Below are 47,514 nucleotides of genomic sequence, written 5' to 3'. Positions count from 1 at the left end.
CCTCCCCCCCGCCGATGGCGGCCGGCTTCACCGGCTCGATGCTCGGCGGCCGCCTCGCCGCGCGCGCCGGGGTGCGGCCCACGCTGCTCGGCAGCTTCGTCGTCGGTTCCCTGGCGGCGGCTGCGCTCGGGCTCGGGATGTCCGCCGAGGCGAGCTACGTCTCGCTGCTGCCCGCGCTGCTCGTGCTCAACGTCTGCCAGGGCATCGTCTTCACCACGATGTTCGGCGCCGCTTCGACCGGCGTACCGGGCCAGGACCAGGGGATCGCCTCGGGCATCGTCTCGACGGGCCAGCAGATCGGCAGCGCCGTCGGCCTCGCGGTCCTCGTCGGCCTGGCCAACTCGGCGACCGACGGGTCATCGGCCGAGGCCGTCAGCGACGGGCTGCGGACCGCCGTCTTCGCGACCGCGGGCGGCATCGCCCTGCTCATCCTGCTCGCCTGCAACTTCAAGAAGCCGCCGGAGCAGCCCACTTCGGACGCGGCCGCGGCCGAAGAGGCGCCAGGCGAGGACGCGGACCGCCAGCGCGTCGGCCCGGCCGACTGAGCCCCCGCGCACCACCACCGCGCCGCAACAGCCACCACGAAGAGAGCGAGGAACCATGCCTTACTGCAATGCCGCCAACACCCGCGTCCACTACCGGGTGGCAGGCGAGGGCGCGCCCGTCGCCCTCGTCCACGGCGTCGTCTTCGACGCCGAGGGCACCTGGGGCGGGCTCGTCGACAGCTTCACCGACAAGCACACGGTGATCCTCCCCGACTACGCCGGCACCGCCAAGGCCGAGGACGACGGCGGGGAACTCACCGTCGAGGCGCTCACGGAGCAGGTCGTCGCCGCGATCGAGGCGGCCGGGCAGGGCCCCGTCGACCTCGTCGGTTTCTCCCTCGGCGCCGTCGTCTCGGCCTCCGTCGCGGCCACCCGGCCCGACCTGGTGCGCCGCCTCGTCCTCGCCGCGGGGTGGGCCAGGCCCGACGACGAGTACCTCCGCAACCTGATGACGCTCTGGGCAGGTCTTGAGGACGACGCCTCCTTCGGCCGCCTCGGCACGCTCACCGCGTTCAGCCGCGGGTTCCTCAACACCGTGGGGCGCGAGCAGGTGGAGGCGATCATCGCGGGCGGCGAGCGCACCGAGGGAGGCGCACGCCAGGTGGACCTCGCGCGCCGCGCCGACATCCGCGAACTGCTGCCGCGGGTGGAGGCCGAGACGCTCGTCATCGGGTGTGCCCAGGACGCCACCATCCCCGTCGAGCTGACCCGCGAGCTGCACACCGCGATCGAAGGCAGCACCTACCAGGAACTCGACTGCGGCCACGTCGCCGTCATCGAGAAGGGTCCCGAGTTCGTCAAGCTCGTCCGGGAGTTCATCGAGCGCTCCTGACTTCGCCGTAGAGCCGCGCCCACCACTCGTCTTCGCGAGTGGTGGGCGCCGGCCACCGCACTCGCGGTCGCTCGCGTCGCTGATCGCCCTGTCGGCGCTGCCCGACTGCGGCGGTTCGCGGCGGTACTCCGCATCTCACCCGAGCCACTCCTTTCGATGTCTGCACCCGCCGGGGCTGGGCTCGCTACGGTGGCCGCAGCCGAGGGAGCGGAGGACGCGGTGCGGCGACGGCAGATGTTGACCGGCGCGGTGGGAGTCGGTGTGACGGCGGCGCTTGGTGCGCCGACCGCGAACGCCTCGCCGTCATCCGGCACTTCGGCACTTGAGGGCGTCCTGTACCAACCCCCCTCCGCGGCGCCGGTTTCCCTTCCGCGGCTGGTGCAGGAGGCGGCGCGCGCCCGGGCAGCGTGGCGTGCTGCCGAGTACGAGACGCTCGGCCGGGCACTGCCGGGACTCGTCGCCGCGGCGACGGCGACGCGGGACGCCGCGGCCGGCCGGGAGCGGGACCGTGCGCACGTCGCGCTCGCCCGGTCCTACGTACTCACGGCCGAACTGGCGCTGAAGCAGCACAGCGACGCGGCGTGGGCGGCGTCGGTTCGGGCGCTCACGGCCGCTCGCGCGTCCGGGCATCCGGTGCCGGTGGGTGAGGCAACGCGCGTGCTTGCCATCACCATGCGACGGTCCGGGGGCAGTCTCGGCGCGGTGCGGCTTCTGCGCCGGGAGGCGGCCGACCTCGATGCCGAGCAGGCGCAGACGGCGTCGGTGCGTACCACGCTGGCGCTGACGGCCGCCCACACGGCGGCCGTTGGCGGCGACCGGTCGGCGGCGTTCGACCTGCTCGGCGAGGCGGAGGACGAGACTGCGCGGTGTGCGGCGGCGGACGGCCTGTTCACCGTGGACGCGACGCAGCCACAGGTGGACGTGTACCGCATCGGCGTGTGCAACGCCCTGCACGTACCCGACGAGGGGGTAGAGGTGGTGCGGCGACTCGACATCAGTGCCATGCCGACTCGGGAGCGTCGGGCACGCGCGTGGACGGACATCGGCCGGATGTGGCATCAGCTCGGGGACGATCCGCGAACTCTGGCGGCGCTGCGACGAGTCGAGCAGGAAGCGCCGCAGGAAGTCCGGCGCCCGGCGCTCAGGTCTCTCGTCTCCGAGCTGCTGTACACGCCTGCCCGCGTGCCCGGGATCAGGGAGTTCGCTGCGCGGACAGGTGCGGCAGCCTGATCTCGCCGCGAATCATGGGCAGTTCGTGCGTCCGGCCATAGGTGCTGCTACTCGTTATTCGTTCGGCCGTCGCAGATGGCCACATGACCATGCCCCCGCCGCGGCGCGATGCCGGGGCGGGGGCGTTCTCTCGCTCAGTCGAATTCTCCGGCCCTTACGCCAGCGACGAATGCCGTCCATTCGCTTTGCGTGTAGAACTGGGTTCCGTCACCGCGGTTCTTGCTGTCTCGGATCGCTCGGCCGCCATCAGCAGTCATGGCCACCTCGACACATTCCTGTTGCGCCCCCTGCGAAAAGCTGGACTTCCGAAACTCGGTGACGATCTCCTGATTTTTCATGCTGACACTTACTCACTTTCCGGTATCACGTCGAGTTGTTCCCTCAGGAAGGACAGCGTTTGCGTAGGCGTCAACGCCGACGAACGCAGAGCCTCGAAAATCTTGGCGTGAAGCGCCATATCGTCGAGGTCTTCTATGATGACGGTACTCGTCGTGCCGTCAAAAGCGACAGCTTCGGGCGAAGGTTCAGGCCCGAAGCTGTACATGACGAAATGAGAGGTCATGTGCGCCGCCTGCCACTCCGAGGCAGGAAGCACCTGGATACTCACGTTCTGCCGCTGCGCAACCCGGAAGATGTGTCGCAGTTGCCCCTGGTGCGCCTCGCTGGACGGCATCGGAGCGGTGAGTGCTGGCTCCCAAATGACGGCGGCGAAACGGGCTCCATCTTCTTCAATGGCCTTCCTTCTCGCCTGTCGAATGGCCACCACCTCGTCGACAGCTTCGTCCGTATACACTGTCAGACTCGATTCGAGCAATGCCCGTACGTAGTCGTCCGTCTGGAGCAACCCAGGAAGAAAGAGCGGCTGCCAAGTACGGATGTACGTCGCGTCGGACTCCAGCGTGAGAACGTCGGCGTACTCCGGTTTTGATGCCCACTCGTAGTCGAGCCACCAACCGCGCTTGTTGGAATCCCGCGCGAGTTGTTCGAGCTGCTGATGGATCACTTGATCCTTCACGCCGTAAAGCTCAAGGAGCAGCCGGACGTCGCCCGGGCGAGCGCTGCTCTGCCCGGCCTCGATCCGGCTGATCTTCGCCTTCGAACCCACGATGTGATCGGCAGCGTGCTGCTGATCGAGCTTGGCAGCCTCGCGGTACCGCCGCAGCGCTTCGCCCAAGCGTCGGCTCCGCACGGTAGGTCTCCCACCTGCGGGCATGTCCCCTCCTCCTGACGGCGGGCATCAAGTCTGCACGCACCCACGGATCGCATGCTAGTCGGTCCGAGCGACCAGCAAGTTGCAAATTTCCATCACGATGGTGTTGCAAACAAGGCGAGTTCCGTCTTAGCGTTCTTGCAACGCCACACGGTGTCGCTTGTCGGCTACGTGTAGTGATCTTCGTGCTTGCCTGCCGACCTGCGGACCTGTGCCTGTGTGTCTGAACAGTGCCTCGTCGGCAGCTCGTCCCCTCAGCGCCAAGGGTGATTTGCATGCCCAAGTCCCTTTACCGACACCGAGCGTTCGCCATCGTCCGCGACGAGGAGCCCGACGCCGAACCGCACTCGTACGCGATGCAGTGCGCCGTCTGCTCCGAGGCCGGCCCACCGGGCCCGGACGCCGCCGTGGCGCACGACTGGGTCCCCGCCCATCTCCGCGCGCACCCCGAGCACTTGACGTACCGCGAACACATCACACGCGCCTACCGCGCGATCCCCGGTGACTGGCTGTGAGCCGGGCCGCGCGCGCCGCGCGCCGCCGCATCGGAGCCTGGTCAGGCCCCCTCTTCGTCTTCGCCAACGCCAGCAGCATCGCCTTCGTGCTGTATGCCGCCTGGCTCACCCGTCCGGGAGCCTGACGTGCCCAAAACCCCCAAGCCGCCGCCGGAGCCCAAGATCCCGCCGTGCCGGCACAACGGCACGCTCACTCCCGACGGCAAGCGCTGCGCACAGTGCGGCCGCCGGCTCTACCTCTAGGAACCCACCATGATCCGCACCGGCTGGTACGAACTCCCCGACGGCCTCGGCCCGTTCGACCTCAAACGCTGCGACCGCGTCCTGCACGGCGGACGCTGGGCCACCATCGTCGACCTCTACTCCCCCGGCAGCTCAGGCCGCGGCCGCGTCCTCCACCTCGACGACGGCCGCTACTACCTCCTCCGTCCCGGCGAGCGGCTGCCCTGCGGCCGCCGAGCCGGCCACGGCTGAAGGCTCCGCTCGGGCCCGGTGACCACCCCCACCCGGGCCCGAGCGGGCACCACACCCGTCCCGCCGCACCGTCAGGACAGCACCGCGGCGGGGCGGGCCGCGTGACCGCCGCACAGACCATGGACCCCACGTCCCCAGCGGGCGCCCCGCCCTCGGTCGTCGCGGCGCCGGGGCAGTCCCGACTCCCCTGCCCCGTACGGCTGTTATGCGTCGACTTGATGGAGTAGGGACCACCTGACGAAGTAGGACAGAGCAGTTGAGGCCCGGCATGCGCCGGCCCGAGGATCGGAAACGCTCCGGACGACCGCCCGTCGCCGCGGAGCACGGCCGGCCCGGCGCAGGCAGCCGGCGCTGCCGTGCGCAGCCGCTGCCCGCGGCGCTGCTGCCGCCGCTGTCGCCGCCGCCGAGTCGGCTGGCCGGTCGCTGAATCCGCCCATTCGTCGAGGGAGTACTCCGGCATGACCCGTGTCGCCGTCGTCCACTACTCGTCCACAGGCAACACCCACCGGCTCGCCGCCGCCGCGGCCGCGGCAGCGGAGAAGGAGGGCGCCGAGGTCCGGCTGCGCCGCATCGCGGACCCGTACCCGGACACGGTGGTGCCCGGCACCGAGGCGGCCGTCGGCGAGCACGCCGCGGCGTCGCGGGACATCCCGGAGGCCGCCCTCGACGACCTGGAGTGGGCCGAGGGCATCATCGTCGGCACGCCCGTGCGGTTCGGGCTGCCCGCCTCCGCGGTGCTGCGCTTCGTCGACGCCACGGCGCCGCTCTCGGTGCCGGGGAAGCTCCAGAACAAGGCGGTCACCGCGTTCACTTCGGGCTCGGCGCCGCACGGCGGCGCGGAGACCGCGATCCTCTCGCTCCACAACGCGTTCGCGCACTGGGGCGCGCTCATCGTGCCCAACGGTTCGACCGAGCCGATCCTCTTCCAGCCGGAGAACGGCAACCCGTACGGCACCGCCTCCGTCAGCCGCAACCGCCCCGGCAACGTCCACGAGGACAACCTGCGCTCCGTCGAGTTCCAGGCCCGCCGGCTGACGACGATCGCCGCCGCACTCACCCGGGGCCTCGCCGAGGCGTGAGCCGCACCGGGCCCCAACCCGCCCGGCCCCCAGGCGTTTCGGGGAAGCACGAGCCGCACCGCCGCGGGGAGGACGCGCCGCGGCACGGCACCTCACGCCCCGCACACCCGTCTTGGAGACACCGTGGACCAGGTCCTGCGCGCGTTACGCACGCGCCCCGCACCGCAGCAGCCCGAGTGGCCCGACCCCCTCGCGCTGAGGGAGGTGAAGAACGCGCTCGGGGAGCGCCCCGCGCTCGTCCGGGCCGCCGACGTACGGCAGTTGCGGCTCGCGCTGGCCCTCGTCGCCGCAGGCCGGGCCCAGGTCGTGCAGGCGGGCGACTGCGCCGAGGACCCGGCCGAGTCGACCCGTGAGGACGTGGCACGCAAGGCCGGGCTCCTCGACGTCCTCGCGGGCGCGCTCCAGATGGTCACCCGGAAGCCCGTCGTCCGCGCGGGGCGGATCGCCGGGCAGTACGCGAAGCCGCGCTCCCAGCCGACCGAGCAGGTCGGCGGCGTGACGCTCCCCGCCTACCGCGGCCACCTCGTCAACGGTCCCGAACCGGACCCGGAGTTGCGGCGCCCCGACCCGCAGCGCCTGCTCACCGGGTACGACGCGGCCGGCCGCGTCCTCGGACACCTCGGCTGGCGCGGCGGCAGGCCCGAGAGCTCCGCGCCGGTCTGGAGCAGCCACGAGGCGCTCGTCCTCGACTACGAACTCCCCCTCGTACGCACCGACGAGACGGGGCATCTGCTGCTCTCCTCCACCCACTGGCCGTGGATCGGCGAACGCACGCGCCAGTTGGAGGGCCCGCACCTGGCGCTGCTCGCCACCGTGTGCAACCCGGTGGCGTGCAAGGTCGGCCCGGCGATGGAGCCGGAGGAGCTCACCGCGCTCTGCGCGCGGCTCGACCCCCGGCGGACGCCGGGACGCCTCACGCTGATCGCCAGGATGGGCGCCGACGCCGTCGCCGACCGGCTGCCGCCGCTCGTGGCCGCCGTACGCGCGTCGGGGCACCCGGCGATCTGGCTCAGCGACCCGCTGCACGGCAACACCCTCTCGGCGCCCGGCGGTTGGAAGACCCGCCTGCTGCCGACCGTCGTCAGCGAGGTGCGCCGCTTCCAGACGGCCGTCGCAGCGGGCGGCGGCACGGCGGGCGGCCTGCACCTGGAGACGACGCCCGACCAGGTGACCGAGTGCGCAGACGACTCGGCGGCGCTCGCGTCGACAGGCGACAAGTACACCAGCTTCTGCGACCCGCGGCTCAACCCCGCGCAGGCCCTCGCCGTGGTGCACGGCTGGCAGGAGTGACCCCGAAGAGCACACGCGGCGCCGGCCGGCGCCGCGACCGGCGAGCTGTGGAGGTGGCACGGAATGCAGAACAACGTGGCCGTGGTGACGGGAGCGGCCGGCGGCATCGGCGCGGCGATCGTACGGGCGCTCGGCGGGCGGGGCGCCGTCGTCGCCGCCGTCGACCGCGAGGGGGAGCGGCTGGAGCCGCTCACCGAGAAGGCGGCGGCCGAGGGGATGCAGGTGCGCGCGTACCCGGCGGACGTCACCTCGGGGCGCGAGGTGGAGCGCCTCTTCGACCGCGTGGAGGGGGAGTTGGGCGAGGTGGAGTACCTCGTCAACGCCGCCGGGGTGCTCCGCCTCGGCGAGGTGCGCGACTTCTCGGAGAACGACTGGACGGACACCCTGGAGACCAACGCGGGCGGCGTCTTCCGCCTCTCCCGCGCCGCCGTCGCCCGGATGATCCCCCGCCGCCGCGGCGCGATCGTCACCGTCGCCTCCAACGCGGCGGCCACCCCGCGCGCCGGCATGGCCGCCTACGCGGCCTCGAAGGCGGCGGCGACGCTCTTCACCAAGAGCCTCGGCCTGGAGGTGGCCCCGTACGGCATCCGCTGCAACACCGTCGCGCCCGGCTCCACCGACACCCCGATGCTCAGCTCCATGTGGCACGACGAGACCGGTCCCGCCGCGACCCTCAACGGCAGCGCGGAGAACTTCCGGATCGGCATCCCCCTCGGGAAGCTCGCCCACCCCGACGACATCGCGGACGCCGTCGTCTTCCTCCTCTCCGAGCAGGCACGCCACATCACGCTGCACGACCTCACCGTCGACGGCGGCGCCGGCCTCGGCGCCTGAAACGGCACCAGAACCAGGAGACCTCCATGCCCGGCATACCCGCCCTCCTGCCCTACCAGCCGCCCACGGCAGGCGAGTTACCGCGCAACACCGCCGAGTGGACCCCGGACCCGGCCCGCGCCGTCCTCCTCGTCCACGACATGCAGCGGTACTTCCTCGGCGCCTTCGGGGGAAGAGAGCCGCACGACGCGCTCGTCGAGAACGCCGCGGCGCTGCGCGACGGTTACCGCGCCCGCGGCGCCCGGATCGCCTACACGGTGCAGCCGGGCGACATGTCCGACGAGGACCGCGGACTGCTCCGGGACTTCTGGGGCCCCGGCATGCGCAGCACACCCGAGGACCGGCAGGTCGTCGACGCGCTCGCGCCCGAGCCCGGAGACTGGGTGCTCACCAAGTGGCGCTACAGCGCCTTCTTCCGCTCCGACCTGCTCCACCGGATGCGCGCGGCCGGACGCGACCAGCTCGTCCTGTGCGGCGTCTACACGCACGTCGGCGTGGTCGCCTCGGCCGTCGAGGCGTTCACCCACGACATCCGCACCTTCGTCGCCGCCGACGCCACGGCCGACTTCAGCCGGGAGCACCACATGTCGGCGCTCCGGTACGTCGCGGAGCGCTGCGGCATGGTGCTCACCACCAAGGAACTCCTCCGATGAGCCCGGCGGCCGAGCGCTCGGGGAGCGAGCTGCTGGAGCAGGTACTCGCCACGCCCCAGGGCCCGTTCGCGCTCCTGCACCGGCCGGACAGCGCGGACCCGGACTCCGTCGACGTCCTCCTCGGCACCCTCTCGATGCCCGGGTCGCTGGCGGAGCTGCCGCTCCCGGCGGCCGCCCCCGCACCGCAGGGGCCGCGGCAGGACGTGCTCGCCGTCGTGCCGTACCGGCAGATCGCGGAGCGCGGCTTCGCATGCGTCGACGACGGCGCGCCGCTGCTCGCGCTGAGCATCACCGAGCAGGGCAGCGTGGGGCTCGCGGAGTTGGCGGCGCGGGTGCCGCGCCGCACCAGCGGGTTCACCGCCGGCCGGTTCCGCCCTTCCGACGAGGCGTACGCGCGCCTGGTGCGCCGCGTCGTCGACGAGGAGATCGGCAGCGGCGAGGGCGCCAACTTCGTGCTGAAGCGCTCCTTCACGGCCCAACTCGCCGACTACGGCCCGCACACCGCGCTCCTCCTCTTCCAGCACCTGCTGGAGCGCGAGTCCGGCGCCTACTGGACGTTCCTCGTCCACACCGGCGACCGCACCTTCGTCGGCGCGTCCCCCGAGCGGCACGTGAGCCTCCGCGACGGCCGCGCCGTCATGAACCCCATCTCCGGCACCTACCGGTACCCGGGCTCGGGCCCCGACCTGCCCGGGATCATGGAGTTCCTCGGCGACCGCAAGGAGACGGACGAGCTCTTCATGGTGCTCGACGAGGAGCTCAAGATGATGGCCCGCATCTGCGAGTCGGGCGGGCGGGTCACGGGGCCCCGGCTGAAGGAGATGGCCCGGCTCGCGCACACCGAGTACCTCATCGAGGGCGAGAGCCGCCAGGACCCGCGCACCGTGCTGCGCGAAACGCTCCTCGCGCCGACCGTCACCGGCAGCCCGCTGGAGAGCGCCTGCCGCGTCATCGCGCGGCGGGAGCCGGCCGGGCGCGGCTACTACAGCGGCGTCGCGGCGCTCGTCGGCCGCGACGAGCAGGGCGACCGCACCCTGGACTCGACGATCCTGATCCGCACCGCCGACATCGACGCACGCGGCCGTGTGGAGATCGGCGTCGGCGCCACCCTCGTCCGCCACTCCGACCCGCGCTCCGAGGTCGCGGAGACGGCGGCGAAGGCGGCCGGGCTGCTCTCCGCGCTCGGCGGCGAGCGGCCGCAGCGCTTCGGGACGCACCCCGCGGTCCGCGAGGCGCTGCGCCGGCGGAACGCGGCGATCTCCGGGTTCTGGCAGAGCGGCCACGCCCGACGCCGCGCCGCCGCACCGCTGTTGGACGGCCGCAAGGCACTCGTCGTGGACGCGGAGGACACGTTCACCGCGATGCTCGACCACCAGCTCTCCTCGCTCGGCCTCGACGTGACCGTCCGCAGGTACGACGAGCCGTACGCGCTCGACGGCGGGTGGGACCTCGTGGTGATGGGTCCCGGACCCGGTGATCCGCGGCAGCTCGCCGAGCCGAAGATCCGGCACCTCGAAGCGGACCTGCGCCGACTCCTCGCCGAGGAGCGCCCGTTCCTCGCCGTCTGCCTCAGCCACCAGGTGCTCGCCGGGCTGCTCGGGCTGCCGCTGCACCGGCGCGAGACGCCCAACCAGGGCCTGCGGCAGGAGATCGACCTCTTCGGCACCCGCGAAGAGGTCGGCTTCTACAACGCGTTCAGCGCGCTCAGCACCCAGGACAAGATCGAGAGCGAGGCCGCGGGGCTCGTCGAGGTGAGCCGCGAGGCCGGGACGGGCGAGGTGCGCGCGCTGCGCGCGCGCCGGTTCGCCTCGCTCCAGTTCCACCCGGAGTCGGTACTCACGCACGAGGGTCCCCGCATCCTCGCCGGCCTCCTGACGGAGGTGCTGGCCCCGTGAGTCAACCGCCCGGCACGGCAGGCGCGTCGGCCGCGTACGTCCTCGGCACGGGCGGCCACGTGCCCGCGCGGACCGTGAGCAACGCGGAGGCCGGAGCGGCGGCCGGCGTCACGGACGAGTGGATCGCGCGGAAGACGGGCGTGCGTACCAGGCACCGCGCCGACGCCGGCGAGGCCACCTCCGACCTCGCCGTGCACGCCGGGAGGGCGGCGCTGCGGAGCGCGGGGCTCAGCGCCGCCGACCTCTCCTACGTCGTCGTCGCCACCTCGACCCCCGACTCCCCGCAACCGCCGACGGCAAGCGCCACGGCGGCCGGACTCGGCGCGCCCGCCGGCACGGCCGCCTTCGACGTCAACGCCGTATGCAGCGGCTTCGTCTTCGCGCTCACGCTCGCCTCGGGGCTGCCGGGATACGGGCTCGTCGTCGGCGCCGACGTCTACTCGCGCATCCTCGACCCGGGCGACCGGCGGACCGCCGTGCTCTTCGGCGACGGTGCGGGCGCCGTCGCCCTCGGCCCGCACGCCGCGGGGCTCGGCGCACGCGTCCTCGCGACGCGGCTCGCCGGCTACGCGGAGGCGCGCGGCCTCATCGGCGTACCCGCGGGCGGCAGCCGGATGCCGGCCACGGCCGAGACCGTCGCCGCCGGGCTCCACCACTTCACGATGGACGGACGCGGCGTCCGCGAGTTCGTCCGGGAGCAACTCCCGCCCGCCGTGCACGACTTCCTCCGCTCGGCGGGCCACAAGCCCGAGGAGGTCGACCACTTCGTACCGCACCAGCCCAACCTCCGGATGCTGGAGGCCCTTTCGGACCCGCTGCGCATACCGCACGAGCGCACCTGGTCGACGACGGAGGAGTACGCCAACACCGGTGCCGCCGCGGTGCCGTTGACGCTCGACCGCGCCGCGCGGTCCGGGCGCGTGCGGCCGGGCGACCTCGTCCTGCTCGCCGGCTTCGGCGGCGGCATGGCGCTCGGCCTCGCCCTGCTCCGCTGGTGAACGCCCCACCCGACCGACGACCCGAAGAGGAGAAGCCATGCTCGAAGAATCGCAGGTCGAGGCGTACTTGAAGCGCATCGGCGCGACCGCGCCCGCCCGCCCGGGACTGGAGGGGCTGCGCCACCTCCAGGAGCGGCACGTGCTCTCGGTGCCCTTCGAGAACCTCGACTACCACCTCGACCGTGCCATCCGCATGGACGAGGAGGTCCTCACCAAGGTCGTCGACGAGCACCGCGGCGGCGGCTGCTACGAACTCAACCCGGCGCTGTACTTCCTGCTCACGTCGCTCGGCTACCGGGTGAGCATCCTGCCGGGCCGGGTGCACAGGCCCGACGGCATCGGCCCCGCGATGTGCCACCTCGCGCTGCGGGTGGAGCTGGAGGAGGCCTGGCTCGTCGACGTCGGCTTCGGACGCAACAGCAGGCGCCCGCTGCGCCTCGCCGACCGCGCGGACCAGAGCGATCCGCACGGCACCTACCGGCTCACCGAAGCCCCCGAGGGCGGCATCGACGTCCTGCTCAACGGCCGCCCGCTCTACCGCGTCGACGACCGCCCCTGCACCCTCGACGACTTCCGCCCCACGCTCTGGTGGTACCGCACCTGCCCCGATTCCCCGTTCCTCCAGGACGCGTTCTGCGCGCTCCGCACCGAGGACGGCCGCGTCACCCTCCGCGGCACCACCCTGACCACCATCGACTCGCAGGGCCGCACCGAGGAGGAACTCCCCGACGAGGGCGCCGTGTTGAGCGCGTACAAGGAGCACTTCGGGTTCGAGCTGGACCGCCTGCCCGACGACCCGGCGGTCGCGGGGCGTACCGCGGGGGTGCAGATCGGATGAGCACCGGCAGCCCGGCACGCGCCGGGATCGATGCGCCGACCGCGCCCGAGGAGCTCCCCGCCGCCTTCGCCGAGGCGTTCAACAGCGGCGAACCGGCGGTCGTGGAGCGGCTCTTCGAGCCGGACGCCGTCTTCGTCACCGAGCCGGGGAACGCCGTCTCCGGCGAGGCGAGGCGCGCGGCCGTCGCCGACTTCCTGGCCCTCGGCGTCCCGATCGCGCTCACCCCGCGGCACGTCTACACCGCGGGCGACCTCGCGCTGATCGTCGGCGAGTACCTCATCGAGGGGACGGCGGCCGACGGTTCGGCCGTGCACTCGGCCGGCGTCGCCACCGACGTCGCCCGCCGGGGCGCGGACGGCAGGTGGCGCTACGTCATCGACAGCCCGCCCGGCATCACGCCGTGAACCGCGGGTCCGACCACCCAACGGAGGGAAGAACCATGGCATTTGCCGACCCCGTACTCGACTCGCCCAAGGAGGCGGCCGCCGACCCGGACGCCTTCGTCCGCGCCGCGATGCACTGGCACTTCTCCCCCGGTACCGGCTCGCCCTTCTGGCTGGCGCGCAGGGCCGAGCTCGGCTTCGACCCGCTCACCGACATCCGCGGGCACGCGGACCTCGCGAGGTTCCCCAACCTCGCGAGCGAGCTGCGCGAGGCGCCTGTCGGCGAGCTGATCCCGCGCGGCTACGGCGAGCGGCCCGACGTCGTCGGCGTCTACGAGAGCGGCGGCACCACGGGCGCGCCCAAGCGGATCGCCCTGCTCCAGGACTGGCTCGACCGGCTCCTCGCCTGGTCGAGCGGGCAACTCGACGCGCACGGCGTGCCGCAGGACGTCAACTGGCTCGTGGTGGCGCCCTCGGGGCCGCACATGGTGGGCGACGTCATCAAACGCCAGACGGCGTACCGCGGCGGCCTCGCCTTCACCGTCGACCTCGACCCGCGCTGGGTGAAGCAGCTCATCTCCGGGGGGCGCGCGGCCGAGGCCGACGCGTACGCCGAGCACATCGTGGACCAGGCGGCGTACGCGCTGCGCTCCCAGGAGATCGGCGTCCTGATGTGCACGCCGCCGGTGCTGGAGCGGATCTCCCGCCGGGACGAGCTCGCCGCGCTCGTCAACCGCAAGGTACGCGCGATCAATTGGGTCGGCACCCAGATGGACGCGGACACCCGGCACCTGTACCGCACCGAGGTCTTCCCCGACGCCGTCCTCTACAGCGGGTACGGAAGCACCCTCATCCTCGGCAACGCCAGCGAGCGGCCCGGGCTCACCGACGACGAACCGTGCGTCTACGACCCGTTCTCGCCGTACATGTCCTTCGGCGTCGTCGATCCGGAGAGCGGCGAGCCGGTGGCGTACGGGGAGCGCGGGCAGGTCGTCATGCACCACGTGAGCCGGAGCCTGCTGCTGCCGGCGAACCTGGAGCGGGACACGGGGCTGCGCGTCGAGCCGCTCCCCGGCCAGGTCGGCGACTCGGTGGCCGACATCGCGCCGGTCGCGACCTTCGAGGACCAGAACGTGATCGAGGGGGTGTACTGATGGCCGAGGAGCTGATCCAGCTCGACGCGCTCGGCGCGAGCGGCGCCTACCGGTCGCGCCGGCGGCAGACGGTGGAGGACGTCGCCGGGCACCCCGTCGCCGAACTCACCCTCGTACCGGGGCTCTTCGTGGGCCGCACGATGAAGGCGCTGCACCGGGCGCGCACCCTCCCGGCGCCCGAGCGGATCGCCGCGCTCGCGCGCGCCGGGTCGCTCTTCGCCGAGGGCGTCTTCGACGGCCTCGGCCCCGCCGAGTACCGCAGGACGGTGAGCCGCGTCTCCGGCGTGCCCGTCTCCGTGGTCGCCGAGGCGGCGGCGGCGATCTCCGAGGCGGCAGGGACCGCGGGCGAGACCGCGTACGCGGCGAAGCCCGCGGCCGCGGTGAGCGACTGGCGGTCCCCCGAGACGACGGAGGGCAGCGCCGTGTGGACCCGGCGCGGCGACGTCTTCGCCGTCCACGCGGCGGGCAACCACCCGGGGCCGCACTCGCTGTGGCTGGAGGCGCTCGCGCTCGGCTACCGCGTCGCCGTACGCCCGTCGCGCCGCGAGCCGTTCACCCCGCACCGCCTCGTACTCGCCCTGCGCGAGGCGGGGTTCGGGCCCGACCACGTCGCGCTGCTGCCGACGGACCACGGCACCGCGGACGCGATCCTGCGCGACGCGGACCTGGGTCTCGCCTACGGCGGGGACGACGTGGTCGCCAAGTACGCGGGCAGCGGGGTGCTTCCGCAGGGCCCGGGGCGCTCGAAGATCCTCGTCACCGCGGACACCGACTGGCGCGCGCACCTCGACACGATCGTCGCCTCCGTCGCCCACCAGGGCGGCGTCGCCTGCATCAACGCCACGTCCGTACTGGTCGAGGGCGACCCGGCGCCGCTCGCCGAGGCGCTCGCGGAGCGCCTCGCGACGCTGCCCACACTGCCGCCCGAGGACGAGCGGGCCGTGCTCTCGGCCCAACCCGCCGACGCGGCGCGGGCGTTGGAGAAACACCTGCTGAGCAGGGCGGCGGGGACCACCGCGTGGCTGGGCGGGAACGGCGTGGTCGACGAACTCCCGGGCGGCGGCGCCGTGTTGCGCCCCGCCGTCCACCAGGTCGCGACGGCCGGCGCCGAGCAGCACCGCGTCGAACTCCCCTTCCCCTGCGTGTGGGTGGGCCCCTGGAGCCCGTCCGACGGAGCAGGCCCGCTGCGGGACAGCCTCGTCCTCACGGTCATGACCGAACAGGACGCGCTGGTGGACGAGTTGGTGGCCGAGCCGTCGATCAGCAACGTCTACCGCGGCGACCACCCGACGTACTGGATCAGACCCGGCGTTCCGCACGACGGGTACCTGGGCGAGTTCCTGATGCGGACGAAGACGGTGATCCGGGACTGAACCCGACCGGCCGGAGCCCCCGCACGAGGGCTCCGGCCGAGGCGCCTTCGGTGACTGGTTCGACAGGGCGTGCCGGCACGGGAGTCGGAGCACGAGCCGTCACTCAGCAACGCCTGGGCGACCGCCCGAACGCTCACCCGCACGGTGACCCGCGGCTGAGCCCCGACCGGCCGGAACCCCACGGGGCTCCGGCCGAGGCGTCTTCAGCGCCCGGGGCCGCACCCCAGCTCCCGATCGACGAGTGCGCCCGCCGCGCCCGCGTACCCGAGCGGGTCGGTCAGCTCGGCGAGCTTCTGCGGACCCAACTCCGCCTCGATCGCGGGGCGTTCGGCGAGCACCTCGGCGAGGGGCCGTCCGGTGGCTTCGGCGTCGGCCGACGCCTCCGCCAGTGCGCGCCGCGCCTCCTGCTTCCCCAGGTGCGGCGCGAGCGCCGCCGCGACCCGTTCGGAGACGATCCGGCTTCCGGTGAGGGCGAGGTTCTCGCGCATCCGGGACTCGTGGACGCGGAGCCCCTCGGCGAGCTCCACGGCGGTCTCGGCGGCCCCGCCCGTCAACCGCAGGGATTCGCGGAGGAGTTGCCACTCGGCGTGCCAGCCGCCGCCGGAGCGCTCGTCCTCGGAGAGGAGGCTCTGCGTCAACCCGGTGGCGAGCACGGGAACTTGGAGCGCGGCGCTGCGCACCAGGGCGGCGAGCACCGGGTTGCGCTTGTGCGGCATCGCCGAGGACGAGCCGCGCCCCGCCACGGCGGGCTCGCTCACCTCGCCCACCTCGGTGCGCGCGAGCAGCTGCACGTCCACGGCGAACTTGCCGAGCGCGCCCGCGGTGAGCGCCAGCACCGAGCCGAGGTCGGCGAGCGGGGTACGCCGCGCGTGCCAGGGCAGCGGCGGGACGGCGAGCCCCGTCTCCGCGGCGAACGCCTCGGTGAGCCGCGCCGCGTAGCCGCCCGACGCGTCCTCCGCGCCGTCCCCGGCCGCGAACTCCACGTAGCCGGCGAGGGTTCCGGCGGCGCCGCCGAGGGAGACGGGCAGTCCGTCGAGGACGCGGCCGAGCCGCTCGTCGGCCTCCAGGAGCGCCCGCCGCCATCCGGCCGCCTTGAGGCCGAAGGTGACGGGGACCGCGTGGAGCGCCAGCGTCCGCCCCGGCATCGGGGTGTCCCGGTACCGTCGCGCGAGACTGGCGAGGGCCTCGGCGCAGCGGTGCAGGTCCTCCCTGAGCAGCCGCAGCACCTGCGCCGAGACGAGCATGGCACCGGTGTCGAGGACGTCCTGGCTCGTGGAGCCGCGGTGCACGTACTCGGCGGCGCCCGGCTCCAGCCGCCCGACGCGCCGGGTGAGCGCCGCCACGAGCGGCACCACGGGGTTCGCCGACTCCCTCGCGGCGAGGGCGAGTTCGCGCACGTCGAAGGCGTCGGCGTCGGCGGCCTCCGTGATGGTGCGGGCCGCGCTGGCGGGCAGCGCGCCGAGCCTCGCCTGGGCACGCGAGAGGGCGGCCTCCGCCGTCAACATCCCCTGGAGCCAGGCCCGGTCGTCCACCGCCGCCTCGGCGCGCGTCCCCGCGCGCACGGGTGAGAGGAGACCCGCGTCCAGGGCCGTCATACGAGCACCCCCGTGCGTTCCGCCGCCGTGTCCGACGACCGCTCGCCGGGCGCGGAGGCCGGCGGCAGGGAGAGCACCTCGCGCGCGAGGGCGTCCGAGTCGCCGAGCGTCACCGAGTCCACGCCGGGGCGCGTGCCTGCCGCGGTGACCCAGTGCACGCCTTCCGTCGGGACGCCGAAGGCGAACCTGCGCGGGTGCGCACGTCCCCCGCCGTCGACGACGCGGTACGGGCGGCGGGTGACGGCGAGCCCGCCCGTGTCGTGGCCGCAGCCTCCCCGTGCCGGGATGCGGTACGTGGTGCACTGCGCCGTCTCCATGAGGTGCCGCAGCAGCGGTTCCGCGGTGCGGCGCAGGTCGGTCTCGGGAAGCCGCGCCTCGATGAGCACCCGGGCGCGGACCGGCGGCCCCGGCACCGTCCGCGAGGCGCAGACGAAGGCGGGGTTCCCGGGGTCGATGCGGATCTCCGTGCCGGGGCCCGTGAGCTCCACGAGGCCCGCGTCGACGAGCGCGAGGAGCTGCTCGATCCGCTCGGCGGGCGGGCCGATCGAGAGGAAGGCGTTGAACGGCGTGTACCAGCCGGAGAGTTCGTCGCGGTAGGAGCGCCCGTCGAGGCCGCCGTGGTCGACGACGAGGCGGACCTCGTTGCGGATGTCGCGCAGCACGTCGAGCGCGGCCTTGAGCGGACCCGTGACGTTGCCGGAGCGGGCGGCGCGCACGTCCTCGGCGAGGTGGCCGCGGAGCCAGTCGCGGAACTCGGCGCGGTCCCTGAAGCGGCGCCCGCCGTACGGACGCGCGAGGCGCTCCCAGTCCCACCTGTCCTCCTCGCCGATCCCGTACGCGGCGAGGAGTGCCGGCCGCTCGTCCTCCGCGTCCGGCGGCAGCGCGAGGTACCGCGCGACGAGGTGCTCGCGCTCGGCGGCGCGGCCGCGCGCCGCGAGCAGCGCACCGTAGTAGACGCTCTCGACCTCGCGCGCCACGAGCGGCCACACGTCCGCCCCGAACTCGACCCGGCCGCCGCGCGCCCGGAGCTCCTCCACGGTCCGCGCGTCGAGCAGGCGGGGCAGGTGGCGGCCCGAGGCGCCCTTCTCGTTCTCGCCGCGGGCGTGGTAAGGAACGCCCCTGCGGGAGCTGGCGAAGAGCTTCGGCTCCCTCCCCGACGGGCGGTAGACGAGCCCGTGTCCGCCGCGCTCGAAGACGCCGCCGCGTGCCGTGGTGAAGAGCGCGAGGTAGTCGAAGAAGCACAGCCCGAGGCCGCGCAGGAGCACGTGCTCCCCGGGCGCGATGTCGTCGAGCACGGCGTCCGCCGGGTTGCCGGAGGCGACGTACCGCAGGCCGTGCACGCGCGCGAGGCTCGCGGTCTGTGCCTCGCGCGGCGAAGGGCGCACGGGCCCGTGGCCGAGCGCGAGGACGACCGCGTCGAGCTGGTGGAGGCGGGTGCCGTCGGCGAGGCGTACGCCCTGCGGCCCGCCGGCCACCCCGTGGGTGTCGGCGGCGGCGACGGCGGCGGACCCGTGCACCCGTACGGTGACGCCCTCGGGCGCCGACACCGCGATCCGTCGGAACGCGTCCCGCAGGTAGCTCCCGTAGAACGCCCTGCTGGGGTAGGTGTCGGGGCCCAACTCGGCTGCCTCGGCGACGGTTTCCGCTCCGTGCTCCTCGGCTGCTCCGGGCTCGTGCGCGAGGCCGCGTGCCCACTCGTGGAGGGTGGGGCCCGGCTCGATCGGTCCGTCGATCCGCGTCGACGCGTCGGTGTAGACGGTGATCTGCGAGGCCACCGTGTTCATCAGCAGGTGCCGGTGCTGGTCTGTGCGCCAGACGGCGCCCGCGCCCGGCGGCGAAGGGTCCACCATGTGCACGAGCAGCGGCGGACTCGGGGGCTGCGCACGGGCGTTGGCGCAGAGCCGCTCAAGGACGGAGAGCCCTCTGGGTCCTGCTCCGAGTATGCAGACCTGGCGGAGGTTGGCTGTCACGTCGAGGCTCCGTCCCGGACGGGAGCAGTGTCGGTGTCGGTGAAGTCGCGGGCGCCGTGCATCCACGCCAGGTGGCCGTGGAGCTGCTCGGGCGAGAGGGCGGCGAGCGCGCGGTTGCGCTCCTTCGCCGCCTCGTCCGAGGGGTGCCAGAGGCCGATGCTCAGCCGCGAGACGTCCTGGATCTCGGCGGTGCGCCGCCGGCGCCGCGCGTTGTACTCCGCGAGCAGGGCGGGCAGTTCGGCGTCCCCGCGCTCCAACAGGTCGCCGAGGACGACGGCGTCCTCGAGGCTCTGGCAGGCACCCTGTGCGGCGTAGTGCAGCATCGGGTGGGCGGCGTCGCCGAGGAGGGTGGTCCGGCCGTCCGTCCAGCCGGGCACGGGCGGGCGGTCGACGAGCACCCACGAGCGCCAGTCCTCGCCCAGAGCCATGAGCCGCTGCGCGCCCTCGCCGAGCGCCTTCATCTCCCGCTCCACGAGCGCCTGCGTCGCGGGCACGCCGGCGAGCGCCTCGGTGGCCCCGTCGGCGCTGCTCGCCGCCATGTTGAGGTACTTGCCGCCGGCTATCGGGTAGTGGACGAAGTGGCAGCCGGGCCCCGCCCACCAGGTCACGGCGGTGAGGAGGCGCTCCGCCTCCGGCACGCGCTCCATCGGGACCACGGCCCGGTAGACCGTGATCCCCGAGACCCGCGGCTCCCCGTCGCCGACCAACTGCCGCCGGATCGCGGAGTGCAGGCCGTCGGCGCCGATCACGATGCGCGCGGTGAGGCGCTCGCCCGCTGCCGTGCGCACGGTCGCGGTCGCGGGCCCGTTCTCGTAACCCGCCACCGCGCAGCCGCTCCTGAGCTCCACCGCCGGATCGGACCGGCACGCCGCGAGCAGCGCCGCGTGGAGTTCGGCGCGGTGGACGACGACGTACGGGTTGCCGAACCGACGCCTGTACCCCTCGGTGAGCGGCACGCTCGTCACGTGTTCGCCCGTCACGCCGTCCATGAAGCGCAGTTCGGACATGTGGACGGCGAGCGACCGCACCTCGTCGCCGACGCCGAGGCGGTCGAGGGCGTGCAGCCCGTTCGGCGCGATCTGGATGCCCGCGCCGATCTCGGCGAACCGCTCGGCGCGCTCCAGCACGAGGACGCGCATGCCCGCCCTCGCCACCGCGAGCGCCGCGGCGAGGCCGCCGATCCCGCCGCCGACGACGACGGCGTCGAGGCCCTCTCCGGGCCCCTGCGCGCTCACGCGCCCTGCCCGGCGCCGACGGCGAGCAGCTTCGCGAGTTCCAGCCTTTTGACCTTGGTGGTCGCCGTCTGCGGCAGGTCGGCCTGCTTCCACTGCACGGGCTCGGCCATCGGCGGCAGCCCGGCGACGGCCGCCTCCCAGGCGGCCCGGTCGAGCGGCACGTCCCCCCTGGTGCACACGACGGGCACGGCGCGCCCGTCCCCGCCCGGCACGACGACCACCTCCGCGAGCTGCGGAACCCTGCCGAAGAGCCGGTCCTCCACCGCGAGCGTGCTGCCGAACCCGTCGATGAGGTCGACCTCGCGGTCGAGCAGGTGCACACACCCCCACTTGGTCCGGTATCCGACGTCCCCCATGCGCCACCAGCCGTCGGTCACCTGCTCCCGGTAGCGCTCGTCCTCACCGAGGTAGGTGACGATCCGCCCGTCGCTCTTCACCTCGATGTATCCGGGGTTCTCGGCCGAGGGCGGCCTGCCGTTGCGGCTGACGACGCGCACGTCCGTCATGCCGGGGAAGGGGACGCCGACGCAGCGCCCGTCGGCGTTCTGGCTCCTGCGGCGCGAGAAGGAGCGCACCACGGAGGGGCCGATCTCGCTCTGCCCGTAGAGCTGCCCGAAGACGGGCGCGGGGCGTTCGGAGGCGGCGAGGAGCCGTTGGACGGTGCGCGGGTGGATCGCGTCGAAGGTGCTGCTGTAGAGCCGTACACCGGAGAGCGGGCGGCGCGGGTCGTCGGCCAACTCCTCCCACTGGAGGTAGGAGTTGGGGTGTGCCTCCAGCACCGTCGGCTTCAGCCCCGCGAAGAGGTCGGCGACGTGCGCGGTGCCACCGTCGGCGAGGATCACCACCGGGTAGCCGCGCAGCAGCGAGATGGCGAGCGCGGTGACGAGGCGGGAGTGGACGAACGAGACGTGGATGGCGACGACCTGCCGCCCGCGCAGCGGCGCGGTGACGGCGGCCTGCGGACGGAACCGCGCCTGGAGCGTGCGCCCGGTGTGCACGGCGAGCTTGGGCACGCCCGTCGTCCCCGAGGTGTGGGTGATCAGCGCCGGATGGTCGGGCGGCATCTCCAGGGGGGCGACGCGCTCGACACCGGCGAACGAGGCGAGGGTCCGCGCCCTCGGGTGGCTGCCGGTGACGAGCAGCACGCTCTGCGAGGCGTCGAACACTTCCTCGGAGAGCTCCTGCCCGAGCTTGGCCCCGTCGGTGACGAGGTGCGGCCGGCCGGTGCGCCGCATGAGGGTCTCGACGGTCGCGCCGTCGAGCTGCGGCGAGAGCAGCACGGGGACGGCGCCGATCCGGGCGGCCGACCATGCGAGCAGCGTGATGTCGAAGCCGTCGGACTTGTAGACGACGACGCGGTCGCCCGCGCGTATGCCCGACGACCGTAAACGGGAGGCGAGGTCGGCGACGGCGTCGGCCGCCTCGCCCACCGTCGCCCGTCTGCCGAGCTGCGGTGCCGCGTCGAGGTCGTGGTCGAAGACGAGTATGTTGGCCGGGTGGCGTCGGGCGGCCCGCTCCAGGAGCGTGCCGAGGCCGATCCCGCGGTTGGCCACGCGCTGTAGAAACACTTCGCCGTCCTCTCGGGGAAGGTGGATCGTTCAGCCGGAGATGCTCAACCGTCCTTCTCGATGACGGACTTGAGGCGCCGCAGGGTCTCGCCCATCTCGCGCTCCAGCTTCTCGCCCCACTCGGCGAAGAACCGCTCGCGCTGCGCGGCGTCCATCTCGGCGGTGATGCCCCGGATGCCCTCGGTCGGCGCACCCATCCTGAAGTGGTGCACGAGGGTGCTGCCCTGGGAAGCGGGCGCGATGTCGAACCCCCACACGCTCTCCTGGACGCGCTCGGCCGAGTCGCGCATGGCCCAGTGGAACCGGGCGCCCGGCTCGGCCGCCGTCACCTCCGCGTGCGTACGCCAGTTGCCCCGCACGACGGGGGCCCAGGAGACCTCCTCCTCGGTGCGGTGGTTGCGGCCCTCGAAGACCGAGCCGACGGCGCCGGGTTCACCGGAGACCCAGTCGCCCCCGGTGCATTCGGCGCTCCACTCGCCGCTGCGCGGCAGGTCGCTCACGACCGCGTACACCTGCGCCGGAGGGGCCTGGACGGGCGTTTCCGCACGTACCCGGAAGAGCGTGCGAGCATCGCTTGTCTCTGAAGTCGCGTATGCGTCCATGGCCGGGATGGTGCCAGGGGCGCGCCGGGAGGGGTCAAAGCCGGCGTGCGGTCTCCGTCAAGTCCCGCCGTGGGCGGCACGGAGGGCGCCGGGCTACCCGGCGGGCGCCGCGTAGGAGTGCAGGAAGGTCTCGACGCCCTCGGCGACCACGGTGGTGACCTGCCGCCTCGACATGGGAAGGGCGCCGTAGAAGGTCGGCTGGGCGACCGCTATGAAGGTGAGCAGGTTGAGGTGGTTGGCGGCGCGCGCCGGGTCGTCGGTCGCGAGGTGCCCGCGGTCGGCCAACTCGGAGATCCAGCGGGTGAGTTCGGCGATCGTCGCCCAGGGGCCCGCCTGCTGCCACTCCTCCAGGAGGACGGGCCTGATGCGGGCGGCCTCCGCCTCGATGACCCGGACGAGCGCCCAGTGGTCGGCGAACTCCTCCAGCGTGGCGACGCGGTCGAGGGAGAAGGCGACGAGGTCCTGCTCCAGGTCGACGATCTTGTGGAGGTGCCGGTCGGCGAGGACCGCCTGACTGCGGGCGACCTCCCGTGCGCCCTCCAGGACCACCGCCTGGAAGAGGGACTCCTTGTCCGTGAAGTGGTTGTAGACCGTCCGCTTGGAGACCTCCCCCTCGGCGGCGATCACGTCGACGCTCGCCCCCGTGAAGCCCTCGCGGCCGAAGACGGCCCTGGCCGCCCGCACGATGGCACGTCGCTTCTCCGGCATACGACGTGTCCTCGCTGAGGTCGTCTCGACTGTCACTGCGCGCTCTCCTCCTGGGACGGTTACACTCGCCAGTGTAATCCTGTAGCGTGCACCGCCTTGCGACAAGTGGACTCAACTCGGCGCCGCCGCCTGCAAGTTCGCGGACGCCCCGGTACGGGAGTGAGCATGCTCGATGCAGTGGGCCCTGTCCTGCGGCCCGAGGACGCGGGCTACGACGCCGAGCGCCTCGGCTTCAACCTCGCGCTCGACGACCGCCCCGCCGTCGTCGTCGGCGCCGAGGAGTGGCGGGACGTCGCGGCGGCCGTGCGGTACGCGGCCGGGTCGGGGCTCGGCGTCGGCGTCCTCGCCACCGGGCACGGCGTCTCGGTGCGCACGGACGGCCAACTCCTCGTCGCCACACGGCGGATGCGCCGCGTCGAAGTCGACGCCTCGCGGCGCGTCGCGCGCGTCGAACCGGGGGCGCGCTGGCAGGACGTCGTCGAGGCGGCGGCGGAGCACGGCCTCGCGCCGCCGAGCGGTTCCAACCCGGGTGTGGGCGCCGTCGGTTACACCCTCGGCGGCGGCATCGGCCTCCTCGGCCGCCGCTACGGGTACGCCGCCGAGCACGCCCGCTCCTTCGACCTCGTCACCGCCGACGGGCACCGGCAGACCGTCGACGCCGACCACGAGCCCGACCTCTTCTGGGCCCTCCGCGGCGGCAAGGGCAACTTCGGCGTCGTCACCTCGATGGAGATCGGCCTCCTCCCCGTCTCCCGACTCCACGGCGGGGGCCTCTACTTCGGCGCCGACGACGCCGAGCGTGCCCTCCACGCCTACCTGCGCTGGGTGCGCGACGTCCCCGAGGAGATGACCTCCTCGATCCAGCTCATGCACCACCCCGACCTGCCCCAGATACCCGAGGAGCTCCGCGGCCGGTACATCGCACACGTGCGGATCGCCCACTGCGGAGCACCCGACGAGGGAGAGGAGTACACCGCCGCGCTCCGCGGGGCGGCCGCACCGCTCCTCGACACCGTCCGGACGATGCCGTACACCGAGGCCGGCTCCATACACCACGAGCCCCCGGACCCCATGCCCACCTTCGACCGCAACTCGGCGCTCACCGACCTCACCGACGCCACCGCCGACGCGCTCCTCGCCCACTGCGGCCCCCGCAGCGAGGCTCCGTACGTCGTCGAACTGCGCCACCACGGCGGCGCCTACGCACGGCCCGACGAGGACGGCATCCCCGTCACCGGCAGGGACGCGGCCTTCCTGCTCTTCACGACGTCCCTGCTGGAGCCCGGCGACTACCGGCAGGCACGCGCCGAGCACGACCGCCTCCACGAGGCCGCGGCCCCCTGGGCGACGCACCGCACCTTCGTCAACTTCCTCGGCGTCGACGACGCCCCGCACACACGCGTCGCCACCGCCTACGAGCCCGACGCCTACGCCCGGCTCCGCGCCCTGAAGGCCGCCTACGACCCGACCAACCTCTTCCGCGTCAACTACAACATCCCGCCGGAGGAGCAGCCCGACCGTCCGGACCGGGCCCCCGCGGAGCCGCACCCGCATTGACGGGCACCGCACCCTCCCGCAGCATGCCCGTATGGCCCCAGGAGCGGTGCGCGCGCCCGTCCCGCGGTGGGCCGCGCTCCCGCTCGCCGTACTGCTCCTCGCCGGGTGCGCCTCCCAGGACGGCGAGGAGCCGGGCCGCTCGACGGCCCCCGGCCACACCGCTCGCGAGTACGGCTGCTTCAACCCGGACGAGGTCCCGCACACCACGCTGCCCGTCCCGCTCGCCGACGGGCAGGAGACGGGCGGTCTCCTCGTCGGCGACGCCCGCGCCGGAGCCACCGGCGTCCTCCTCTCCCACCAGGACGGCGGCACCGTCTGCGAATGGCGCGAACAGGCCCTGAAGCTCGCCCGGGACGGGTACCTCGTCCTCGCCCTGGAAGCCGTCGAGGACCGCCTGGAGGACGACGTCTCCGGACCCGACGTCGCCGCCGTCGAGGCCGGCGTCGGCACCCTGCGCCGGAAGGGCGCCCGCACCGTCTTCCTCATGGGCGCCTCCCGCGGCGCCGCGGCCTCCCTGCAGGCCGCCCCCGACCTCGACCCACCCGTCGCAGGCGTCGTCGCGCTCTCCTCCCCCGACAGCTACCGCGGCCTCGAACCCCTCGACGCCGTACCGGAGTTGCGCACCCCCGTCCTCTACCTCGTCTCCCCCGACGACCTCGGCTTCGACGAGCAGACCGAACGCCTCTACCGGGCGAGCACGGCGGCCGAGGAGCGGGACCTCGTGGTGAGGGGGCTGGGGCACGGGGCGACGTTGCTGGAGTCGGGGGGAGGCATGTGGGGGCGGGTGGTGCGGTTCCTGGAGCGGCACGGGGAGGGGTGAACGGCGGGTCGACGCCGGTGCGGAGCCTTGCGCCCGGCGAGTGCCTGCGCCGCGGAAGGCGGCACCGCGGCCCGGCTACGCTGACCGTCGGGCACTCCCGCCGCGTGCAGGACCGATGCGGCACCCGACGCCGCCAACCACCGCGAGGTACACGCACAGTGCACGCACCCGTCGACGCCGCCCTCCTGGCCTCCCTTCTCCACGCCGCCGACGCCGAGAACATCGCCAGACACGTCGTCGGCGCCGTCCTCACCGACGCCGAAGGGAAGGTCCTGCTGCTCCGCCGCGCCGACGGCGACCACTTCGGCGGCCTGTGGGAACTCCCCTCCGGGGCCGTCGAGTCGGGCGAGACCCTCGTCGACGCCCTGCACCGGGAAGTCGCCGAGGAGACCGGCCTCACGGTCACGGCGATCGGCGCCTACCTCGGGCACTTCGACTACCTCTCCAAGAGCGGCAGGCAGACCCGCCAGTTCACCTTCGCCGCCACCCACACGCGCGACACGGTCCAGCTCACGGAGCACGACGCATACCTGTGGGCCGACCGAGCGGAACAGGCCCGGGTGTCCGGTTCCGTACGGTCGGTGCTGGCCACTTGGCGAGAGCGGGCCGTGTAAGGCTCGGCCCACGTGGGCGCTTTCCCACCCCCCGGCGATCCGCCGTCACCTCCCGGCGCCGTTCGTGCGCCGACACGCTTTCGGTGAAGGGCAACCGCGGGCCGCCGTCCGGGCCAGGGCCCGTGCGGGGGCGCCGAGGGCTTGGGCGACACCCCGCATCGGCTCCTCGACCGCCTGCACACTCTCCGCGGCACGCAGCGCCGGGGGACGCGGGAGGAGGGACGGGGCGAACTGCCGCCCGACCGGCGCGTGATCGAGCCACACCGGCACGTGGAGAGAGGCGAGCAGGCCCGGTGTCGGCGGCCGGATGAGCGAGTGCGTCGCCGCTGGCGTTCCTGCGCCGTCGCTCCTCGCGGGTGAACACGGACGGAGAGCACAAAAAACCGCCCGGCCCCCCGAAAGAGGCCGGGCGATAGAAGACCCTCAGCGCACGAACACCCCCGCACTCCCCGCGAGGTCCAGGAAGTACTGCGGCGCCACGCCCAGAACCACCGTCACCGCAACTCCCACCGCGATGGCGGTGGAGGTCAGCGCGCTCGGCACCGCGACGCTCGGCCCGTCCGCCTTCGGCTCGCTGAAGAACATCAGCACGATCACGCGGAGGTAGAAGAACGCGGCGATCGCCGAGGAGGCGACACCGACCACGACGAGCGCGCCGGCCCCGCTCTCCGCCGCCGCCTTGAAGACGGCGAACTTCCCGCTGAACCCGGAGGTGAGCGGGATGCCGGCGAAGGCGAGCAGGAAGAGCGCAAAGACCGCGGCGAGGAGCGGCGAACGCCGGCCGAGACCCGCCCACTTGGAGAGGTGGGTCGCCTCCCCTCCGGCGTCCCGGACCAGGGTGACGACGGCGAAGGCGCCGAGCGTCACGAAGGAGTAGGCCCCCAGGTAGAAGAGGACCGACGAGACGCCCTCCTCGGAGAGCGCGACGACGCCGGCGAGGAGGAAGCCGGCGTGCGCGATCGAGGAGTAGGCGAGGAGCCGCTTGATGTCGGTCTGCGTGATGGCGACGATCGCACCCGCGACCATCGTGACGATCGCGACGCCCCACAGCACGGGACGCCAGTCCCAGGCGAGGCCCGGCAGGACGACGTAGAGCAGCCGCAGCAGCGCGCCGAAGGCGGCGACCTTCGTCGCCGCGGCCATGAACCCGGTGACGGGGGTGGGGGCGCCCTGGTAGACGTCGGGCGTCCACATGTGGAAGGGGACGGCGCCGACCTTGAAGAGCAGCCCCATCAGCACCAGGGCGCCGCCGATGAGCAGCAGCGCGTCGTTCCCCGTCGTCTGGGCGAGGACCGGGTCGGTGGTGGCGTCGGCGCCGGAGACGACGCGGGCGATGCCGGAGTAGGTGACGGTGCCCGCGTAGCCGTAGAGCAGCGCGATGCCGAAGAGGAGGAACGCCGAGGAGAAGGCACCGAGGAGGAAGTACTTCACCGCCGCCTCCTGCGAGAGGAGCCTGCGGCGGCGTGCCAGCGCGCAGAGCAGGTACAGCGGCAGCGAGAAGACCTCCAGCGCGATGAAGAGCAGCAGCAGGTCGTTGGCGGCGGGGAAGAGGAGCATGCCGCCGATGGCGAAGAGCAGGAGGGGGAAGACCTCGGTCGTCGTCCAGCCGGCCTTCGTCGCCTCCTTCTCCCCCTCGCCGCCCGGCACGGAGGCGGGCTGCGCGGCGAAGGAGTCGACACGGGAGCCGTGCGCGGCGGGCTCCAGCTTCCGCTCCGCGAAGACGAGCACCGCCACGACACCGGTGAGCAGGATGACGCCCTGCATGAAGAGCGTCGGCCCGTCGACGGCGAGCGCACCCACGCCCACGAGCTGCGCCTTGGTCCCGGCGGCCCCGCCCGCGGCGAGCGCGATCACGGCGGCGAACGCCGCGACGAGGCCGAGCGCGGAGACGAACACCTGCGCCGTGTAACGGGCCTTGCGCGGCAGGAACGCCTCCAGCAGAACCCCCAGCGCGGCGACGCCGAGCACGATCAGCACGGGCGAGAGCTTGCCGTACTCGATGCTCGGGGCCTCGAGTTTCTCCGCTGAGAGCGTCCACAGGTTGGGGACTGCGCCGGAGGGCGCGTGCATCGAGCTGATCGCCACCGCGCTCACTCGTGCTCACCTCCACGGTGGTCGGTCTTGTCGGTGGACGCCCCGCCGTGCTCGGCCACCGGATGGTCCGGGCGCGGATCGTTCTTCTGCACGTCGGAGAGGGAGTGCTCGACGGCCGGGTTGACGACCGCGGTGAGCGGCTTCGGGTAGACGCCGAGGACGACCAGCAGCGCGATCAGCGGTGCGACGACGGCGAGTTCACGCACCTTCAGGTCGGGGATCGCCTTCACCTCGGCCTTGACGAGCGGGCCCGTCATCGTCCGCTGGTAGAGCAGCAGGACGTAGAGCGCGGCGAGGATGATGCCGGCCGTGGCGACGATCCCGGCCGCCGGGTAGCGGCTGAACGTCCCGACGAGGACGAGGAACTCGCTGACGAACGGGGCGAGTCCGGGCAGCGAGAGGGTGGCGAGCCCGCCGACGAGGAAGGTCCCCGCGAGGACGGGTGCGACCTTCTGCACCCCGCCGTAGTCGGCGATGAGGCGGCTGCCCCGCCGGGAGATGAGGAACCCGGCGACGAGCATCAGCGCCGCGGTGGAGATGCCGTGGAAGACCATGTACAGCGTGGCGCCGCCCTGGCCCTGGCTCGTCATCGCGAAGACGCCGAGGATGATGAAGCCGAAGTGCGAGATCGACGCGTAGGCGATGAGCCGCTTGATGTCCCGCTGGCCGACGGCGAGGAGCGCCCCGTAGAGGATGCTCACCAGAGCGAGGACGAGCACCACGGGGGTCGCCCACTCGCTGGCGCCGGGGAAGAGGCCGAGGCAGAACCGCAGCATCGCGAAGGTGCCGACCTTGTCGACGACGGCCGTGATGAGCACGGCGACGGGCGCGGTCGCCTCGCCCATCGCGTTGGGCAGCCAGGTGTGCAGCGGCCACAGCGGCGCCTTGATGGCGAAGGCGACGAAGAAGCCGAGGAAGAGCAGGCGTTCGGTGTTGGTCGCCATCGTCAGCTCGCCGTCGGCGCGGGCCTGGGTGAGCTGCTGGAGCGAGAAGGTGCCCTCGCCGAGCTGGTCGGCGCTGACGACGTAGAGGCCGATCAGCGCGGCGAGCATGAGGAGCCCGCCCGCGAGGTTGTAGAGGAGGAACTTGACGGCCGCGTAGGAGCGTTGCTTGGCGCCCTCGTCCTCGCCCGCGGCGTGCGCGCGGTCCCCGAAGCCCCCGATGAGGAAGTACATCGGGATGAGCATCGCTTCGAAGAAGAGGTAGAAGAGGAAGACGTCGGTGGCGGCGAAGGAGATCACCACCATCGCCTCGACCGCGAGGATCAGCGCGAAGAACCCCTGCGTGGGGCGCCAGCGCCGGCCCGTCTCCTGGGCGCCCTCGGCCGGCTCCGCGTCGTGCCAGCCGGCGCCGATGACGAAGGGGACGAGGAGCGCGGTGAGGGCGATCAGTACGGCGCCGATGCCGTCGACGCCGAGCTCGTAGCGGACGCCGAAGTCGGCGATCCACGAGTGGGACTCGGTGAGTTGGTACCGGCCGCCGCCCGGGTCGAACCGGGCGAGGACGACGGCGGCGAGGACGAGGGTGGCGAGCGAGAAGAGCAGCGCCAGCCACTTCGCCGCCGTGCGCTTCGCCGCCGGCGTCGCGGCCGTGGCGATCGCGCCGACCGCCGGCACGACGGCGGTCGTGGTGAGCAAGGGGAAAGTTGACATCTAGACCGCCCTCATCAGCAGGGTGGCGGCGACCAGCACCGCCGCACCGCCGAACATCGATACCGCGTAGGAGCGGGCGAACCCGTTCTGGAGCCGCCGCAGCCGCCCAGAGAGGCCGCCGAACCCGGCGGCCACCCCGTTGACCGCGCCGTCGACGACCTTGCCGTCGAGGTAGACGAGGCTGCGGGTGAGGTGCTCGCCGCCGCGCACGAGGACGACGTGGTTGAAGTCGTCCTGGAGCAGGTCGCGTCGGGCCGCCCTGGTGAGCAGCGAGCCGCGCGGCGCCTCGGCCGGCACGGGCCGCCTGCCGTACTGGAGCCAGGCCGCGCCGACGCCGAGGACGAGCGCGACGATCGTCGCGGCCGTCACCGCGCCCGCGCTCACCGGCGAGTGGCCGTGCTCCAGGCTCACCACCGGCTCCAGCCAGTGCACGAAGGAGTCGTTGAGCTTGAAGAGGCCGCCGGCGAAGACCGAGCCGAAGGCGAGGACCACCATCGGGATCGTCATCGTCTTCGGGGACTCGTGCGGGTGCGGCATGTTCCCCTCGGCGTCCGGCTTCCACCGCTTCTCGCCGAAGAAGGTCATCAGCATCACGCGCGTCATGTAGTACGCGGTGATGGCGGCGCCGAGCAGAGTGACGGCGCCGAGGATCCAGCCCTGGGTGCCGCCCTTGGCGAACGCCGCCTCGATGATCTGGTCCTTGGAGAAGAACCCGGAGAGGTAGGGGAACCCGATGATGGCGAGGTAGCCGAGGCCGAAGGTGACGAAGGTGACCGGCATGTACTTCCGCAGGCCGCCGTAGCGGCGCATGTCCACCTCGTCGTTCATGCCGTGCATCACCGAGCCGGCGCCGAGGAAGAGGCCCGCCTTGAAGAAGCCGTGCGTCACGAGGTGCATGATGGCGAACGCGTAGCCGATCGGCCCGAGTCCGGCGGCGAGGATCATGTACCCGATCTGCGACATCGTCGAGCCGGCGAGGGCCTTCTTGATGTCGTCCTTCGCGCAACCGACGAGCGCCCCGAAGAGGAGCGTCACCGCGCCGACGACGACCACGACCGTCTGCGCGTCGGGCGCCGCGTTGAAGAGCGCGCCGGAGCGGGTGATGAGGTAGACGCCCGCGGTGACCATCGTGGCGGCGTGGATGAGCGCGGAGACCGGAGTCGGGCCCTCCATCGCGTCGCCGAGCCAGGACTGGAGCGGCACCTGGGCCGACTTGCCGCACGCGGCGAGGAGCAGCATCAGCCCGATCGCCGTCAGCGTGCCCTGGCCCGCCTCCCCTGCCGCCTCGGCGACGGGCGCGATGGCGAAGCTGCCGAAGGTGGTGAACATCAGGAAGATGGCGATCGCAAGACCGGCGTCGCCGACGCGGTTGACGAGGAACGCCTTCTTCGCCGCCGCTGCCGCCGTCGGCTTGTGCTGCCAGAACCCGATGAGCAGGTAGGAGGCGAGGCCGACGCCCTCCCAACCGACGTAGAGCAGGAGGTAGTTGTCGGCGAGGACGAGCAGCAGCATCGCCGCGAGGAAGAGGTTGAGGTAGCCGAAGAACCTCCGGCGGCGCTCGTCGTGCTCCATGTAGCCGACCGAGTAGAGGTGGATGAGAGTTCCCACCCCGGTGATCAGCAGCACGAACACCATGGAGAGCTGGTCGAGTTGGAAGGCGACGTCCGCCTGGAACCCCTCGACGGGCACCCAGCTGAAGAGGTGCGAGTGCAGGGTGCGGTCGCCGGTGCTCCGGCCGAGGAGCTCGGCGAAGAGCACGGCGCCCAGCACGAAGGAGACCGCGGCGAGCGCCGAGGCCAGCCAGTGCCCGACGCGGTCGAGGCGCCGCCCGCCGACGAGCAGTACCGCCGCGCCCAACAGGGGGGCGCCGACGAGCAGTCCGATCAATGACTCCACTGGTACGTACCCCTTACAGCTTCATCAGGCTGGCGTCGTCGACGGAGGCCGAGTGGCGGGCGCGGTAGAGCATCACGATGATCGCCAGGCCGACGACCACCTCCGCCGCGGCGACGACCATCACGAAGAACGCCATGATCTGGCCGTCGAGGTTGCCGTGCATCCGCGAGAAGGCGACGAGCGCCAGGTTGGACGCGTTGAGCATCAGCTCGATGCACATGAACACCACGATGGCGTTGCGCCGGATCAGGACCCCGGCTGCGCCGATGGTGAAGAGCAGCGCGGCGAGGTAGACGTAGTTGATCGGGCTCACTTGGGCGCCTCCTGCTCGTCGAGGTTCGAACCCCCGTGTCCCTCCGGCAGGTTGCCTTGGGTCCGGGGCCGCTCCTCCCGCGAGCGGCCGTGGTGGTCTGCGGTGCGCTGCTCCAGCGCCGCCAGCGAGGCCAGCGCCTCCGGGCCCACCTCGCGGATCTGCCCGCGCTGCCGCAGCGTCGGGTTGACGCTGAGCTCCGCGGGGGTGCCGTCGGGCAGCAGCGCCGGGCGGTCGACGGCGTTGTGCCGTGCGTAGACGCCGGGTGCGGGCAGCGGCGGGAGCTGCACGCCTCCGCGCACCCGCTCCTCGGCCTGCTCCCGCTGGGTCTTGGTGCGCTCGATCCGCTCCCGGTGGGAGAGGAGCGTCGCGCCGACGGCGGCGACCGTCAGCAGCGCGCCGACGACCTCGAAGGCGACGACGTAGCGGGTGAAGAGGAGCGTCGCGATCGCGGGGACGTTGCCGCCCGCGTTGGCCTCGGAGAGCCCGGTGAACCCGCCGACGGAGATCTGTCCGATCCCCGCGACGAGCAGGATGCCGAGCCCGAGGCCGCAGCAGGCGGCGAGGAGCCGCTGGCCCTTGAGCGTCTCCTTGAGGGAGTCGGCCGCGCTGACGCCGACGAGCATCAGCACGAAGAGGAAGAGCATCATCACGGCGCCCGTGTAGACGACGATCTGGACGATGCCGAGGAAGTAGGCGCCGTTGGCGAGGTAGAACAACGCCAGGACGATCATGGTGCCGGCGAGGCAGAGCGCCGCGTGGACCGCACGGCGCAGCAGCACGGTGCACAGGCCGCCGATCACCGCGACCGTGCCGAGCACCCAGAACTGCACCGCCTCGCCCGTGGAGGTCGCCGTCTCGGCGAGCAGCTGCATCACGACCGCCCTTCGGCGTCGCCCGCGGGCTCCGCCCCCTTGGAGTACGCCACCTGCTGCTCGGTGCCGGGCGCCGCCTCGGTGACGAGGCCGCGGTAGTAGTCCTTCTCCGTCATGCCCGGGTAGATGGCGTGCGGCGAGTCGACCATCTCCTCGGTGAGGCCCGTGAGGAGCTCCTCCTTGGTGTAGATGAGCGACTCGCGGGAGGAGTCGGCGAGTTCGTACTCGTTGGTCATGGTGAGCGCCCGGGTGGGGCACGCCTCGACGCAGAGCCCGCACAGGATGCAGCGCAGGTAGTTGATCTGGTAGACGCGGCCGTACCGCTCACCCGGCGAGTACCGCTCCTCTTCGGTGTTGTCCGCGCCTTCGACGTAGATGGCGTCGGCGGGACAGGCCCAGGCGCACAGCTCGCAGCCGATGCACTTCTCCAGGCCGTCGGGGTGCCGGTTGAGCTGGTGCCTGCCGTGGAAGCGGGGCGCCGTCTGCTTCTTGTACTCCGGGTACTGCTCGGTGAGCCGCTTCTTGAACATGCCCCTGAAGGTCACGCCGAAGCCGGCCACGGGGTTCTCAGGCACCGTCGCTCCCCCTTTCGTCGCTCGTCTTTCCTTCTGCGGGCGCTTCTTCGGCTTCGCCGTCCGACGGCTCCTCGCCGCCGACGCGGACCGGCTCGCGGTCCCTGTCGGCGCGCGACGGCCTGCGCGGGACCGGTGGCAACTGCTGCCCTGGCAGCGGTGGTACGGGGAAGCCGCCGGCCATCGGGTCGAAGGGTTCCTCCGACGCGCGTCCCGCCTCGTCGGCTTCCTTCGCCCGCTCGCCGCGCTCCCTGAAGGTGTCGACGACGAACGTGATCAGCAGGAGCACCAGGGCGGTGCCGGCGACCCAGTAGACGACCTCGCTGTACTCCCAGCCCTCGTTGCGCATCGCGCGCACCCCGGCGACGAGCATCAGCCAGACCAGCGCGATCGGGATGAGGACCTTCCAACCGAGCTTCATGAACTGGTCGTAGCGGGTGCGCGGGAGCGAGCCGCGAATCCAGATGAAGAAGAAGAGGAGCACCGCGACCTTGGCCGTGAACCAGAGCATCGGCCACCAGCCGTGGTTGGCGCCCTCCCAGACCGTCGAGATCGGCGCCGGAGCCCGCCAGCCGCCGAGGAAGAGAGTGACCGCCAACGCCGAGACGGTGACCATGTGGATGTACTCGGTGAGCATGAAGAAGGCGAACTTGATCGAGGAGTACTCGGTCTGGAACCCCGCGACGAGGTCGCCCTCGGACTCCGGCATGTCGAACGGCGCACGGTGCGCCTCACCGACCATCGAGACGAGGTAGATGAGGAACGACACCGGCAGCAGCCACGCGAACCAGCCGTCCGCCTGCGAACCGACGATCGTCGACGTCGACATGGAACCGGAGTGCAGGAAGACGGCGGCGAAGCTCAGCCCCATCGCGATCTCGTAGGAGATGATCTGCGCCGTCGCGCGGACCCCGCCGAGGAGCGGGTACGTCGACCCCGACGACCACCCGGCGAGCACCACGCCGTACGCGGCGATCGACGAGGTGGCGAGGATGAAGAGGATCGCCACGGGCAGGTCGGTGAGCTGAAGTGCCGTGCGGGTGCCGAAGATCGAGACCTCGTTGCCCGGCGGCCCGAAGGGGATCACCGCGATCGCCATGAAGGCCGGGATCGCGCCGAGGATCGGCGCGAGGATGTAGACGGCCTTGTCCGAGCCCTTGACGACGACGTCTTCCTTGAGCATCAGCTTGATGGCGTCGGCGAGCGACTGGAGCATGCCCCAGGGCCCGGCCCTGTTGGGTCCGACGCGCAACTGCATCCAGCCGACGATCTTCCGCTCCATGACGATGGAGAGGATCACCGTCACCATCAGGAAGGCGAAGCAGAAGACCGCCTTCAGCAGGACCAGCCAGAACGGGTCGTTGCCGAACATCGAGAGGTCCTCGGCCGCGAGCAGCGACGCGTCCGACGGGGCGACCGGGGGCAGGCCGACCGACGGCACCTGTGCGAGGGCGTTCACGCGCCCACCTCCTCGTGCCCGGCGGCCGCGCCGCGCTGGGACGGTACGCCGAGCGTGACGAGCTCGCCCGGCCGTGCTCCGGTGTCCGAACCGACGCCGCCGCCCGTGGAGTTGAGCGGCAGCCAGACCACCCGGTCCGGCATCCGCGTCACCTGAAGCGGCAGCCTGACCTCGCCGGCGGGCCCCGAGACGGCGAGCTCCTCGCCGTCGGCGACGCCGGCCTCGGCCGCCGTCGCCGCGGAGAGCCGGGCGACCGCGCGGTGCCGGGTGGCGGCGAGGGCCTCGTCGCCCTCCTGGAGGCGGCCGCGGTCGAGGAGCAGCCGGTGCCCCGAGAGGACCGCCTCACCAGCGCCGGGCTGCGGCAGCCCCCTGCCGCCCTTCTCCCGCGGCACCTCGGCCGTGCCGGACTGCGGGCGGCTGCCGAGGCGGTCCAACTCGGCGCGGGAGGTGGCCACGTCGGGGAGCCCGAGGTGGACGTCGAGCGCGTCCGCGAGCATGTGGAGGACGCGGCCGTCGGGCTGGGCATGGCGCCTCGTCACCTGGTCGGGCTTGATCGCGGCCTCGAACATCCGGGCCCTGCCCTCCCAGTTGAGGAAGGTGCCGGCCTTCTCCGCAACGGCCGAGACCGGCAGCACCACGTCGGCGAGCGCCGTCACCTCGCCGGGCCGCAGCTCCAGGCTGACGACGAAGCCCGCCTTGCCGAGCGCCTCCCTCGCCCGCGCGGGCTCGGGCAGGTCCTCCAGGCCGACCCCGCCGACCACGAGCGCCCCCAACTCCCCCTCGGCGGCGGCCCGCAGGATCTCCTCCGCCGACCTGCCGGGCCGCTCGGGGAGCTGCGCCACGCCCCACTCGCGCGCGACCTCGGCGCGCGCGGCGGCGTCGACGACCCGGCGCCCGCCGGGCAGCAGCGCGGGGAAGGCACCGGCCTCCAGCGCGCCCCGCTCGCCGGCGCGGCGCGGAATCCAGACGAGCCGGGCGCCGATGGCCGCGGACGCGCGGACGGCCGCCGTCAGCCCGCCGGGCACGGCGGCGAGCCGCTCGCCGACCGCCAGCACCGAACCCTCGGTGCGGAGCGCGGCTGCGGCTTCCTCGCCGAGCGCGTCGAGGCCGACGCCGCCGGCGAGCGCGTCGAGCCACTCCGTCTCGGTGCCGGGCGCGGCCGGCAGCAGCGTGCCGCCGGCCTTCTCCAGGCCGCGGGTGGCGAACGGCGCGAGCGCGAAGGTGCGTTGACCGTGCTTGCGGTGCGCCTTGCGCAGCCGCAGGAAGACGCCTGGCGCCTCCTCCTCCGCCTCGAGACCGGCGAGGAGGACGGCGGGCGCCTGCTCCAGCGCGGTGTAGGTGACGCCCGCGCCGTCGAGGTCGACGCCGCGCCCCGCGACGCGGGCCGCGAGGAACGCCGTCTCCTCGGCCGAGTGCGCGCGGGCGCGGAAGTCGACGTCGTTGGTGCCGAGCGCCACGCGGGCGAACTTCGCGTACGCGTAGGAGTCCTCGACCGTGAGCCGGCCGCCCGTGAGGACGCCCGTGCTCCCGGCCGAGGCGAGCCCGGCAGCGGCGGCGGCGAGCGCCTCCGGCCAGCTCGCGCGGGCGAGTTCGCCGTCCTCGCCGCGGACCAGCGGGTGGTCGAGGCGGTCCGTCTGCTGGGCGTAGCGGAAGCCGAAGCGGCCCTTGTCGCAGAGCCATTCCTCGTTCACCTCGGAGTCGGCGGCGGCGAGGCGGCGCATCACCTTGCCGCGCCGGTGGTCGGTGCGCGTCGCGCAGCCGCCGGCGCAGTGCTCGCAGACCGAGGGCGAGGAGACGAGGTCGAACGGGCGGGAGCGGAACCGGTACGCCTTGGAGGTGAGGGCGCCCACCGGGCAGATCTGGATGGTGTTCCCCGAGAAGTACGACTCGAGGGGCTCGTCCTCGCCCGTGCCGACCTGCTGGAGGGCGCCGCGCTCCAGCAGCTCGATCATCGGGTCGCCGGCGATCTGCTGGGAGAAGCGGGTGCAGCGGGCGCAGAGCACGCACCGCTCACGGTCGAGGAGGACCTGCGGCGAGATCGGCACCGGCTTGGCGAAGGTCCGCTTCTGCCCCTCGAACCGGGACTCGGCGCTCCCCGTCGACATGGCCTGGTTCTGGAGCGGGCACTCCCCGCCCTTGTCGCAGACCGGGCAGTCGAGCGGGTGGTTGATGAGGAGCAGCTCCATCACGCCGCGCTGCGCCTTCTCCGCGACGGGCGAGGAGAGCTGCGTCGAGACGACCATGCCGTCCGTGCACTGGATCGTGCACGAGGCCATCGGCTTGCGCTGGCCCTCCACCTCGACGATGCACTGGCGGCAGGCGCCCGCCGGGTCGAGGAGCGGATGGTCGCAGAAGCGGGGGATCTCGATGCCGAGCTGCTCGGCGGCGCGGATCACCAACGTGCCCTTGGGCACGGAGATTTCGGCGCCGTCGATGGTCAGGGTGACCAGATCCTCCGGCGGCGGTTCCGGCTGCCCGCCCCCCGTGGAGGCAGGCGCGGTGGGCGCGGTCACGCGTTCACCTCCAGGTGGGCGGAGCCCGGCCGGTCGGCCCAGGCGGTGGAGTGCGCGGGGTCGAAGGGGCAGCCTCCGCCCGTCACGTGCTGCTCGTACTCCTCGCGGAAGAACTTCATCGAGGAGAAGATCGGCGCGGCGGCGCCGTCGCCGAGGGCGCAGAAGGACTTGCCGTTGACGTTGTCGGCGATGTCCTCGATCTTCGCGAGGTCGTCCCTGGACGCCTTGCCCGCCTCGACGTCGCGGAGCAACTGGACGAGCCAGTAAGTCCCTTCGCGGCAGGGCGTGCACTTGCCGCAGGACTCGTGCGCGTAGAACTCGGTCCACCGCGTGACGGCGCGCACCACGCAGGTGGTCTCGTCGAAGCACTGGAGCGCCTTGGTGCCGAGCATCGAGCCGGCGGCGCCGACGCCCTCGTAGTCGAGGGGGGTGTCGAGGTGCTCGTCGGTGAGCATCGGGGTGGAGGAGCCGCCGGGGGTCCAGAACTTCAGCCGGTGCCCCGGGCGCATCCCGCCCGTGGCGTCGAGGAGTTGACGCATGGTGATGCCGAGCGGCGCCTCGTACTGGCCCGGGCGGGCGACGTGCCCGCTGAGGGAGTAGAGGGTGAAGCCGGGGGACTTCTCGCTCCCCATCGAGCGGAACCACTCCTTGCCCCGCTCGATCAGCGCGGGAACCGAGGCGATCGACTCGACGTTGTTCACCACTGTGGGGCATGCGTACAGACCGGCGACGGCGGGGAAGGGCGGGCGCAGCCTGGGCTGGCCCCTGCGGCCTTCGAGCGAGTCGAGGAGCGCCGTCTCCTCCCCGCAGATGTACGCGCCGGCGCCCGCGTGCACCGTCAGCTCCAGGTCGCGGCCGGGGCCGAGCGCGTCCTTGCCGAGGTACCCCTCCTGGTACGCCTCGCGCACCGCCTCGTGGAGCCGGCGAAGCACGGGCACGGCCTCGCCCCTGAGGTAGATGAATGCATGGGAGGAGCGGATCGCGTGGCAGGCGATGACGATGCCCTCGACGAGCGAGTGCGGGTTGGCGAAGAGCAGCGGGATGTCCTTGCAGGTGCCCGGCTCCGACTCGTCGGCGTTGACGACGAGGTAGTGCGGCTTGTCGTCGCCCTGCGGGATGAACTGCCACTTCATGCCCGTCGGGAAGCCGGCGCCGCCGCGGCCGCGCAGGCCCGCGTCCTTGACGTAGGCGATGAGGTCGTCCGGGTCCATCTCCAGGGCCTTGCGGACGGCGGAGTAGCCGCCGTGCCTGCGGTAGGTGGCCATGGTCCAGGGCTCGGCCTCGTCCCAGAAGGCCGAGAGCACCGGCGAGAGCAGCCCCGACGGGCTGGTCTCGTCGACTTGGGTCTCCACCGACATCACTCCCCCTCCTCTGCGTCGCGCGGGGCGACCACCCGCTCACCGGCCGGCGGCGCCTCGCCCTTGGCGAGCCGCAGCCCGGCGAGCGAGGCGTGCCCGGCACCGCCCGACGCCTCCACCGCGCCCTCCCGGGTGTCGGGGAAGCCGGCGAGGATGCGGGCGGTCTCCTTGAAGGTGCACAGCGGGGCGCCCCTCGTCGGCTCGACGCGGCTCCCGGCGCGGAGTTCGTCGACGAGTTCGGTCGCCGAGTCGGGGGTCTGGTTGTCGAAGAACTCCCAGTTGACCATCACGACCGGCGCGTAGTCGCACGCCGCGTTGCACTCGATGTGCTCCAGCGTGACCTTGCCGTCCTCCGTCGTCTCGCTGTTGCCGACGCCGAGGTGCTCCTGGAGCCGCTCGAAGATGGCGTCGCCGCCGAGGACCGCGCAGAGGGTGTTGGTGCAGACGCCGACCTGGTAATCGCCCGACGGCTTGCGGCGGTACATGGTGTAGAAGGTGGCGACCGCGTTCACCTCGGCCGTGGTGAGCCCGAGCGTCTCGGCGCAGAACCGCTGCCCCGTGCGCGTCACATGGCCCTCCTCGGACTGCACGAGGTGGAGCAGCGGCAGCAGCGCGGAGCGGCTGTCCGGGTAGCGCGCGACGATCTCTTTCGCGTCGGCGGTGAGGCGCTCGCGCACCTCGGGCGGGTAGTCGGGCGGAGGCATCTTCGGGATGCCGAGGATCGGCGGCTCCGGGCTGGGAGCCGCCCCGGCCCCCTCCCGTGCGGTCTCCTTGCTCGCGTCCGTCATCGGTCGACGCCTCCCATGACCGGGTCGACGGAGGCGACCGCCACGATGACGTCGGCGACCATGCCGCCCTCGCACATCGCGGCCACGGCCTCCAGGTTGGTGAACGACGGGTCGCGGAAGTGCACCCGGTAGGGACGGGTGCCGCCGTCGCTGACGACGTGTGCGCCCAGCTCGCCCTTGGGCGACTCGACCGCCGCGTACGCCTGGCCCGGTGGGACCCTGAACCCCTCGGTGACCAGCTTGAAATGGTGAATGAGCGCCTCCATGGAGGTGCCCATGATGTTCTTGATGTGGTCGAGCGAGTTGCCCAGGCCGTCGGGACCGAGGGCGAGTTGGGCCGGCCAGGCGATCTTCTTGTCGCCGACCATCACGGGGCCCGGCTCCAGGCGGTCGACGCACTGCTCGATGATGCGCAGGGACTCGCGCATCTCCTCGAGGCGCAGCAGGAAGCGCCCGTAGGAGTCGGCGGTGTCGGTCGTCGGGACCTCGAAGTCGTAGTTCTCGTAGCCGCAGTACGGCTGCGCCTTGCGCAGGTCGTGCGGGAGGCCGGCCGAGCGGAGGACGGGTCCTGTGATGCCGAGGGCCATGCAGCCGGAGAGGTCGAGGTGGCCGATGTCCTTCAGGCGGGCCTTGAAGACGGGGTTGCCCGAGCAGAGCTTGTCGTACTCGACGAGGTTCTTCCGCATCTTCTTGACGAACTCGCGGACGGCGTCGACCGACCCGGCCGGCAGGTCCTGCGAGAGGCCGCCGGGGCGGATGTAGGCGCTGTTCATCCGCAGCCCGGTGATCAACTCGTAGAGGTCGAGGCAGAGTTCGCGGTCCCGGAAGCCGAAGATCATCACCGTGGTGGCGCCGAGTTCCATGCCGCCCGTGGCGATGGCGACCAGGTGCGAGGAGAGCCGGTTGAGCTCCATCATCAGTACGCGGATGACGTTGGCGCGGTCGGGGACGTCGTCCTCGATGCCGAGGAGCCGCTCGACGGCGAGGCAGTAGGCCGCCTCATTGAAGAACGGCGTGAGGTAGTCCATCCGCGTCACGAAGGTCGTGCCCTGGGTCCAGGTGCGGTATTCGAGGTTCTTCTCGATACCGGTGTGGAGGTACCCGATGCCGCACCGCGCCTCGGTGACGGTCTCGCCGTCGATCTCCAGGATCAGCCGCAACACCCCGTGTGTGGACGGGTGTTGGGGACCCATGTTGACGATGATGCGCTCGTCGTCGTTCTTGGCGATCTCCTCGGCGATACGGTCCCAGTCACCGCCCGTGACGTCGTAGACCGGGCCCTCGGTCGTCTCGCGGATTCCCGCCGTGGCTTGGGTGTTGGACATCAGCTGTACGACCTCCGCTGGTCGGGAGCCGGGATCTGGGCGCCCTTGTACTCGACGGGGATGCCGCCGAGCGGGTAGTCCTTGCGCTGCGGGAAGCCCTGCCAGTCGTCCGGCATCATGATCCGGGTGAGTGCCGGGTGGCCGTCGAAGAGCAGGCCGAAGAAGTCGTAGACCTCCCGCTCGTGCCAGTCGTTGGTGGGGTACACGTCGACGATCGAGGGGACGTGCGGATCGGCGTCGGGCGCGCTCACCTCCAGCCGGATCAGGCGGTTGTGGGTGAGCGACCGCAGGTGGTAGACGGCGTGCAGCTCGCGGCCCGCGTCCCCGGGGAAGTGCACCCCGCTCACGCCGGTGCACAGCTCGAAGCGGAGCGCCGGGTCGTCCCTGAGCGTCCGCGCCACGGCCGGCAGGTGCGTGCGGGCGATGTGGAAGGTGACTTCGCCGCGGTCGACGACGGTCTTCTCGATCACCTCGGCCGGTGCGAGCCCCTGCTCCTCCAGGGCGCCCTCCAACTCGTCGGCCACCTCGTCGAACTCGCCGTGCCCCGTGCGCCCTCGCGGACCGCCGTAGGGGCGCTCGCTCGGCCCCGGCAGGCGGACGGTGCGTACGAGGCCGCCGTAACCGGTGGTGTCCCCGCCGTTGTTGGCGCCGAACATGCCGCGGCGGACGGCGATCGCCTCGCCCGCCTCGTCCCGCCGGGCCGGCTCCTCGGCGGGGGCGTCCTCCCGCGGCTCGCCGCTCGCCGCGCTCATCGCAGCAGCCCCTTCATCTCGATCGTCGGCAGCGCGTTGCGTGCGGCCTCCTCGGCCTCGCGCGCCGCCTCCTGCTGGTTCACGCCGAGCTTGCCGCCCTGAATCTTCTGGTGGAGCTTGAGGATCGCGTCCATCAGCATCTCCGGCCGGGGCGGGCAGCCGGGGAGGTAGATGTCGACGGGGACGACGTGGTCGACGCCCTGGACGATGGCGTAGTTGTTGAACATCCCGCCCGAGGAGGCGCAGACGCCCATGGAGATGACCCACTTGGGGTTCGGCATCTGGTCGTAGACCTGCCGCAGCACCGGCGCCATCTTCTGGCTCACCCGTCCCGCGACGATCATGAGGTCGGCCTGCCGCGGGGAGCCGCGGAAGACCTCCATGCCGAACCGCGCCAGGTCGTAGCGGCCCGCACCGGTCGTCATCATCTCGATGGCGCAGCAGGCGAGCCCGAAGGTCGCCGGGAACATCGACGACTTGCGCGCCCACCCGGCCAACTGCTCGACGGTGCCGAGCAGGAAGCCGCTCGGAAGTTTCTCTTCGAGTCCCATTCAGATCGCCCCTCTCGCCGGTGCCGCCGGTGCCGCGGCTCGCGTCGGTTCCGGATGCGGCGCCGAGGCCGGCGGCCCCGCGACCCTCGGCGCCCGTTCTGCCCCTAGTCCCATTCCAGGCCGCCCCGGCGCCAGTCGTAGGCGTAGGCGATGCCGATGAGGGCGACGAAGACCAGCATCTCCGCGAGCCCGAACATCCCGAGCGAGTCGAAGTGGACGGCCCACGGATAGAGGAAGACGATCTCGATGTCGAAGATGATGAAGAGCATCGCCGTGAGGTAGTACTTCACCGGGAAGCGCCCGCCGCCCTCCGGCTGCGGCGTCGGCTCGATCCCGCACTCGTACGCCTCCAACTTGGCGCGGTTGTACCGCTTCGGCCCGACGAGCGCGGCCACCGCCACGGAGCCGACCGCGAAAAGCGTTCCGAGCGCTCCCAGTACAAGGATTGGCGTATAGGCGTTCACCGCTCCCCGCTCCTTCCCTTCGACCGCTGAGCACGTCCGCGCATAGAAGATCGCTCCTATGTGAGGCAGTTCACAAGCCCTCTTCGCAGGCATCCTAAGCCCGGTGCTCTGTGATCTGCGACACGGGGTACGCCAATGCCTTTGTGATCTCCACCACCTGACGCGTTCTCAGTTCAGCAACCACTTAACGATCTTCATACGCAAAGACCGTGGATGATCACCTGCGGTGATCATCCACGGTGCATACGGCCGCGCAAAGCCCGTTTGCTTAGCAGCAGTTGTCGGCATAGGCAAATTCGCGCTGGACAACAGAGGATGGTAAGTGGCCGCTACACCGGAGCCTTCGATCACTGCACACCCGGGCGACCCCCCGCCCGGAAGAGCGCACTTTCGTGCACTCGTGAACGTCAACACAAGGTGGTGCGGGGGGAATTGACGCTTGAAAGGGGGAACCCGAGTAAACGTGCGATGACGCCGCTCGGCTGTGGGTCGGCCCGGGCAGCGGGACGGTGGGCCCCCGCCCCGCTGTCCTGACGGTGCAGCGGGGCGGGCGCTGCCCGCTCGGACCCGGGACAAGGAGGCACCGGGCCCGAGCGGAGTCTCAGCGGCCGACGGCTCGGCGGGAGACCGCCAGACGTTCGGCAGGCCGGAGAAGGCGAAGGCGGCCGTCGTCGAGGTGCAGGACACGCCCCCGGCCGCTGCTGCCGGGCGAGTAGAGGTCGACGACGGTGACCCAACGTCCGCCGTGCTGGACGCGGTCTCCGCACCGCAGGTCGAACGGGCCCGGCCCACCCGGGAGTTCGTACCAACCTGTGCGCAAGGCCGGCGATTTCGACGGCGTCTGACCCTGGCATCCGAAGCCCCTGACACGGGTAAGTCCTGGCCGTGCCAGGGGCTTCCTGGTGCCAACTTCAGCTCGGGACTTACGCAGTGCCACCGCCGTGAGGATCGATCGCCGCAGGCAACGCGCGGACCCGCTCCCGCAGATCGGCGACGACCGAAGCGGAGGCCGTGGCGAGCACGGCATCCAGTGCGGTCAGGCGTTGCCGGGACGTCGAGCGCAGCCGGGCGGGCGGGATGCGGTCGAGGACATCCGTCGCGCGGGCGGCGGCAGCCCCAGGGGTCGGTGAGGGCTTCGGCGCGGGCGAGGGTGAGCGCGTCAAGCACGACGGCTCGGTGGAGCGCACGGCGCGCATCCTCCACGCCAACGGGTTCGCAGTGGACTGGCCGCTGTGGGAGCACGACTACGGCAAGTGCGGTCCCTGCCATCCGGGGGCGAACTGCCACTGATCCGCTGAACCGGGGGAAACACGGCCCGGACGTGAGCGGTCACGTCCGGGTCATTTCATGCCAACGCGGCCTGGCGCAGGTGTGGTTGGGGCTACATTCCGGCTCGCCACCGACCCACCGGGGAGTCACCATGCAGCCCGCCGCCGACCGTCTTCCGATGTCCCTGCCCGAGTACTGGGACAAGTACCAGCCCGGCCGCGTCGAACGCCCCGCCGCCGACCTGTTCCAGTGGTCCCAGTTCCCCGGCCACGGGCCCGGTCCTGAACTCCTCGGTTCCCCGGCGAGCGTCCTGGAGCTCGGCTGTGGGCCCGCCGCCGAGGCCGCCTATCTCGCACGGCGAGGGACGCGGGTCACCGCGCTGGACTTCTCGCCCGTTCAGATCGCACGGGCCCGCAACTGGTGGGTCGACCTGCCCGGGCTCGCACTCGTCGAGGCCGACGCGTGTGCATGGCTCGACCACGGCGAGGAGACGTTCGATGCGGCGTTCTCCTGTTGGGGTGCGGCCTGGTTCGTCGACCCCGAGGAGCTGCTGCCGCGGGTGTGCCGCCGCCTCGTCGACGGCGGCCGGTTCGTCGTGGCGCACGCCGCGCCCGGTGACGTCCACGGTCCTCAACTCATGCGCGGCAAGTGGCTGGAGGGCCGCGACTCGGAGCTTCGGATCCACCGCTACCAGTACCCGCCCGAGGCGTGGGAGGGCATGCTGAAGCGCGCCGGATTCACCCACGTCTCCGCGCGAGTCCTGCCGCCTCCCGGCAATCGCGAAGTGGGGACGCTGATCGCCACAGCCCGTCGATAGCCACTGTGCGGACCGTTCACGCACAGGGCTACGGAGCCGGCGCTTCAGCTCACGGTGCCGTGGCACCGGACCGCAAGCCCCCTCAGCCCCGCTCCCCCTTCGGCCCCCTCCCGCGTTCGTTCCGCGGCCCGGACGGGCGCCAGTGCGGGTCCTTCTCGAGGTCCTGCTTGGCTTCCTCGTTCGCCTCCTGCCCGGAGGCGCCCGACTCGTCCTTCGCCTCCTTGCGGCGGCGGGACCGCTGGATGTCGTAGCTCTTGCTGCCGGGTTCGGGCATGGGGATCACCTCAGCCCCCGGGTTCCCCCGGCGCGGAGGCCAAACCTCCGGGCCGCGTCCGGCCTTCACGCGGTGCCCGCCGTCCCTTCACGGAACCGTCGGACGAGCAATCCACCCCGGAGACGCATAGAGGGAGGCGAACCGGGCAGGCGGAGCGCAGACGGAGGCGATCGAGCGCACCTTGATGCCCCGGTAACCGCGAGTTGGCACCAGTTGCCCTTTTCGGGGGAAGAGTTCGGATGTGCGCTGTGACCTCAGCCACCGAGATTCACGTCAGCCACTGCCACCTTTGCGTGCCCCACGAGACCCGTGGTAGTCGATCGGTACGACTCCGGCATTGCGGGCAACTACGTGGTCACAGCGGCGTAGTTGGGCAATGATCACGGTTCCGCTGGCGCGCCGAACGGTCTCCGAGAGGCCCCAACTGGCCGTGTACGCGTCGGGTGTGGCGCATTCCACCTTTCTTGAGCACCGGGATTCACGCCTGCTAGGCATTGCAGCCATGTCCCCGAAAGCTCAGATCCCCAGCCACCGGAAGCCCCGCGAGAGGAAGATGCCGAAGGCACTCCGCGCGGGCATGACGGGTGGCGTCATGGGCACCATCGCCCTCACCGCGGCAGCCGCCCCGGCCGTCGCGGACGGCGAGTCGCAGGCAGGCGGCGCCGGCAAGGCGTCGGAGACCGTCGAGATGCCCGCCCTCACCGGCGAGCTGGCGAGCTCCACCCAGCAGGCCGTCGACTCGATGGAGACCTCTGCCGAGCGGTACGAACTCCAGGCCGCCCAGGAGAAGGCAGCCGCTGCGGCCCACAAGGAAGCCAAGGAGACGAAGCAGAAGGCCGAGGCGAAGAAGCGCGCCGAGGCGGCGAAGAAGGCCGAGGCGCGCGAGCGCGCCGAACAGGCCCGCGCGGACCGCGGTTCGGAGCGGACCACGCTCGGCTCCGCCACCGACTCGGGACAGTCCACGTCCCCCTCGACCGAGACCGGCAGCGGCTCCGCCGCCGAGGTCCTCAGCTTCCTGCGCGCCCAGGTCGGCAAGGCGTACGTCGCCGGCGGGACAGGTCCCTCCTCCTACGACTGCTCCGGGCTCACCTCGGCCGCGTTCAAGCAGGTCGGCATCGACCTCCCGCGGATGTCCCAGCAGCAGTCGTCGACCGGCACCCAGGTCTCCGTCGACTCCGCGCAGCCGGGCGACATCCTCTACTGGGGCGGCTCGGGCAGCGCGTACCACGTCGCCGTCTACGTGGGCGACGGCAAGTTCATCGGCGCCCAGAACTCCTCGACAGGCGTCGTCGAGCGCGACCTCAGCTACGACCAGCCGACCGGCGCGGTCCGCGTCCTCTGACCGAACCGCCCGCCCGAACTCCGGCCCCCCGCCACGCTCATGCCCCCGAGAGCGTGCCGGGGGCCGGCTGCTCTCCGCGCCCGCAAGCGCGCTGAAGCCGCCCAGCGGCCGATACGGACGCTGTCCATGACGTCGCACGCCCGCGAGGCGGGCCCACAGCGCGCAATGCAGGCCCACAGCGCGAACAGCCCGCATGCGCCCCGCAGTCGCCCACACGCACGACGCGCGCCCACGACACGCGCCTCCGCCCGCGCGGCAGCACCCGCACGCCGGGAGCGCGCACCGGCCGAACGCCCCCGCGCCCGAACTCGGCGTCCGCGCGGGGCCGATGGCTCACGCCCTGGGCGCGACCTTCGTCAGGCCGTTGATGATCCGGTCCATCGCGTCCCCGCCCCTGGGGTCCGTGAGGTTGGCGAGGAGCTTCAGGGTGAAGCGCATCAGCAGCGGGTGGGAGAGTCCGCGCTCGGTGGCGAGCTTCATGACCTTCGGGTTGCCGATCAGCTTCACGAAGGCGCGGCCGATGTTGTAGTACCCGCCGTAGGTCTCCTTGAGGATCTTCGGGTAGGAGCGCAGGGCGAGTTCGCGCTGCGAGGCGGTGCTGCGCCCGTGCGCCTGCACGATCGTCTCGGCGGCGATGGCGCCCGACTCCAGCGCGTACGCGATCCCCTCGCCGTTGAACGGGTTGACGAGCCCACCCGCGTCGCCGACGAGCAGCAGACCGCGCGTGTAGTGCGGCTGCCGGTTGAAGGCCATGGGGAGCGCGGCGCCGCGGATCGCGCCCGTCATGTTCTCCGGGGTGTAGCCCCACTCCTCCGGCATCGAGGCGCACCACGCCTTGAGGATCTCCCGCCAGTCCAACTCCCCGAACGCCGACGAGGTGTTGAGGATGCCGAGCCCGACGTTGCTGGTGCCGTCGCCCATCCCGAAGACCCAGCCGTAGCCGGGCAGGAGCTTGTCCTGCGCGCCGCGGCGGTCCCAGAGCTCCAGCCAGGACTCGAGGTAGTCGTCGTCGTGCCGGGGCGAGTTGAAGTACGTGCGCACCGCGACGCCCATGGGGCGGTCCTCCCTGCGATGCAGTCCCATCTTCAGCGAGAGCCGCGTGGAGTTGCCGTCGGCCGCGACGACGAGCGGCGCGTGGAAGGTCACCGGGGTCGTGTCCTTGCTGCGCACCCCGGGGCCGCCCAACTTGGCGTGCACACCGGTGATTCGGCCCGTGCGCGGGTCGAGGATC

General features: G+C 72.4%; 47 protein-coding genes. 22 read left to right on the top strand and 25 right to left on the bottom strand.

Annotated features, from left to right (window positions below):
* From UWG_RS0123100 to UWG_RS0123090, 3 genes are all read left to right on the top strand, one after another.
* A partial coding sequence (locus tag UWG_RS0123100; RefSeq protein WP_033196322.1) for an MFS transporter occupies positions 1 to 545 on the top strand: 545 nt, incomplete at its 5' end.
* A gap of 55 nt (positions 546 to 600) precedes the next feature.
* On the top strand, positions 601 to 1,377 hold the full coding sequence (locus tag UWG_RS0123095; RefSeq protein WP_016909576.1) for an alpha/beta fold hydrolase: 777 nt from the start codon (positions 601 to 603) through the stop codon (positions 1,375 to 1,377).
* 234 nt (positions 1,378 to 1,611) lie between these two features.
* The gene (locus UWG_RS0123090) at positions 1,612 to 2,607 is read left to right on the top strand and encodes a hypothetical protein (RefSeq protein WP_016909575.1); all 996 of its coding nucleotides are present in this window, start codon (positions 1,612 to 1,614) and stop codon (positions 2,605 to 2,607) included.
* A 134-nt stretch (positions 2,608 to 2,741) separates the two neighbouring features.
* Here the strand turns inward: UWG_RS0123090 and UWG_RS32325 are convergent, their stop codons facing one another.
* Together UWG_RS32325 and UWG_RS0123085 are read right to left on the bottom strand one after the other, a co-directional pair.
* Positions 2,742 to 2,945 carry a DUF397 domain-containing protein gene (locus UWG_RS32325; RefSeq protein ID WP_078495714.1) on the bottom strand — a complete coding sequence of 68 codons (204 nt, stop codon included), beginning with the start codon at positions 2,943 to 2,945 and terminating at the stop codon, positions 2,742 to 2,744.
* A gap of 8 nt (positions 2,946 to 2,953) precedes the next feature.
* Complete coding sequence (locus UWG_RS0123085) at positions 2,954 to 3,781, bottom strand: helix-turn-helix domain-containing protein (RefSeq protein ID WP_016909574.1); 828 nt, start codon at positions 3,779 to 3,781, stop codon at positions 2,954 to 2,956.
* A 311-nt stretch (positions 3,782 to 4,092) separates the two neighbouring features.
* On the opposite strand from UWG_RS0123085, the gene UWG_RS0123080 reads away from it, so the two are divergent.
* The 13 genes from UWG_RS0123080 to UWG_RS0123020 all read left to right on the top strand — a co-directional run bounded on the left by UWG_RS0123080 (position 4,093) and on the right by UWG_RS0123020 (position 15,303).
* Positions 4,093 to 4,332 (top strand): DUF7848 domain-containing protein, encoded by a 240-nt coding sequence (locus UWG_RS0123080; RefSeq protein ID WP_016909573.1) that lies wholly within the window; start codon positions 4,093 to 4,095, stop codon positions 4,330 to 4,332.
* Entirely contained in the window at positions 4,329 to 4,457 is a 129-nt protein-coding gene (locus UWG_RS34050; RefSeq protein WP_016909572.1) for a hypothetical protein, read from the top strand. The genes UWG_RS0123080 and UWG_RS34050 overlap by 4 nt, the downstream gene beginning before the upstream one ends.
* Positions 4,458 to 4,584: 127 nt before the next feature.
* A complete protein-coding gene (locus UWG_RS0123070) occupies positions 4,585 to 4,806 on the top strand; it encodes a hypothetical protein (protein ID WP_016909571.1) in 222 nt (73 codons plus the stop codon).
* Positions 4,807 to 5,264: 458 nt separating this feature from the next.
* Complete coding sequence (locus tag UWG_RS0123065) at positions 5,265 to 5,885, top strand: flavodoxin family protein (protein ID WP_016909570.1); 621 nt, start codon at positions 5,265 to 5,267, stop codon at positions 5,883 to 5,885.
* 123 nt (positions 5,886 to 6,008) lie between these two features.
* Positions 6,009 to 7,175, top strand: coding sequence for a 3-deoxy-7-phosphoheptulonate synthase (locus tag UWG_RS0123060; RefSeq protein WP_016909569.1), 1,167 nt, complete (start codon positions 6,009 to 6,011; stop codon positions 7,173 to 7,175).
* 63 nt (positions 7,176 to 7,238) lie between these two features.
* Positions 7,239 to 8,009: a 2,3-dihydro-2,3-dihydroxybenzoate dehydrogenase gene (locus UWG_RS0123055; RefSeq protein WP_016909568.1), complete on the top strand. Its 771-nt coding sequence runs from the start codon at positions 7,239 to 7,241 to the stop codon at positions 8,007 to 8,009.
* A gap of 26 nt (positions 8,010 to 8,035) precedes the next feature.
* Positions 8,036 to 8,662 (top strand): isochorismatase family protein, encoded by a 627-nt coding sequence (locus tag UWG_RS0123050; protein ID WP_016909567.1) that lies wholly within the window; start codon positions 8,036 to 8,038, stop codon positions 8,660 to 8,662.
* Entirely contained in the window at positions 8,659 to 10,557 is a 1,899-nt protein-coding gene (locus UWG_RS0123045) for a phenazine-specific anthranilate synthase component I (protein WP_016909566.1), read from the top strand. The genes UWG_RS0123050 and UWG_RS0123045 overlap by 4 nt, the downstream gene beginning before the upstream one ends.
* The gene (locus tag UWG_RS0123040) at positions 10,554 to 11,555 is read left to right on the top strand and encodes a 3-oxoacyl-ACP synthase III family protein (RefSeq protein ID WP_016909565.1); all 1,002 of its coding nucleotides are present in this window, start codon (positions 10,554 to 10,556) and stop codon (positions 11,553 to 11,555) included. Before UWG_RS0123045 ends, UWG_RS0123040 begins: the two co-directional genes overlap by 4 nt.
* A gap of 37 nt (positions 11,556 to 11,592) precedes the next feature.
* Positions 11,593 to 12,393 (top strand): arylamine N-acetyltransferase family protein, encoded by an 801-nt coding sequence (locus UWG_RS0123035; protein WP_016909564.1) that lies wholly within the window; start codon positions 11,593 to 11,595, stop codon positions 12,391 to 12,393.
* On the top strand, positions 12,390 to 12,797 hold the full coding sequence (locus UWG_RS0123030; protein WP_016909563.1) for a YybH family protein: 408 nt from the start codon (positions 12,390 to 12,392) through the stop codon (positions 12,795 to 12,797). Before UWG_RS0123035 ends, UWG_RS0123030 begins: the two co-directional genes overlap by 4 nt.
* Before the next feature lie 35 nt (positions 12,798 to 12,832).
* Positions 12,833 to 13,930, top strand: a complete 1,098-nt coding sequence (locus tag UWG_RS0123025; RefSeq protein WP_016909562.1) for a phenylacetate--CoA ligase family protein — start codon at positions 12,833 to 12,835, stop codon at positions 13,928 to 13,930.
* Complete coding sequence (locus UWG_RS0123020) at positions 13,930 to 15,303, top strand: aldehyde dehydrogenase family protein (protein WP_016909561.1); 1,374 nt, start codon at positions 13,930 to 13,932, stop codon at positions 15,301 to 15,303. Before UWG_RS0123025 ends, UWG_RS0123020 begins: the two co-directional genes overlap by 1 nt.
* A gap of 203 nt (positions 15,304 to 15,506) precedes the next feature.
* On the opposite strand, the gene UWG_RS0123015 is transcribed toward UWG_RS0123020, so the two are convergent.
* From UWG_RS0123015 to UWG_RS0122990, 6 genes are all read right to left on the bottom strand, one after another.
* Positions 15,507 to 16,898, bottom strand: a complete 1,392-nt coding sequence (locus UWG_RS0123015) for a nitrosuccinate lyase (protein ID WP_016909560.1) — start codon at positions 16,896 to 16,898, stop codon at positions 15,507 to 15,509.
* A complete protein-coding gene (locus UWG_RS0123010; RefSeq protein ID WP_016909559.1) occupies positions 16,895 to 18,868 on the bottom strand; it encodes an FAD/NAD(P)-binding protein in 1,974 nt (657 codons plus the stop codon). The genes UWG_RS0123015 and UWG_RS0123010 overlap by 4 nt, the downstream gene beginning before the upstream one ends.
* Complete coding sequence (locus tag UWG_RS0123005) at positions 18,865 to 20,103, bottom strand: FAD-dependent monooxygenase (RefSeq protein WP_016909558.1); 1,239 nt, start codon at positions 20,101 to 20,103, stop codon at positions 18,865 to 18,867. Before UWG_RS0123005 ends, UWG_RS0123010 begins: the two co-directional genes overlap by 4 nt.
* The gene (locus tag UWG_RS0123000) at positions 20,100 to 21,671 is read right to left on the bottom strand and encodes a class I adenylate-forming enzyme family protein (RefSeq protein WP_029391706.1); all 1,572 of its coding nucleotides are present in this window, start codon (positions 21,669 to 21,671) and stop codon (positions 20,100 to 20,102) included. The genes UWG_RS0123005 and UWG_RS0123000 overlap by 4 nt, the downstream gene beginning before the upstream one ends.
* A 44-nt stretch (positions 21,672 to 21,715) precedes the next feature.
* Positions 21,716 to 22,273, bottom strand: a complete 558-nt coding sequence (locus UWG_RS0122995; RefSeq protein ID WP_033196319.1) for an SRPBCC family protein — start codon at positions 22,271 to 22,273, stop codon at positions 21,716 to 21,718.
* Between the two features lie 93 nt (positions 22,274 to 22,366).
* Entirely contained in the window at positions 22,367 to 22,981 is a 615-nt protein-coding gene (locus UWG_RS0122990) for a TetR/AcrR family transcriptional regulator (RefSeq protein WP_016909555.1), read from the bottom strand.
* A 165-nt stretch (positions 22,982 to 23,146) separates the two neighbouring features.
* Between UWG_RS0122990 and UWG_RS34045 the strand changes: the two genes are divergently transcribed.
* The 3 genes from UWG_RS34045 (at position 23,147) to UWG_RS0122975 (ending at position 25,972) form a co-directional block, all read left to right on the top strand.
* A complete protein-coding gene (locus UWG_RS34045; protein WP_016909554.1) occupies positions 23,147 to 24,538 on the top strand; it encodes an FAD-binding oxidoreductase in 1,392 nt (463 codons plus the stop codon).
* A 31-nt stretch (positions 24,539 to 24,569) separates the two neighbouring features.
* Positions 24,570 to 25,358 carry an alpha/beta hydrolase gene (locus UWG_RS0122980; RefSeq protein WP_237720241.1) on the top strand — a complete coding sequence of 263 codons (789 nt, stop codon included), beginning with the start codon at positions 24,570 to 24,572 and terminating at the stop codon, positions 25,356 to 25,358.
* Between the two features lie 158 nt (positions 25,359 to 25,516).
* A complete protein-coding gene (locus tag UWG_RS0122975; protein WP_016909552.1) occupies positions 25,517 to 25,972 on the top strand; it encodes an NUDIX domain-containing protein in 456 nt (151 codons plus the stop codon).
* A 423-nt stretch (positions 25,973 to 26,395) separates the two neighbouring features.
* Here UWG_RS0122975 and nuoN read toward each other — a convergent pair whose 3' ends face one another.
* The 15 genes from nuoN to UWG_RS33825 form a co-directional block, all read right to left on the bottom strand.
* Positions 26,396 to 28,042: an NADH-quinone oxidoreductase subunit NuoN gene (gene nuoN / locus UWG_RS0122970; RefSeq protein ID WP_029391705.1), complete on the bottom strand. Its 1,647-nt coding sequence runs from the start codon at positions 28,040 to 28,042 to the stop codon at positions 26,396 to 26,398.
* Positions 28,043 to 28,062: 20 nt separating this feature from the next.
* Positions 28,063 to 29,718 (bottom strand): NADH-quinone oxidoreductase subunit M, encoded by a 1,656-nt coding sequence (locus UWG_RS0122965; RefSeq protein ID WP_033196318.1) that lies wholly within the window; start codon positions 29,716 to 29,718, stop codon positions 28,063 to 28,065.
* Entirely contained in the window at positions 29,719 to 31,614 is a 1,896-nt protein-coding gene (gene nuoL, locus UWG_RS0122960) for an NADH-quinone oxidoreductase subunit L (protein WP_029391704.1), read from the bottom strand.
* Positions 31,615 to 31,627: 13 nt separating this feature from the next.
* Positions 31,628 to 31,927: an NADH-quinone oxidoreductase subunit NuoK gene (gene nuoK / locus UWG_RS0122955; RefSeq protein ID WP_016909548.1), complete on the bottom strand. Its 300-nt coding sequence runs from the start codon at positions 31,925 to 31,927 to the stop codon at positions 31,628 to 31,630.
* Positions 31,924 to 32,799 (bottom strand): NADH-quinone oxidoreductase subunit J, encoded by an 876-nt coding sequence (locus UWG_RS0122950; RefSeq protein WP_016909547.1) that lies wholly within the window; start codon positions 32,797 to 32,799, stop codon positions 31,924 to 31,926. Before UWG_RS0122950 ends, nuoK begins: the two co-directional genes overlap by 4 nt.
* Positions 32,799 to 33,374: an NADH-quinone oxidoreductase subunit NuoI gene (gene nuoI, locus UWG_RS0122945; protein WP_016909546.1), complete on the bottom strand. Its 576-nt coding sequence runs from the start codon at positions 33,372 to 33,374 to the stop codon at positions 32,799 to 32,801. Before nuoI ends, UWG_RS0122950 begins: the two co-directional genes overlap by 1 nt.
* On the bottom strand, positions 33,367 to 34,830 hold the full coding sequence (gene nuoH, locus UWG_RS0122940; RefSeq protein ID WP_016909545.1) for an NADH-quinone oxidoreductase subunit NuoH: 1,464 nt from the start codon (positions 34,828 to 34,830) through the stop codon (positions 33,367 to 33,369). Before nuoH ends, nuoI begins: the two co-directional genes overlap by 8 nt.
* Positions 34,827 to 37,343 (bottom strand): NADH-quinone oxidoreductase subunit G, encoded by a 2,517-nt coding sequence (locus UWG_RS0122935; RefSeq protein WP_016909544.1) that lies wholly within the window; start codon positions 37,341 to 37,343, stop codon positions 34,827 to 34,829. Before UWG_RS0122935 ends, nuoH begins: the two co-directional genes overlap by 4 nt.
* On the bottom strand, positions 37,340 to 38,701 hold the full coding sequence (gene nuoF / locus UWG_RS0122930; RefSeq protein ID WP_016909543.1) for an NADH-quinone oxidoreductase subunit NuoF: 1,362 nt from the start codon (positions 38,699 to 38,701) through the stop codon (positions 37,340 to 37,342). The genes UWG_RS0122935 and nuoF overlap by 4 nt, the downstream gene beginning before the upstream one ends.
* Positions 38,701 to 39,489: an NADH-quinone oxidoreductase subunit NuoE gene (gene nuoE, locus UWG_RS0122925; RefSeq protein WP_016909542.1), complete on the bottom strand. Its 789-nt coding sequence runs from the start codon at positions 39,487 to 39,489 to the stop codon at positions 38,701 to 38,703. Before nuoE ends, nuoF begins: the two co-directional genes overlap by 1 nt.
* Positions 39,486 to 40,814, bottom strand: coding sequence for an NADH-quinone oxidoreductase subunit D (locus UWG_RS0122920; RefSeq protein WP_016909541.1), 1,329 nt, complete (start codon positions 40,812 to 40,814; stop codon positions 39,486 to 39,488). Before UWG_RS0122920 ends, nuoE begins: the two co-directional genes overlap by 4 nt.
* The gene (locus UWG_RS0122915; RefSeq protein WP_016909540.1) at positions 40,814 to 41,566 is read right to left on the bottom strand and encodes an NADH-quinone oxidoreductase subunit C; all 753 of its coding nucleotides are present in this window, start codon (positions 41,564 to 41,566) and stop codon (positions 40,814 to 40,816) included. The genes UWG_RS0122920 and UWG_RS0122915 overlap by 1 nt, the downstream gene beginning before the upstream one ends.
* A complete protein-coding gene (locus UWG_RS0122910) occupies positions 41,563 to 42,117 on the bottom strand; it encodes a NuoB/complex I 20 kDa subunit family protein (protein WP_016909539.1) in 555 nt (184 codons plus the stop codon). Before UWG_RS0122910 ends, UWG_RS0122915 begins: the two co-directional genes overlap by 4 nt.
* A 104-nt stretch (positions 42,118 to 42,221) precedes the next feature.
* Positions 42,222 to 42,581, bottom strand: a complete 360-nt coding sequence (locus UWG_RS0122905) for an NADH-quinone oxidoreductase subunit A (RefSeq protein WP_016909538.1) — start codon at positions 42,579 to 42,581, stop codon at positions 42,222 to 42,224.
* 601 nt (positions 42,582 to 43,182) lie between these two features.
* Positions 43,183 to 43,401 (bottom strand): hypothetical protein, encoded by a 219-nt coding sequence (locus UWG_RS33825; RefSeq protein WP_016909537.1) that lies wholly within the window; start codon positions 43,399 to 43,401, stop codon positions 43,183 to 43,185.
* A 257-nt stretch (positions 43,402 to 43,658) separates the two neighbouring features.
* Between UWG_RS33825 and UWG_RS0122895 the strand changes: the two genes are divergently transcribed.
* The gene (locus tag UWG_RS0122895) at positions 43,659 to 43,871 is read left to right on the top strand and encodes a hypothetical protein (RefSeq protein ID WP_016909536.1); all 213 of its coding nucleotides are present in this window, start codon (positions 43,659 to 43,661) and stop codon (positions 43,869 to 43,871) included.
* 157 nt (positions 43,872 to 44,028) lie between these two features.
* Positions 44,029 to 44,667 carry a class I SAM-dependent methyltransferase gene (locus tag UWG_RS0122890; RefSeq protein WP_237720239.1) on the top strand — a complete coding sequence of 213 codons (639 nt, stop codon included), beginning with the start codon at positions 44,029 to 44,031 and terminating at the stop codon, positions 44,665 to 44,667.
* A gap of 82 nt (positions 44,668 to 44,749) precedes the next feature.
* Here the strand turns inward: UWG_RS0122890 and UWG_RS0122885 are convergent, their stop codons facing one another.
* A complete protein-coding gene (locus UWG_RS0122885; protein ID WP_016909534.1) occupies positions 44,750 to 44,941 on the bottom strand; it encodes a hypothetical protein in 192 nt (63 codons plus the stop codon).
* A 502-nt stretch (positions 44,942 to 45,443) separates the two neighbouring features.
* On the opposite strand from UWG_RS0122885, the gene UWG_RS0122880 reads away from it, so the two are divergent.
* Positions 45,444 to 46,283: a C40 family peptidase gene (locus tag UWG_RS0122880; RefSeq protein WP_029391700.1), complete on the top strand. Its 840-nt coding sequence runs from the start codon at positions 45,444 to 45,446 to the stop codon at positions 46,281 to 46,283.
* A gap of 333 nt (positions 46,284 to 46,616) precedes the next feature.
* On the opposite strand, the gene UWG_RS0122875 is transcribed toward UWG_RS0122880, so the two are convergent.
* On the bottom strand, positions 46,617 to 47,514 hold an 898-nt coding region (locus UWG_RS0122875; RefSeq protein ID WP_016909532.1), incomplete at its 5' end, for a geranylgeranyl reductase family protein.

This window comes from Streptomyces xiaopingdaonensis (assembly GCF_000262345.1).
Lineage (GTDB): Bacteria > Actinomycetota > Actinomycetes > Streptomycetales > Streptomycetaceae > Streptomyces > Streptomyces xiaopingdaonensis.
This window is presented reverse-complemented; position numbering and strand designations above follow the sequence as displayed.

Bases quoted from the DNA above. Each gene is read 5' to 3' on its own strand.
- UWG_RS0123090 (WP_016909575.1), top strand. From the start codon at position 1,612: ATGTTGACCGGCGCGGTGGGAGTCGGTGTGACGGCGGCGCTTGGTGCG.
- UWG_RS0122880 (WP_029391700.1), top strand. From the start codon at position 45,444: ATGTCCCCGAAAGCTCAGATCCCCAGCCACCGGAAGCCCCGCGAGAGG.
- UWG_RS0123015 (WP_016909560.1), bottom strand. From the start codon at position 16,898: ATGACGGCCCTGGACGCGGGTCTCCTCTCACCCGTGCGCGCGGGGACG.
- UWG_RS0123035 (WP_016909564.1), top strand. From the start codon at position 11,593: ATGCTCGAAGAATCGCAGGTCGAGGCGTACTTGAAGCGCATCGGCGCG.
- UWG_RS0123020 (WP_016909561.1), top strand. From the start codon at position 13,930: ATGGCCGAGGAGCTGATCCAGCTCGACGCGCTCGGCGCGAGCGGCGCC.
- UWG_RS0123095 (WP_016909576.1), top strand. From the start codon at position 601: ATGCCTTACTGCAATGCCGCCAACACCCGCGTCCACTACCGGGTGGCA.
- UWG_RS32325 (WP_078495714.1), bottom strand. From the start codon at position 2,945: ATGAAAAATCAGGAGATCGTCACCGAGTTTCGGAAGTCCAGCTTTTCG.
- UWG_RS0122885 (WP_016909534.1), bottom strand. From the start codon at position 44,941: ATGCCCGAACCCGGCAGCAAGAGCTACGACATCCAGCGGTCCCGCCGC.
- UWG_RS0122890 (WP_237720239.1), top strand. From the start codon at position 44,029: ATGTCCCTGCCCGAGTACTGGGACAAGTACCAGCCCGGCCGCGTCGAA.
- UWG_RS0123080 (WP_016909573.1), top strand. From the start codon at position 4,093: ATGCCCAAGTCCCTTTACCGACACCGAGCGTTCGCCATCGTCCGCGAC.
- UWG_RS0122910 (WP_016909539.1), bottom strand. From the start codon at position 42,117: ATGGGACTCGAAGAGAAACTTCCGAGCGGCTTCCTGCTCGGCACCGTC.
- UWG_RS0123030 (WP_016909563.1), top strand. From the start codon at position 12,390: ATGAGCACCGGCAGCCCGGCACGCGCCGGGATCGATGCGCCGACCGCG.
- UWG_RS0122895 (WP_016909536.1), top strand. From the start codon at position 43,659: ATGCGGTCGAGGACATCCGTCGCGCGGGCGGCGGCAGCCCCAGGGGTC.
- UWG_RS0123070 (WP_016909571.1), top strand. From the start codon at position 4,585: ATGATCCGCACCGGCTGGTACGAACTCCCCGACGGCCTCGGCCCGTTC.
- UWG_RS34045 (WP_016909554.1), top strand. From the start codon at position 23,147: ATGCTCGATGCAGTGGGCCCTGTCCTGCGGCCCGAGGACGCGGGCTAC.
- UWG_RS0122950 (WP_016909547.1), bottom strand. From the start codon at position 32,799: ATGCAGCTGCTCGCCGAGACGGCGACCTCCACGGGCGAGGCGGTGCAG.
- UWG_RS0123065 (WP_016909570.1), top strand. From the start codon at position 5,265: ATGACCCGTGTCGCCGTCGTCCACTACTCGTCCACAGGCAACACCCAC.
- nuoF (WP_016909543.1), bottom strand. From the start codon at position 38,701: ATGTCGGTGGAGACCCAAGTCGACGAGACCAGCCCGTCGGGGCTGCTC.
- UWG_RS0122965 (WP_033196318.1), bottom strand. From the start codon at position 29,718: ATGTCAACTTTCCCCTTGCTCACCACGACCGCCGTCGTGCCGGCGGTC.
- UWG_RS0122920 (WP_016909541.1), bottom strand. From the start codon at position 40,814: ATGTCCAACACCCAAGCCACGGCGGGAATCCGCGAGACGACCGAGGGC.
- UWG_RS0122990 (WP_016909555.1), bottom strand. From the start codon at position 22,981: ATGCCGGAGAAGCGACGTGCCATCGTGCGGGCGGCCAGGGCCGTCTTC.
- UWG_RS0123045 (WP_016909566.1), top strand. From the start codon at position 8,659: ATGAGCCCGGCGGCCGAGCGCTCGGGGAGCGAGCTGCTGGAGCAGGTA.
- UWG_RS0123050 (WP_016909567.1), top strand. From the start codon at position 8,036: ATGCCCGGCATACCCGCCCTCCTGCCCTACCAGCCGCCCACGGCAGGC.
- UWG_RS0123025 (WP_016909562.1), top strand. From the start codon at position 12,833: ATGGCATTTGCCGACCCCGTACTCGACTCGCCCAAGGAGGCGGCCGCC.
- UWG_RS0122915 (WP_016909540.1), bottom strand. From the start codon at position 41,566: ATGAGCGCGGCGAGCGGCGAGCCGCGGGAGGACGCCCCCGCCGAGGAG.
- UWG_RS0123055 (WP_016909568.1), top strand. From the start codon at position 7,239: ATGCAGAACAACGTGGCCGTGGTGACGGGAGCGGCCGGCGGCATCGGC.
- UWG_RS0122980 (WP_237720241.1), top strand. From the start codon at position 24,570: ATGGCCCCAGGAGCGGTGCGCGCGCCCGTCCCGCGGTGGGCCGCGCTC.
- nuoN (WP_029391705.1), bottom strand. From the start codon at position 28,042: ATGCACGCGCCCTCCGGCGCAGTCCCCAACCTGTGGACGCTCTCAGCG.
- nuoE (WP_016909542.1), bottom strand. From the start codon at position 39,489: ATGACGGACGCGAGCAAGGAGACCGCACGGGAGGGGGCCGGGGCGGCT.
- UWG_RS0122995 (WP_033196319.1), bottom strand. From the start codon at position 22,273: ATGGACGCATACGCGACTTCAGAGACAAGCGATGCTCGCACGCTCTTC.